This is a genomic window from Flavobacterium sp. ACN2 (genome assembly GCF_002303885.1).
Taxonomy (GTDB): domain Bacteria; phylum Bacteroidota; class Bacteroidia; order Flavobacteriales; family Flavobacteriaceae; genus Flavobacterium.
The window spans coordinates 1-57,671 of the sequence record NZ_MRCM01000012.1; the positions used below are offsets into that span (position 1 = coordinate 1).

The following is a 57,671-nucleotide window of genomic DNA, read 5'->3' on the forward strand; positions in this document are numbered from 1 at the left end:
ATTTTCATTAATGGAAAATAAAATATATCTCGGATATTAATTTTTAAAAAGTATTTTTGTAATTGTGTTTTTTACATTTATTAATTTTGTTTTGTTCTTTTGAAGAATTTTTAATTTATAAATGAAGAATTACCATGAAATATAAACTAACAATTAAAAATATACGATTATGAAATTAATACGTTTTGGAGAAATCGGAAAAGAAAAACCTGGAGTTTTAATTGGAGAAAAGAGATATGATGTTTCTTCGATTGTAACCGATTTTAACGAAAGTTTCTTTGAAGAAAACGGATTAGAGAAATTAGAAAAAGCATTAGAAAACAATCCGTCTTTGCCAGAAGTTGATGCTTCAGTTCGTTTGGGTTCGCCAGTGGCAAGGCCTTCAAAAATTATCTGTATTGGCTTAAATTATATTGATCACTGTAAAGAAACAAATTCTCCAATTCCGACAGAACCGATTATTTTCTTTAAATCAACTACCTCTTTGTGCGGACCAGATGATGATTTGATTATTCCGAAAAATAGTGAAAAAACAGATTGGGAAGTAGAATTGGCTTTCGTTGTTGGAAAAAAAGCAAGTTATATTGAAGAAGTAGAAGCTTTAGATTATGTTGCTGGTTATGCTTTATTGAACGATTATAGTGAAAGAGCTTTTCAATTGGAGCGCGGCGGACAATGGGCAAAAGGAAAAGGAAGCGACACTTTTGCGCCTCTTGGACCATTTTTGGCTACAAAAGACGAAATCGCAGATGTGGACAATTTAAAGATGTGGCTTACTGTAAACGGTAAAAAATACCAAGACAGCAATACCTTAAATTTGGTTTTCAAAATTCCTTATTTAGTGCATTATTTAAGTCAGTTTATGACTTTGCTTCCGGGTGATATTATCAGTACTGGAACGCCTCCGGGTGTTGGTTTAGGAATAAAGCCAGATCCTATTTACATTAAAGCTGGCGATGTTGTGGAATTGGGAATTGAAGGTTTAGGAACAAGCAAACAAAAGGCTGTAGCATATCAAAAATAAAATTTAAGAAAGTATAAAATGAAATATATAGTTTGTGAAAAACCGCAGGAATTTCTACTAAAAGAAACCAGTATTCCAGAACCAAAAGAGGGTGAAGTTTTATTGAAAATTAAAAGAATCGGAATCTGTGGAACTGATATCCACGCTTTTGGTGGAACTCAGCCGTATTTTGAATATCCAAGAATTTTGGGTCACGAATTGGCTGCGGAATATGTAAAAGGAAATGCTGAAGGTTTCAAGCCGGGGGATAAAGTAACTTTTATTCCGTATTTCAACTGCGGAAAATGTGTTGCGTGCCGAAACGGATTGACAAACTGCTGTGTAAATATCAAAGTTTTCGGAGTTCATATTGATGGCGGAATGGCTGAATATGTGTCGATCCCAGAACAATATTTACTGCACGGTCAAGGTTTAGATTATGATGAACTGGCTTTGGTTGAACCGTTAGCAATTGCAGCGCACGGAGTTAGAAGAGCAGCAGTAAAACCAACTGATACCGTTTTGGTAATGGGAGCAGGACCAATCGGAATTGGCTTAATTCAGTTTGCTAAAATCGCTGGAGCAAAAGTAATCGTAATGGATATCAACGATTACAGGTTAAATTTCTGTAAAACAGAACTAAATGCAGATGAAACGATTAATCCGTTAAACGATGATGTTGCTCAAAAATTAGCTGAATTGACAAACGGCGATATGGCAAACGTGGTTATTGATGCAACAGGAAACCAAAAAGTAATGAACAGCGCTTTTAATTATATTTCGCATGGCGGAAGATTTGTTTTGGTTGGACTGCAAAAAGGCGAATTAAGTTTCAGCCATCCTGATTTCCATAAAAGAGAATCGACTTTAATGAGCAGTAGAAATGCAACGATCGAAGATTTCGAATATGTAATGAAATGTTTGAAAGAAGGAAAAATCGATCCGAAAAAATACATCACACACAGAACAAGTTTTTCTGAAATGATTACTGATTTTGGTAAGTTGATTAATCCTAAAAACAATGTGATTAAAGCGTTAATCGAAATTGAGTAATTAGTTATTAGTGAAAAGTAATTAGTGAAATGTGAAATGTGAGAATGTTTAAGTTGAATATTTTTACATTTCACTTTTCACATCTTACATTTCACAAATCACATCTAACACAAAAACGAAATGGATTTAAACTTAAAAAATAAAATAGTTGTCGTTTCTGGTTCGGCTGGAAAAGAAGGCAGTATCGGAGAAACAATCGTAAATAGATTGGCAGATGAAGGCGCAATCCCGGTTTTAGTTGACAGAAACGCAAGAGGTTTCGAATACGTGGAAAGACTTCAAAAAAGAGGCGTTAATTCTTTATTTGTACAGACTGATGTAACTGATCCTGTTGCAATAGAAAATGCTGTAAAAGTAATTGGAGCAAAATACGGTAGAATTGATGCCATCATAAATAATGTCGGCGTTAATGACGGTGCAGGATTAGATTCAAGTTACGAAGATTTTATGAACTCTTTGAAATTGAATGTAGTGAGTTATTTTCTTTTAGCTAAATATTCACTTCCGTACTTAAAAGAATCAAAAGGAAATATTTTGAATATCGGTTCAAAAGTAGCTTTAACAGGACAGGGCGGAACTTCAGGTTACGCTGCTGCGAAAGGTGGTGTTTTGGGCTTAACAAGAGAATGGGCAGTAGATTTGATTCAGTACGGAATTCGTTCAAATGCGATTATTATTGCAGAAAGCTATACGCCTGCTTACGAAGATTGGATTAAAACATTGCCAGATGGCGAAACTGTTTTGAATAAGATCAATAAAAGTATTCCGTTAGAAAGTCGTATGACCAAAACAGAAGAAATTGCAGATACAGCGCTTTTCGTCATTTCAGAAAAATCATCGCATACTACGGGACAATTTGTTTTTGTGGATGGAGGTTACGTACATTTAGACCGCGCTTTAATCAGCGATGTTAACTAAGAAATTATGAGTAAAAGAATAGATTCCCATCAGCATTTTTGGAAGTTTGATCCCGTTCGAGACGGCTGGATCGACGAAACTATGCAGAATATCCAAAGAGATTTCCTTCCAGAAGATTTACAGCCATTATTAAGCGACAATAAGTTTGAAGGCTGTGTTGCTGTTCAAGCAAGTCAGTCTGAGGAAGAAACTCAATTTTTATTGGATTTAGCATCTCAAAATGATTTCATAAAAGGTGTTGTCGGTTGGATAGATTTACGAAATGAGAATATCGAAGAACGTTTGGAATTCTTTTCAGATCAAAAAAAGCTGAAAGGTTTTAGACACGTCGTTCAAGGCGAAGCGGATGATTTTATGTATGGAATGGAATTCAGAAATGGAATTTCAGCTTTAAAACCTTTCAATTATACTTACGATATATTGATTTTTGAACGTCAATTACCAGCTGCAATAAGCTTGGTAAAAGATTTTCCAGACCAAAAATTTGTAATCGATCATATTGCCAAACCAGATATTAAATCAGAAACTATTTATACTTGGAAAAGTGGCATTGAAGAAATTGCAAAATACGACAATGTCTGGTGTAAAATCTCAGGAATGGTCACAGAAGCCGATTGGAAAAACTGGAAACCAGAAGATTTGAAACCGTATTTGGATGTTATTTTTGAAAACTTTTCAGTTGATAAATTAATGTATGGATCAGATTGGCCTGTTCTAAATGTAGCTTCTGATTATCATGAAGTAGTAAAGACTTTAGAAGATTATATTTCGAAGTTTTCTATTGAAGACCAGAATAAGATTTGGTTTGAGAATGCTAATGGTTTTTATGAGTTATAAGTTCTGAGTTAACTCATAGATTATAAGAGCCTGAAAGGCTCACATCAAGAACACAGGGCAACGCCCAGTGATAACGAAGAATACAGAGTGATAAAAGCCCTGAAAGGGCGTAAGCATTAATCGTTATAAATTGCTTACGCCCTTTCAGGGCTTTATTATGCTGGTCTATGTCAATTCGTAGGGCGCTGCCCTACAGTAATGCTTTGAGGCCTTTGGCCTATTCTTAGAAATAATAAAAATATAGCCCGTGATTTGAATCACGGGAATACAAAGTGAGCAAACGAGACGTAACAATCTTACATTCCCTGTGGTTGAAACCACGGACTATTTTTGAAAATTGGTTTTAGAATTTAACCGCTTTTTTAGGAACGTTTTTATCAACAGTTGTCGTCTTAGAAAAATTAATTTTAGAACCGCTTAAATCAATATTCTTACTCGCTTCACCATTAATCGTAATCGCATTTGAAGAAGAAGGATTAAACTCGATATTTTTCAACGAAAGGTTTTTAGTATTATAAATTTCGAAGGCATTTTTAGCTTCAATATCCAATTGAGCGTTGCTGATTTTAATTCCGTTCGCATCAATTATAGAAAAACCTTTTTGCGCTTTAGCAATCAGGTTTGTGATTTCAATATTTTCTAAATTCATTTCAGGAAGCCCTTGTAAAAATACCGCTTGCTGAGCGCCTTTGATTGTAATATTTTTGATTACGATATTTTTAAACTGAGGCGTTTCTTCGTTTACCGGAATTGCTTTTGTGCTTACCGTATTTCCGCCTTCAGCTAAAGTTTCAGCGATCGATTTTCCTCCGTAATACAAATCGAACGAAATCGCCTGAGAGGGAATATCAGTCATAAAAACGTCTGAGATATAAATATTTTCTACAACACCGCCACGTCCGCGAGTGCTTTTAAAACGAAGACCGACATCAGTTCCCATAAAAGTACAGTTAGAAACATGAAGATTTTTTACACCGCCTGACATTTCACTTCCAACCGTAACACCACCATGACCGTGATATACGATATTATTTTTTACAATGATATTCTCGCAAGGAACACCTCTGTCACGTCCGTCTTTATCTTTTCCAGATTTAATGCAGATGGCATCATCTCCCACATCAAAACTAGAATTTTCAATTACTACATTTTTGCAAGATTCCACATCAAGACCGTCACCGTTTTGAGAAAACCACGGATTTCTAACGGTTATATTTCTAACGATTAAATCTTCAATTAATAAAGGGTGAATATTCCACGCAGGAGAATTTTGAAAAACTGGTCCGTCGAACATGACTCTTTTACTGTTTTGAATGCTAACTAAAACCGGACGTAAAAAATCATGAATTGCTTCAAAATCTTCTTTAGTTTTCAAATCATGACGAATGTTCTGATCGGCACCTTTAGCACCTTTTAAATATTGTTCAGAAGGGTACCAGCTATCTTTCTTTTCATTTAAAACTCCGCCAGAAGCAACAAATTTCTTCCATTGTTCGTCTGTTAGTTTACTTTTTTTAACTTGTCTCCAAGCTTCACCAGAACCATCCCAAACGCCATTTCCAGTAAAAGCAATGTTTTCTAAGTTTTTACCATAAATAGGAGAGATGCATCGCCAAGTATTTATACCTTCAAAACTGGTTTCGATAATTGGATATAAAGTTTTGTCTGTCGAAAATTTAATTAAAGCGCCAGTTTGAGCATGAAGTTCGATATTGCTTTTTAAGATAATTGGTCCCGTGAGCCAAATCCCAGGTGGAATAATTAATTTTCCACCGCCTTTTTTAGAAAGTGCATCTATAGCATCAGCAAAAGCTTTTGTATTTAAAACATAACCGCCATTTACTGCTCCAAAGTCTTTTAAATTTACACTGTAATTCGGAATTACAGGTTCTTGGACTTCAGCCATTTTAAACTCAATATTTTTATAAGTATCAGCAGATTTTTGTGCAGAAACTGTATTGAAACTCAAAGCAAAAGAGGCGAGAGCTACACATAAAAGGGTTTTTCGGTTAGTTTTCATTCGTATTATATTATAGTTAGTATTTTAAGGTTCTAAGTGGCTAAGATGCTAAGATTCAAGTGAGAAACATAGCATCTTAGTGATTTTGGTGTCTTATGAACTTTTTTTCGATTTACTGGTAATTCAATTTTTTATGCTGTAAATTTTTATTCAATAAATAAAATTATGCATTTTTAATTTGAAATACTTAATGTAATCGATTACACAAATCTATTAAAAAAATAGTATGAAATGACAGTTTTATAGACTTTATCACAGATTTTTTGTGAATTTAACTTTTTTTGTTTGCCAAATCAGAAAATAATAGAAAACCAATTTTTTAAGCGTTTGGTCTTAAAGACAATATTGCAGGAGGGTACAGGATACATGTAATTTTATATTCTTCTAAATTGTCCCTATTATTTGGTAAAAGTGTTAAAAATACAATTATTTGTAAAAATTATAGCGCTTTAAATAAATGCCTCGTAATTTTAGCTTAAGAAAAAAATCAATACTATAAATAATGCGTTTAATTCCTTTCAACAAATTACTGATTGTTTTTTTAATGGTATTCACAATTTCGGCAAGTGGAGCTGAAATCTGGGTTTCACCATCAGGAAAAGATTCGAACCTCGGAACAAAATCAAATCCGCTGGCAACAGTTCATATGGCAATGCGAAAAGCTAGAGAACTTCGCCGTTTAAAAGATCCATCGATAAAAGACGGAATCCGAATCATAGTAATGAATGGAACGTATTATTTAAACGAACCTTTGTTTGTTCGACCTGAAGATTCAGGAACAGCAGACAGTCCGACTACAATCGAAGCTGATGTAAATGCAAGACCCATTATAAGCGGTGGAATTGAAATTAAAAACTGGACAAAATCGACAACGGTTATCAACGGACTAAAAAAAGGTGCTGTTTGGGTAGCTGATGCGCCTAAAAAAGCAGGAAACCTAATTGATTACAGGCAATTATGGGTAAATGGCAAAAAAGCCGTAAGAGCCAAAAATACTGCGGGAACTACAATGGAACGCATTTTATCGTGGAATCATCAGGAACAAACCTGTTGGATTCCGTTTAAAGATAAATCGGTGAAGTTTGAACCGGGAATGGAAATGTTTATTGTGCAATGGTGGTCGAACGCTAACCTTCGAATCAAAAATATCGAAGTTCAAAAAGACAGTGCCAAACTTTCGTTTGAAGAACCAGAAAGCCGTATTCAAAGCGAGCATCCGTGGCCAGCGCCGTGGATTTCTAAAAACAACGGAAATTCAGCTTATTTCTTAAACAATGCTTTTTCGCTTTTAAACGAGCCTGGAGAATGGTATTTGGACAAGAAAAATGCTAAAATCTATTATATTCCGAGAGCTGGAGAAGAAATTAATTCGGCAATTGTAACTGCGCCTGTTTTAGAAAATCTGGTTGAAGTAAAAGGAACGATTGATTCGCCTGTTCATCATTTTCAATTTAAAGGAATTTCGTTTCAGCACAGTAATTGGCTTCGTCCTTCGCAGCAAGGTCATGTGCCGTTGCAATCTGGTTTGTATTTGTTAGACGCTTATAAATTGAAAGTTCCAGGAACTCCAAATCAAGCCAGTTTAGAAAATCAGGCTTGGGTGGGAAGACCTCGTGCAGCGGTTGAAGTAAATTATGCTAATAATATTCAGTTTGAGTCTTGCCGTTTTGAGCATTTGTCTTCGACTGGTTTAGATTTAAATAAAGGAACGAATCACAATACAGTAAAAGGAAATTTATTTAAAGATATTGGCGGAAGTGCCATCAATGTTGGAATTTTCTCTGAAGAAGCTTTCGAAGCGCATTTGCCTTTAATCATAAAAGATGAAAGAGAAATGTGTTCGGATGAAGTTATTTCGGATAATTTAATCACCAATGTAACCAATGAAGATTGGGGAACTTTAGGAATCAGTGCAGGTTTTGTTCGAAATATTACGATTGAACACAACGAAATTTCGGATGTATCGTATTCTGGAATGGCGATGGGATGGGGTTGGACACACACGCCAAACGTGATGCAGAACAATAAAATTCTGGGAAATAAAATTCATCATTATGCCAAACATTTACATGATGTGGCTGGAATTTATACGCTTTCGGCTCAGCCAAACAGCCGAATCGAAGAAAATTATATAGACAAAGTGTACAACAGTCCGTATGCGCACGATCCGTTTTTATGGCTGTATCTGTATACCGATGAAGGAAGTGAAGGTTTTACGATTAAAAACAATTGGATCGCCGAAAAGAAAATTCTTAAAAACCATAACGGTCCAAAAGGAAATATTTGGGAACACAACGATCCGTATGTAAGTACTAAAATAAAAGATGCAGCGGGAATCAGAGCGCCTTACAAAGATTTAGAAAAGGAAGTTGTAATTGATGAAAAATGGGGCTTGCAGGAAATGCCAAAACCGTATGCGATCGAATTGATAAGTTCTGATTTTGATATCGAAAAAATCAAATCGACTTTGGTTGGGTTTAGAATTGTAGGTCAGGAATTGTATCAATGGAAAAATCATTTGGTGATTTACGGAAAAATGAATCAACCCGAAAGAACAAAACGAAAACTGGCGGGCGCTTTCCCTTCTTTAGAAATTAAAATCTATGAAGATCTAGTTTACGATTTCCAAAACTTCGAAAGATGTAAAGATTCAAAACCAGCATCAGATTGGGAAAATATTGTGTTAACAGCGAATCTTCCTGTTGATGAAAAACGACAAAAAGAATATGTTGAGTACCACAAAACGCAATTCGAAAAATGGCCAGAAGTAGCAAAAGGTTTCTGTAATGCTGATTTTCAGCAATTGCAGGTTTTCAAAAAAGACAGGCAATTAATCTTGGTAATCAGTATTCCGAAAGGAGAAAATTTGGATAAACTAAATCCGAAAACAACACAAAATAATCCGCGTGTAGACGATTGGAATGCCTTAATGAAAAAGTACCAATCAGGAATTGAAGGTGCAAAACCAGACGAAACCTGGATTTTCTTAAATAAAGTAGAAACGAAATAATATTTAGTATCCTAACAGGTTTCCAAAACCTGTTAGGTATTATTCTTAAGTTCAAAGAAATATTAGTCACAAATTCGAGGATTTACATAAATTCGAAATCCTTTTTAATCCTTTAATCTGTGGCTAAAAAAAATATACCTAACAGGTTTTGGAAACCTGTTAGGATAATCATAACTATCAAAAACCTAAAATAAAGACCAATGTTAAAAATAGCCATTCTAGGACTTGGAGAAGGACGAAGCACAATGTCGGCTGCTATAGAAAGTTCAAAACTAGAACTTGTTAAAATATGCGACCGAAACGAAGAATTGTGTAAACAGCGAGCAAAAGAATTCGATTTCCATTCGTACACTACTAATTATGACGATTTATTGAATGATTCTTCAATTGATATTATAGCGATTTATACGCCAGATCATCTTCATGCACAGCATGTAAAACAAGCTTTGTTAAGTGGAAAACATGTGGTTTGTACAAAACCTTTTATCGATGATCTTTCGGATGCCAAAGAATTGTTAGAATTAAGCAAATCGACAGGAAAGAAAGTTTTTATCGGCCAAAGTTCCCGTTTCTTTGAACCTGCCAAAAGACAAAGAGCTGATTATGAAGCAGGCTTAATTGGAGATTTAATTACAATTGAAGCCCAATACCATGCTGATCACAGATGGTTTTTGAAGAAAGAATGGTCGCTTTTGCAATCGTTTAAATGGCTGTACGGAGGTCTGAGTCATCCTGTAGATTTCATCAGATGGTATTTACCGAATATTCAGGAAGTGATGGGTTACGGAATGATCAGCAGTAACGGACAAAATGCAGGTTTGAAAAATGAAGATACGATGCATTTTATCTTCAAAGCTACCGATGGAAGAATTGCACGTGTCAGCGGTGTATATACTTCACCGACTCAGCCAGCGCAGCGTGACAGTGGCATGAGTACAATTTTAAGAGCAACAGAAGGGGCAAGTCAGGCCGATTATCATGAATTACGTTATGCGATTACAGACAAAACTGGCGAAGAAAAAGTAATTACTTGGGGCGACAGCACGATAAAATATTATTTTCGTTTTGAAGGACAAAGTCATCACGGCGGGGAATATCAGAATTATTTAGAATATTTTACAGACAGTATCGAGCAAGGTTTTGAAGCTTATCCAAACATGGAAGAAGGAATTGGAACTGTGGCTTTGTTACAAGCAATGGATAAATCTTTGCAAACTGGAATGCCGGTTAAAATCGCCGATATTCTTAACGAATACGGACTATGAACAGTATCTACGATAAATTAACCACGCTCGATTTTGTAATTGTTGCAGGTTATTTAGTGGCTTTATTAGTCATTGGATATGTGGTAAGTATGAAGCAGAGAAAGAAAAACGAAACGCTTTTTCTGGCCGGAAATTCACTAAACTGGTACAGCATCGGGTTTAATATGTGGGGAACCAATGTTGGGCCTTCGTCATTATTAGCCTTTGCAAGTATTGGTTACGCTACGGGAATTGTAGCAGGAAATTTCGAATGGTACGCTTTTGTTTTTTTACTGCTTTTAGCGATGGTTTTTGCGCCAAGATATATTGCAAGTAAAGTAAGCACGATGCCCGAATATATGGGAAAACGCTACGGCGATAGTACGCAGAATATTTTGGCTTGGTATGCTTTGGTAAAAATATTAGTAAGCTGGCTGTCTTTAGGATTATTTAGCGGAGGCGTTTTAGTACGTCAGATTTTGGGAATCCCGATGTGGCAGAGCGTTACCGTTTTAGTGATTTTCTCTGGAATTTTTACGTTTGCAGGAGGATTAAAAGCGATTGCCAAAGTGAATGTTTTTCAGATGATTTTGCTGATTGTAGTTTCATTGACACTTTCCTTTTTAGGTTTACAAAAGCTAGGTGGAATCGATGTTTTAATTGCTAAAACTCCTTCTAACTTCTGGAATTTAATCCGTCCTTCAGATGATGCGCATTATCCGTGGCCAGCTATTTTATTGGGATATCCTGTAGCTGCAGTTGCTTTTTTCTGTACCGATCAATCGATGGTCCAGAGTGTTTTAGGAGCTAAAAATTTGGAGCAGGGACAATTGGGCGTAAACTTTATTGGATGGTTAAAAGTAATGGCATTGCCGTTGTTTATTCTTCCCGGAATTTTGTGTTATGCGTTATATCCAGAATTAGGAAGCAATTCTGATTTAGCTTATATGACCATGGTTACGAATCTTTTCCCAAGCGGAATGAACGGCTTGGTAATCTGTGTGATGATTGCCGTTTTGGTGGGAACAATTGGTTCTTCTTTAAATGCTTTGAGCACTGTTTTTACGAATGATATTTATGTAAAGAAAATCAACCCGACGGCGACGATTCAGGATCAGATTAAAATTGGCCGATTAACAATTGCTGCCGGATGTGTATTTGCAATTCTGATTGCCGTTGCAATTGACAATATAAAAGGGCAGAATCTATTCAACATTTTTCAAGCTGTTTTAGGTTTCTTGGCGCCTTCACTATCTGTTGTTTTCCTTTTGAGTGTTTTCTGGAAACGCACTACTAAAAAAGCTGTAAATGCAACACTTTCTTGGGGTTCTGCCTTTAGTTTATTTGTTGGAGTTTTATATCTATGGATTTTCCCTGCCGATAAATATCCAGCTTGGCCTCACTTTTTATTGATTTCGTTTTACATTTTTGCTGTGCTTTTAATTGCAGCTGTTATTATTTCTTTAAGCGATAAAAATCCTGAAGTGAATGTTTCAGATGAAACGGATATTCCTAAAACTAGTAAAAAAGTAAAGCTTTTGTTTGGTTTGTTGGGGTTAGTGATTTTGATTTTGTATTTGGTTTTTAATGGAAATTAATAAATTCAAAGAATTTCAAATATAGCCCTTGGTTTTAACCACGGGAACGCAATGTATAACATTACGTTTGCCAAAATACGTTTCCCGTGGTTGAAACCACGGGCTATGTTTTCAATAAGATTATAAATACACAGATAAAATTTTTCTCGCAAAGGCGCTAAGACGCAAAGTTTTTTATGAATTGCCTCCAGTTTTAACTGGAGGTGTATGTAATAAGAATAGAAAAGGCTTTAGCCAAAATTGTAGATATTTTGGCTAAAGCCTTTTGGGCTTTCTATTATTTTTCATCCCGATTTATCGGGACGAAATTAAAATCTTAAATTAAAAATAAAAACTTTGCGTCTTAGCGACTTTGCGAGATTAAATATTAATTCTCAATCTTCTTTTTCTTCTCCAAATTAGGCAAGAATCCAGTAATAATCCCAATCAAAGGCAGAAACGCACAAATCTTAAATACATATTCAATACTTGTAGCATCGGCAATTTTTCCTAAAATAGCAGAACCTAAACCGCCCATTCCGAAAGCAAATCCGAAGAAAAGACCCGCAACAAGTCCAACTTTTCCAGGCAATAATTCAGTAGCATAAACTAGAATTGCTGAGAATGCAGAAGAAAGAATCAATCCGATGATTACAGATAAAGTTCCAACCCAGAATAAAGAAACGTAGGGTAACATCAAGGTAAAAGGAGCAACGCCCAAAATAGAAACCCAAATTACATATTTTCTGCCGTATCGGTCTCCAATTGGTCCACCAATCAAAGTTCCTGCAGCAACAGCGCCCGAGAATAAGAATAGATATACTTGTGACTGCTGAATCGTAATGTGAAACTTATCTATCAAGAAGAAAGTGTAATAACTTGTAATACTGCTCATGTAGAAGTATTTAGAGAAAATCAAAACCAATAAAATAATCAGCGAAGCAATTACTCTGTTTTTAGATAAATGATGCGTTTCGATTTGGTGTGCCGATTTATTAGCCATTCTTTCAGATAAATGTGCCGTATACCAAATCGCAATTTTATATAAAGCAAAAATCCCAACTAAAGCAATAATACAAAACCATGCGATATAAGACTGTCCGTGCGGAATTACGATAAACGCCGCTAATAAAGGTCCGACAGCACTTCCGGCATTTCCTCCCAATTGAAAAATAGACTGCGCCAAACCTCTTTTACCGCCCGAAGCCAAATGCGCCACACGTGAAGATTCAGGATGGAAAATCGAAGATCCAATTCCGATTAAACTTACTGATAATAATAAGTTGATAAAACTCGAAGCGATCGAAACAAAGAAAAGTCCAACCATGGTAAAACACATTCCAACAATCAACGAATAAGGTTTTGAATTTTTATCGGTATACATTCCCACAAACGGCTGTAAAATAGACGCTACCATTTGGTAAGTCAAAGTAATAATACCAATTTGTGTAAAATTTAAACTAAAATTGTCTTTTAAAAGCGGATAAATTGAAGGCACTACAGCCTGTAAAAGATCATTGATCAGATGCGAAAAACTTATAATAAATAAGATCGAGTAGGTGGTTTTTTTTACTATTTCGGGGTTTGCTTTAATAGTGTCCATTTGGTAATTTTTGATTCTTAAATTAGGTTTAAAAACAACAGCTGTATTATTTTTTACAAAGATCAAAAGAATAGTAATGTCAGAATTGCTATATTTGGACAATGAATAACCAGATTCGGACATATCGAATGGCGCAGGAGCATGGATACAGAATTGATCCATTGATTCCTGTTATTGGCTATACCGAAATGGTAACCAATGAAATGTGTATCTCGCATTCACATCCCAGAGGTCAGCTTATTTATGCGACGCGTGGTGTAATGAATGTCGTAGTAGGAAATCATATTTGGGTGGTTAATCCGTTACAGGGCCTTTGGCTTCCGGGCGGAGTAGAGCATCAGGTTACTTTTCAAAAAGACGTTAATTATTACAGCGTTTTTATCGATCCCTCTGCAATGGGAGGATTACCTATAAACAGCTTTTCTTTTGATATTCCGATGTTCTTAAAACAGCTGATTTTTAAAATTATTTCTTTTGGAACAGAAGGAAATCTTACAGCTTCACAAGGCAGAATTATTGAAGTTTTTCTGGACGAATTGGCCCTAATTGAACCAAGTGCAACCTTTCTTCCAACAACCAATCACGAAAGATTACAAAAAGTAGTAGAACTTTTAATGAGCGATGTTGCCAGTAAAAACACGATAGATCATTATGCAGAAATATCTTTTATGAGTACCCGAACTTTATCCCGATTATTTATTAAAGAACTCGGAATGAATTTCAGCGACTGGCGTACGAGATTAAAACTGTTAGAAGCCATAAAACGTTTAGGCGAAAAACAATCCATAAAAGAAATCGCCTTTAATCTGGGTTACGAAACTACAAGTGCCTTTATTTACATGTTCAAGAAGCATTTAGGCAAAACGCCTTCTAATTATATTTTAGAAGATGAGAATGATTCTGAAAAGATGATTGCATAAATCACAAACAAAAATTAGAACGCTGATAAAACAGATTTACTTCGTAAAGACGCGGATTGGCGCGGATTTCTTGTTTTGATTCTTCTATAGCTTTGTCAAAGTTCAAAACTTTGACAAAGCTTGTTGCGTTAGTATAATTATAATAAGTGTAAATCAGCGTCTTTACGAAGTAAATCCGTTTCATCAGCGTCCATAAAATTAAAACATCATTTTTTTTAATACTAAAAAAATGATAAGCCATAATTTTTCCCTTAAAAAATTATCAAAAAATACTATTTTTTATGAAATAGCAGGATAGTGCAGGTTGTGAAATGTAAAGATAACACTTATCTTTAGTCCCAAAATAAACTAACTATGCTAAACCGCTTTTCAATTTTTAAGATTTTCCTTGTCTGTTGTGCTTTATTTTTTTCTACCTGCCTATTTGCACAGGAAAAACCAAAAGAAGCGACATGGATCTGGTATCCAGGTGATTTTGAAGTTTGGTTGAGCAATAAAATGCAGGTAAGACGCACAGAACGCGAAGCAGTATTTCCACCGCTTTGGCAATATTACAGTCCGTATGCCTTGGTAACTTTTCAAACAGAAGTAGATATTCCGGAACCAGACGACGTAAAAATCTACTCAGAAGGACCTTTTCAATTACTTTTAGATGGTGTTCAAATTTACGGACAGCCTAAATCAATAAAAATTCCTTCTGGAAAACACAAAATTTCATTTAAAGTATACAATCAAGAAGTACTGCCTGCGATTTATATTAATGGAAAATATGTTAAATCTGATGCATCCTGGAAAGTAACCAATGAAGATAAACTTTGGATTGATGAAACTGGAAAAGCGCAACAATCCGGTACACCTTGGGTATCTGTTGGTTCTTGGAATTTTAATTCACCAGAAAATAAACCTTCTGATTTTAAATTAACTACCAAATCTTTTAGTGCCAAAAAAACAGAAAAAATAGGAGCTGGTGAATTGGTAGATTTTGGTAAAGAAACTTTTGGTTATATTAAAATTCACGGTTTAAAAGGAAAAGGTAAAGTAGCGCTTTATTATGGTGAATCTCGTGAAGAAGCTTTGGATTCTGCCAGATGCGAAACTTTAGATCATTTATCTTTTGATGGAAAACAGTCTGAAACCTACACAAATGATGGCTCGAAAGCATTTCGTTATGTTCAGATACAAGCTGATGCAACAGTAAAATACGATTCGATTTCGATGCTTTATGAATATTTGCCATTAGACTATCGTGGCGCATTCAAATCATCGGATGAACAACTGAATAAAATTTGGGATGTGTCGGCTTATACGATGCATTTAACCTCTCGTGAATTTTTTATCGACGGAATTAAACGTGATCGTTGGGTTTGGTCTGGCGACGCTTATCAAAGTTATTTAATGAATTATTATTTATTCTTTGATTCGGCTTCTGTAGAAAGAACGCTCTTAGCACTTCGTGGAAAAGATCCTGTAACGGCTCACGTAAATATTATAATGGATTATTCGCTGTATTGGTTTGTTGGTGTTTACGATTACTACTTACATACAGGCGATACGAAATTCATCAAAACTTTTTATCCAAGAATGAAATCACTTATGGATTTCTGTTTGGAAAGAAGAAATAAAAACGGATTCCTTGAACCATTAGAAGGAGATTGGGTTTTTATTGATTGGGCAGACGGATTGCCAAAAACGGGCGAGGTTAGTTTTGAGCAAATGCTTTTAGCCAGAAGTCTTGAAGCCATGGCGGTGAGTGCTGAAATTGCTGGTAAAAGTGAAGACCAAAAAGAATATCAAAAATTAGGAGATGATTTGAAAACCAAATTATTTGATGTGTTTTGGGATAAAAAAGAAAATGTGATGAAGCACCAGCGTATTGATGGTAAAATGCAGAATATTGTAACCAGATATGCTAATATGTTTGGTATTTTTTTCAATTATTTTACTGAAGAACAAAAACAAAGTGTAAAAAATAAAGTGTTACTGAATAAAGATGTTCTTCAAATCACCACACCCTACATGCGTTTTTACGAGTTGGAAGCTTTGTGTGCGATGGGCGAACAGAATTATGTTTTAAAAGAAATGAAAGATTATTGGGGCGGAATGCTGAATGAGGGCGCTACATCTTTCTGGGAAGAATACAATCCGAAAAAAAAAGGAACAGAGCATTTAACTATGTACGGACGCCCTTACGGAAAAAGTCTCTGCCACGCTTGGGGAGCAAGTCCGATTTATTTATTAGGCAAATATTATTTAGGTATAAAACCAACCGCACCAGGATATACTGAATATGAAATCAAACCGAATCTTGGAGGTTTAAAATGGATGGAAGGAAAAGTACCAACTCCAAACGGTGAAGTAGCATTGTATTGCAGTACCAAAGAAATTAAGGTGAAAGCAAGTGAAGGACAAGGAAAATTAGTTTTTGAAAGTGCAAGCAAACCAAAAACAAACTCAGGAACGATTACGGAGTTATCGAAGAATAAATATCAGCTGATTGTAAAACCGAATGTGGAATATAAAGTGAGTTATAGGGCTTTTTAGTAATTAGTTATTAGTGGTTAGTCCTTAGTGATTAGTCGTTAGTGATTAGTTTAGTTCTTAGTTTAGTTCTTAGTGATTAGTCCTTAGTTTAGTTCTTAGTAATTAGTGTATAGTTTATAACTTCCAGTTTGTCATTCCGACTGAAAGGAGGAATCACACTCGTAACCACAAAGATTGTCGATTATAGTTGTGGAATTCATAGTGTGATTCCACCTCCGTCGAAATGACAAAAAAAATCAAAAAAAATAAAAAACCAATGTTTTCAAAAAATAAAAAATACAGTCTCAAATTAAAAACAGCTTTTATAATGGTGTTTACTGTCTGCATTCAAGCCACAGCACAAACCTCTGCATGGAAACCAGCATCATTTGAAATTGTAAAATCTAATTACAAAACTTTCAAAACTACTCAATACGCTCATGTATTTTCAGGAAGCAAACACAATATCGTTCGTTTAGCTCCAGAATTGCAAGGTTTGACTGGAATTGAACTTCCTTTGGATAAATATAAAAACGGAATTAATGCACTTTTGCAGTTAAAGTTTAAAGAACAAGTTCAGGTTTTAATTGGTGTTTTTCAAGATAAAAATGCGGAATATCTTCAAGCAGATAAACTTCAAAATGCTAAATTAATTTTAGAAAGTGGGGTTACTATAACAGGTTTACCTCCAGTAAATGTTTATGCGATTTCTTTCTCAAAAGGAACACAAACATTAAATTTTGGAAAAGGGTTATTTGCCTTTTTTGGAGCTGTAAAAGCTTCTGAAAAACTAAACGTAAGAAACGCCAATTTCCCGGATGGAAAACTTTGGAATCCGACATTTATCGTTGAAGGATTTTCAGATGAAAAACCGCTTTTCGAAATTATCGGTGGAGAAAATAAACCTGTTATAGATGAAGGAATGTCTGGAACAGAAGGCATTCAAGGCGGTTTTGAAGGCGGACGTGTCGTAAAAGTAGGCGATACGTATCATATGTTTCCAACTGAAAGAGCAGGAGAAAAAGGGGTTGATTACTATTACGATCGTGTAAAAACGAAAATCGGACATTGGACAAGTAAAGATGCAATCCATTGGAAAAGAGAATCAACTATCTATCAAGCCAGCGGAACTTATGCGGTTACTGAAGATGACAATCCAATGAATGATCGTCGTGCAGCAATTTGGTCGTATATGCCGGTTTTCAATGAAAAAGCAAACAAATGGTACGGCTATTATTTGGCTTATACGGTAAGTAAAGAAATAGAACCAAATCACTCATTCGGAAGAATTTGGCGTTGCGAATCAACGGTTGAAGGAATAAACGGAATCGGCGGACCTTATAAAGATATGGGAATCATTATGGAACCCGGATTAGATTCTCAACCTTGGGAAGGACGTCAGGGTGTTGCCTCGTTTTTTCCGTATCAGGTTGGCGATAAATATTTCGGATTCTATAGCGGTGCATATCCGTTCAATTCATGGGCAGATTATCCGAAGAAATCAGGAAAAGGCTGGTTTGTGGCTTTAGCTGAATCCAAAAGTTTAGAAGGCCCTTGGTTGAGAATGAATAAAGGCTTGGAACCCATTAAAACCATGCATCCGCAGTTTGTAGAAAATCCAATCGTAAGTCAATTGCCAAACGGAATGTATATTGCGATTTTCGACGGAGGTCCAGACGGCTGGGGACACCATTTACCTAACATGATTGCGTATTCGTTATCGGCTGACGGAGTTAATTGGGCAGAAGCGCATTATTTACCAATAGAAACCAAAGTTGAGAAATGGTGGGATATTATGAGAACTCCACTTTGCTTAATTCCAGAAGGAAACGATGTTTACACAATCGTGTATAATGCAATCGATCTGAAAAGAAGATTTCATCCAACCGGAATGGTAAAAGTAAAACTCAATAAAGATGTGATGGAGTCTAAATTAAAAGAATTGAAGAGATAAATTAAAGTTTCCCGCAGATTTTGAAGATCAGGCAGATAAAAAAAATCAGCTAAATCAGCAAAATCTGCGAGAGAAACAAAATATAATCCGCGTCATCCGCGTACCAAAATACAACCAAAATGAAAATTAAATATTTACTAATCGCCATTTCAGCACTTGTCCTAACAAGCTGTGCAACCAAATACAAGAAAAGAGAAATTACCGAAAACGTAATGCAGGAGATTTACGAAGAAATCAAAACGCCTTATAAATACGGTTTGGTGATGGTTCCTACTGACAACTCATACAAAATGGATTGTCCGAGTGTATTTAGAAAAGACGGAAAATGGTATATGACCTATTTAATTTACGACGGACGAGGTTACGAAACTTGGTTGGCAGAAAGCGACAATCTTCTGGACTGGAAATATCTAGGAAAAGTAATGTCATTTTCAGAAAACGAAAAACACTGGGATGTCAACCAAAAAGCAGGATATATTTCGTTACAAGATCCAACTTGGAGCGGAAGCTACGAATGGGAGAAATACGATGACAAATACTGGATGAGTTATTTTGGAGGAGACAGTAAAGGTTATGAAGCGGGCGTTTTATCAATCGGGATGGCATATACCAAAGAAGCGCCGACAAAACCACATGAGTTTCAAAGATTAGAAAATCCAGTTTTGACTCCAAAAGACAAAGATACCAAATGGTGGGACAATAGTACGATGTACAAAAACAGTGTGATTCGTGATAAAGATAAAGTGACGGGACACAATTTTATCATGTATTACAATGCCCGTGGCGACAGTATAAATCCTGCTAAAGGTGCTGAGCGCATTGCTATGGCAGTATCAAACGACATGAAAACATGGAAACGTTATGGCGAAAAACCATTAATCAATCACCATAAAGGAATCTCGGGCGATGCCTATATTCAACGTATTAATGATACTTGGGTAATGTTCTATTTTGGAGCTTTTTGGACGGGATGGAATCAAGGTGCATTTAACCGTTTTGCCGTTTCGAACGATTTAGTAAACTGGACGGACTGGAAAGGCGACGATTTAGTTAAATCATCTGAATCTTACGATGATATGTTTGCTCATAAATCATTTGTGGTAAAACATGATGGCGTTGTCTATCATTTTTACTGTGCCGTTAATAAAGCAGAACAAAGAGGAATTGCCATTGCAACGTCTAAAGATTTAGGAAAAAGTAAATTGAATTTTGTGGCACCGCCGGAGAAAAAGAAGAAGAATTAAGTACAAAGTACAAAGTACAAAGAATTAAGATACAGTACGTTTTAAACCTGACAGGTTTAATTACGCAAAAATAAATAAAGACACAGTTTTGTCATTTCGACGAAGGAGAAATCTCCACAAGTAGCTACGCACAGGATGGCTGCCAATCTTTGTAGAATATCGTGCGAAGATTTCTCGTTCCTCGAAATGACAAAAGAACTAAAAATAAAATAATGTTTAAAACCAATCATATTCAGCAATTTTTCAACTTTCGACTTTCGGCTTTCGATTTTTTGACTGTAATTTTACTATTCACACCTTACGCAATAAACGCCCAATCCGTAACAGGAGAACCAGCGGGAATCCCAGAATTGCATAAAAAATACGAATTTGCTCCTTGGGAAGATCCAACGATAACAAGTATCAACAGACAACCATCAAGAGCGACGGCTTATTCATACTCAAGTGTTGAAGATGCTTTAAAAGGCGACAGAACCAAAAGCCGAATCCAAATGCTGAATGGCGATTGGGATTTTAAATATGCAGTAAATTTAAAAGAAGCTTCAAAAGATTTCTATAAAAATACAGTTTCAGGCTGGGATAAAATCGAGGTGCCTTCAAATTGGGAAATGAAAGGATACGATAATCCAATTTACAAAAGTGCCGTTTATCCGTTTAGACCCATAAATCCGCCTTATATACCTAAAGATTATAACGGAGTCGGTTCGTACCAACGCAGTTTTACCGTTCCAGAAAACTGGAAAGATATGACCGTGACTTTGCATTTCGGAGCCGTAAGTTCAGGTTTTGAAGTTTGGTTAAACGGAGAGTTTTTAGGCTACGGAGAAGATAGTTTTTTACCATCAGAATTTGATATTTCGCCTTATTTAAAAGCAGGAGAAAATGTAGTTTCTGTTCGTGTAATTCGTTGGACAGATGGTTCTTATTTAGAAGATCAGGATCACTGGCGTATGAGCGGAATCCAGCGTGAAGTTTTCATTATGGCCGAGCCGAAACTGCGTATTCAGGATTTCTTTGTTCAGACCAAATTAGACAAACAATACACAGATGCGATTTTTAAACTGCGTCCAAAAGTAGAAAATCTTACAGGTGAAAAAGTCAAAGATTATACAATGAATGTTCAATTGTACGATGCCAATAATACGGCAATGTTTAAAGAACCGCTTCAAAGACCTGTGATTGATTTGATTAATGAAAGTTACCCTCGTTTGGATAATGTTCGTTTCGGATTCTTCCAAGAAACCATCAAAAATCCAAAAAAATGGAGTTCAGAGGAACCGAATTTATACACGATGGTCATTTCTATAAAAGATAAAAACGGCAATGTTACAGAAGCCAAAAGCTGTAAAGTTGGTTTCCGTTCGATTGAATTCTCAAAAGAAAACGGAAAAATGCTCATCAACGGAAAAGAAACTTACGTTTATGGCGTAAATCGTCATGATCATCATCCAACAAGAGGAAAAGCGGTTACGAGAGAAGATATCAAACAAGATATTACCACGATTAAAAAGTTTAATTTCAACTTTATACGTACAAGTCATTATCCAAATGATCCTTATTTCTACGAATTATGCGATCAATACGGTATCATGGTAATGGATGAAGCCAATCAGGAAACACACGGAATCGGAGGGAAACTAAGCAACGATCCGCTTTGGACAAATGCTTATATGGAACGAATGATTCGAATGGTTGAAAGAGACAAAAACCATCCATCGGTTGTCATGTGGAGTTTGGGTAACGAAGGCGGAAAAGGACCAAATCATGCTGCAATGTCGGGCTGGGTTCACGATTTCGACATTACACGTCCTGTACATTACGAACCAGCGCAGGGAAATGCAAAATTAGATGGTTACATTGATCCGCTTGATCCGGGATATCCAAAAACAATTGATCACGCTTATCGATTCGAAAATCCGCAAGATGATTCGTATGTTGATATGGTCAGCCGTTTTTATCCGGGCGTTTTTACACCGAAATTTTTAGTCGATCAAAAGAAAGATACTCGTCCGATTATTTTCGTAGAATATTCTCATGCGATGGGGAATTCAGTTGGAAATTTAAAAGAATTATGGGATGAATTCCGTTCACTTCCAAGAGTAATTGGAGGCTGTATTTGGGAATTTAAAGATCAGGGGATCGTGAAATTTGATTCAAGATCTGGTCAGAATTATTTTGCGCACGGAGGAGATTTTGGCGAGAAATACCACGACGGAAACTTTAATACAAAAGGAATTGTAGATTCTAACGGAAAACCAAAAGGTTCCATTTTTGAAAACAAATGGGTATATCAGCCAGCAATTTCAACTTTAAACGGAAATCAATTAGAAATTAAAAATCGTCAGGCCGTTAAATCGTTAGAAGGTTATATTCCGGTTTTAAAAGTGTTGGAAAACGGAAACGTAATCAAAACTCAGATTTTAAAACCATTTAAAGTAGAAGCAGGACAATCGACAACTTTAGATATCAGTTCGTATCTGCCAAAAATGAAAGCTGATGCGGAATATATTTTAAATATAGAATTCCAGCTTTCAAAGGATGAATTATGGGCTTCAAAAGGTTACGCTGTCGCGGAAGATCAGTTTATATTGAAAAAGAAAGATACCGTTTCTCCAGAATCTAAAAAAGAAATTTTAAACGTTTCTGAGTCAGATTCAGATTTTAAAATCAAAGGAAAAACTTTTGATATTACAATTAGAAAAACAAACGGAGCTTTGAGTTCTTATATTTTTAACGGAGAAGAACAAGTTTTTGCGCCGCTATTACCAAACTTCGTAAGACCGCTTACAGACAACGATAAACGTGGATGGAAATCGCAAAAATTGCTGAAACAATGGTACAAAGCAAAACCAAAATTGGTTAACATTTCAATTGATAAATCAGGTTCTGAAATCAAAATCACAAGCGATTACGAAGTTATAAAAGATAGTGCGAGCGTAAAAGTGATCTATAATATTTTACCAAACGGATTAATAAAAGTAGATTACAGTTTAAAAGCATCAAACAAATTACCAAACATTCCAAAAATCGGAATGCAGATGGGAGTTCAAAGAAAATTCGATCAGATTTCATGGTACGGAAAAGGAGAATTGGAAAATTACAGCGATAGAAGTTTTGGTTCATTTGTTGGTAAATATTCACTTCCAATAAATGATTTTATCGAACATTATCCAAAACCACAGGAAAACGGAAACAGATGCGATGTCAGATGGATGGCGCTAAGCACTCCGCAGAAAAACAACGGATTTTTAGTAGTAAACGATACCAAAGTTCTAAGTATTAGCGCATGGCCGTACACACAGGAAAATCTAAGTGCATCAGGACATACATATGATTTGAAAGATCCAGGATTTTTGACGGTAAACATCGATTTAATCCAAATGGGAGTGGGAGGAAATGATAGTTGGACGATTGTTGCACAGCCATTAGAACAATATCAGATTAAGTCTGGAAATTATGAGTATAGTTTTTATTTGATGCCTTTTAACGGTTCAAAAAATCAATTGGAAAATAGTTTGAAGAAGTTTAAATATTAGTAATTGAGAATTTAGAATTAAAAAGGAATCTGCTAAATCAGCCAAATCTGCGAGAGTAAATTTTTCCCGCAGATTTTGTAGATTTTGCAGATTTGTAAAATCAATTAGAAGTTAAAGATACAGTTTGTCATTTCGACGAAAGGAGAAATGACAAAACAAACGAATAAAAACCTGTCGGGTTTACAAACGAAAATAAAACAGTAAAAATGTTTCAAAAAAAACACCTCTTTTTTATGCTCCTTTTAGCAAGCATTGTCTCTGCACAGGAAGTCTATAAAAAAGAAACCACTTTTCAGCCAACATTAGAATCCTCAAGACCTTGGGTGTATTGGTATTGGATGAAATCAGCATATTCTAAAGTTGGAATTACAGCCGATTTAGAAGCCATGAAACAAGCCGGAATTGCGGGCGCTTATTTAATGACGATTAAAGGACCAGCCAATCCGCCATTGATAGATCCGCCAGTTTTACAGTTGTCGCCAGAATTTTGGGATATGATTCATTGGGCTTTTAAAGAAGCAGATCGTTTAGGTTTGAAATTGGCTTTTCACGGAGCAGACGGATTTGCCGTTGCTGGCGGGCCTTGGATTACACCAGAAATGTCAATGCAGAAAGTTGTTTGGTCTTCAACTGAAATTTTAGGTGGAAAGAAAGTTGCGCTAAAATTGCCAGTTCCAGAACACTATAAAGATTATTATAAAGACATTGCCACTTTTGCTATTCCGATAAAAGAATACCAAATTACTTCGCAGATGCAACTGCCAAAAGTGACCACATCAAACAATACCGATGCTTCTTTTTTAGTTGATCCTAAAAAGGACGAAAACTTCAAGTTTGCCGATGCAGGTTGGATTCAGTACGAATTTGCACAGCCTTTTACCTGCAAATCTATTGTAATAGAAACCAAAGGAAGAGATTTTCAAGCACAACGTCTGATTGTGGAAGTGAGTGATAATGGAATCAATTTTAGATTCCATGAAAGATTGATTGCACCACGCCACGGCTGGCAAGACATGGATTTCCCAAATACGCATACGATTACGCCAGTTACAGCAAAATATTTCAGATTCGTTTATGATCCAAAAGGAACAGAACCTGGAGCAGAAGATTTGGATTTTGCGAAGTGGAAACAGAATCTGAAAGTCAGTAAAATTATACTTTCGAATCAATCGTTGATTAATAATTACGAAGGAAAATCTGGAGCAATTTGGCGTTTGACTCCGCAGACTACTGAAAAAGAAATTCCAAGTTCTGACGCATTTAAAAAATCAGAAATTATCAATATTTCGAATTTTGTTGATGCTGATGGAAACTTGAATTGGAAAGCGCCAAAAGGTAAATGGAAAATTATCCGAATGGGACACACTTCGACTGGACATGAAAATGCAACTGGCGGAGCAGGAAAAGGATTGGAAGTAGATAAATTTAATCCGGAATTAATCCGTTTTCAGTTAGATCATTGGTTTGGAGAAGCTGTTCGTTCAGCTAGTCCAGAACTGGCTTCAAAAGTTTTAGAAATTCTGCATTTTGATAGCTGGGAATGCGGAAGCCAAAACTGGTCTTCGGTTTTTCAGGCTGAATTTAAAAAGAGACGTAGCTACGATCTTGTAGATTATTTTCCAGTTATGGCGGGAATTCCGATAGAAAATGCCAATTTTTCAGAGAAAGTTTTATACGATGTTCGAAAAACAATTGCCGATTTAGTAGCTGATAATTTCTACGGAACTGTCGCTCAAATTGCAAAAGAACATAACGTTAAGTTAAGTTCAGAAAACGTCGCGCCAACAATGATGAGTGATGCTTTGCTGCATTATAAATATGTCGATTATCCGGGTGGTGAATTTTGGCTGAAAAGCCCCACACACGACAAACCTTTTGATATGGTCGATGCCATTTCTGGCGGACATATTTACGGAAAAGATATTATTCAGGCAGAATCTTTTACCGCTCTGCGTATGGATTGGGACGAGCATCCCGGAAATCTAAAAACAACGGCAGACCGCAATTACGCTTTAGGAATTAACCGTTTATTCTATCACGTTTTTGTACATAATCCGTGGACCGACAGAAAACCGGGAATGACATTAGATGACATCGGAACTTTTTTCCAGAGAGACCAAACTTGGTGGAAATCCGGAAAAGCGTGGTTTGATTATTGCCAAAGAGTGCAGTTTCAATTACAAAAAGGAAAACCAGTAATTGATTTGGCCGTTTTTATTGGTGAAGATTTTCCTTCCCGTTCTTTCGTGCCGGATCGTTTGGTACCGTTTATTCCGAATGTATTTGGCACAGCAAGACTCGAAAGCGAGAAAATCCGTTTAGAAAATGAAGGTCAGCCAACGGCAAAAATGCCAAAAGAAGTGACCTATTCTAAAAATATCACCGATTTATCACAATGGATTAATCCTTTAAATGGTTATCAATACGATTCTTTCAATGCCGATGTTTTAATCAACAGAGCGAAAGTGGTAAACGGAAAAATTTCGTTTGATGGCGGAATTGAATACGGTGCTTTATTCTTCCCAGGAATTCACAAAATGGCACCAAATAAGATTTTATCTTTGGCTTCCGCCGAAAAAATCCTGCAATTGCTAAAAGATGGAGCAACCATTTTTGTGGACGAAAAACCGAACCTTCTGTCGGGAATTCAGTCAGAACCCGATCAAAAGAAATGGCAGAATGTAATTGATGAAATCTGGAATAATGCCAATTCATCAACATGGAAAATTGGAAAAGGTACGGTTGTCAAATTGCCATATTTAGGAAATGATTTTGCTTCCATCGGAATTACTCAAGATGTTTATTTTCCAAATTTAAATAGAGCTGATTCTGAAACATTAGCTTGGGCACATCGCAAATCAGAAAGTGAAGATTTATATTTCCTTTCGAATCAAAAGAATGAAAAAAGAGTATTTGATGCATCTTTCAGAATTTCAGGAAAAGTGCCACAATGGTATAATCCTGTGACAGATCAAACTTCGGCTTTAGCCAATTGGGAAATAGAAAACGGAAGAACTATAGCTTCTATAACTTTAGATTCAAACGAATCTGGTTTTGTGATTTTTAAAGAGGAAACCAATGAAGTTTTAGCAAAAGGAAAATCTTCTGAATTTGAAAAAGTTAAGACTTTAGATGAAAATTGGGAATTACAATTTGATACAGAATTTAAAGGTCCGAAAGAAGTCGTGAAAACCAATAAACTTTTTGACTGGAGCACTTCTGAAAATGATCAGATTAAGTATTATTCAGGAACTGTTATTTACAAAAAAGAGTTTATCTGGAAAGGAAAAGATAGCAATAAAACTTGGTTGGATTTAGGCGAAATGGCCAATATTGCCGAAATCAGAATCAACGGAAAAGATTGCGGAACGCTTTGGACTTTACCTTTCAAAATAGATATTTCAAAAGCTTTACAAAAAGGAAAAAATTCAATAGAAATTAAAGTCACAAATACTTGGGCAAATAGATTAATTGGCGATCAAAAATTGTCAAAAGAAGAGCGATTGACATGGACAACAGCGCCATTTCGTCTGGAAGGAGAGCCTTTGTTGAAAGCGGGATTATTTGGGCCGGTTATGATTTTGAAAGAGAAAAATAAATAAAAATTTAGCCACAGATTAAAATGATTATTTGGATTGTCACCCTGAGCGAAGTCGAAGGGCGTTTCAATTGTAATCGGGCTTCGGCTTCGCTCAGCCTGACATAACTAAAACTAATAATCCTTTTTAATCCTCTAATCTGTGGCAATAAAAAATAAATCAAAATGAAAAAATCAATTATTGCGTTATTAACGATTTTAGCAAGTTTTCAAATCAATGCAAAAATCAAATTACCAGTTTTGTTTACTGATAACATGATGTTGCAGCAAAAATCCAACGCACCCATTTGGGGCTGGGCAGAAAAGAACGCCAATGTGGTAATCAAAACTTCTTGGGATTCTAAAACCTACAAGGTAAAAGCAGACATTTCAGGAAAATGGAAATCAGAATTACAGACTTCTTCTTTTGGTGGCCCATACACGATTGAAGTTTTAGAAGGAAATGAAAAAGTAACCATCAAAAATGTTTTGTTGGGCGAAGTTTGGCTTTGTTCTGGACAATCCAATATGGAAATGCCATTGAAAGGATTTCAGGGACAACCTGTTAAAAATGGAAACGAAATCATTGTAAGATCAGCCAATAAAAACATTCGTTTGATTACAATTCCAAGAGCGACTGTTTTAGAACCATTGCAAGATTTCGAAGGAAAATGGGAAGAAGCTTCTCCAAAATCGACTTCTAATTTTAGTGCAACGGCTTGGTATTTTGGATCGCTTTTACAGGAAGTTTTAAATGTTCCCGTTGGTTTGATTCATGTTTCGTACGGAGGTTCGAGCATGGAAGCATGGATGAATCAGGAAATGCTGAAAGATTTTGCAAGCGCTAAAATTCCGACCACAAAAGAAGAATTGGCAAAAGATCCAAATCGTGTTCCGACGACTTTATTTAACGGAATGCTTTCGCCTGTAATTGGTTATGGAATCAAAGGCTGCATTTGGTATCAGGGAGAATCGAATTACGAAAGAGCAAATGAATATACCGCTTTAATGAAGAAAATGGTCAGCAGTTGGAGAACGTTGTGGAATCAGGGAGATTTTCCTTTTTATTTCGCTCAGATTGCGCCGTTTAATTATGCTTCATTTCATCCAAAAGATTATTTAGAAAAATACAATTCGGCTTATTTGAGAGAAGCGCAGTTTAAGGCTTCTAAGGAAATTCCAAACTCAGCAATGGCGATTTTAATGGATGTTGGAGAAGAAAACAATATTCATCCAATGGACAAGGAAAAAGGAGGAAACCGTTTGGCTTTTCAGGCTTTGGCGAGAACATACGGAATTGAAGGTTTCGAATTTGAAAGTCCAAAATACAAATCGATGGAAATTAAAGAGGGTGCTGTAACGGTTTCTTTTGATGATGTAGCTAACGGAATTACGTCTTATGATAAAGAAGTTTTAGGTTTTGAAATAGCGGGAGAAGACAAAGTTTTCTATCCAGCTAAAACTGTGGTAAGAAGAAAATCAGTGGTTTTGACTTCGGATAAAGTAAAAAATCCAGTTGCGGTTCGCTATTTATGGAAAGATTTCGCAAAAGCAGAATTGTTTAGTGCTGGAGGATTGCCGGTTTCTTCGTTTAGAACAGACGAGTGGTAATTGTGAATTGTGAATTGTAAATGATTAATGAGTTTAACGACTAGTTTGTCATTTCGACGAAGGAGAAATCTTCGCAAGTAGCTCCGCAATCTTTGTCGATCATGCAACGAAGATTTCTCCTTCGTCGAAATGACAAAAAAACTTAAAAAAGAGTAAAAATTGAAATACATTAAATACATACTTCTCTTCACCACGCTTTGTATTAAAGCGCAAATCCCTACACTTGATAATTACAATCAGGTTTGGACAAAACAAAGCAACAATTCATCAGAATCGATGCCTTTGGGAGGCGGTGATATTGGCATGAATGTCTGGGTAGAGAAAGGTGATTTGTATTTCTATTTTTCACGAAGCGGCACTTTTGACGAACATAATACTTTATTGAAATTAGGACGTGTAAAACTGACTTTAAGTCCGAATCCTTTTGAGGGAAAAGAAGGTTTTCATCAAGAATTGAAACTTAAGGACGGTTATGTTTTAGTTGGGCAGAATGACACTAAAATCAAACTTTGGGTGGACGTTTTTAAACCGATTATTCATGTCGATTTAGAAAGTAAAAATGCGTTGAAAATGACGGCTTCTTATGAAATTTGGCGTTATCAAAACCGTTATCCGAAAGGAAAAGAAAACAACGCTAATTCCTATAAATGGGCGCCTCAGGGAGAACTTATTACGTATAAAGATTCTATTTCGTTTGAAAATAACGGTATCAAATTTTACCACAGAAATCGAGAAAATACAGTTTTTGATGTAGCGGTAAAACAGCAGAAAATGGAATCGGTAAAATATCAAATGCTGAATCCGATTGCGAATCTGACTTTCGGCGGATTTATGAAAGGTGAAAACCTAAAACCAGACGGAACATATTTAGGGAAATATCAAGATGCTGATTTTAAAGGTTTTAATTTAACAAGCATAAAACGATCCAAAAAATATTCATTAGAAATTTATTTAAATACGAATCAATCTGATTTTTCTGCTTGGAATAATGGACTAAAAAGTTTGATTTCTGCAAACAAAAACAATTCAAAACAAGCCCAAAAAAACACTCAAAAATGGTGGAATAATTTTTGGAACCGCAGTTTTATTTTTACTCAAAAAAATCAATCGGCTGCCAAAGATTCGGTTTATCAAATCGGACAGAATTATCAATTGTTCCGATATATGCTTGGATGCAATGCGTACGGAAAATATCCAACGAAATTCAACGGCGGACTTTTTACGGTTGATCCTGTTTACACCAATAAAGATTTAAATTTTACTCCTGATTTTAGAAATTGGGGCGGAGGAACGATGACGGCTCAAAACCAGCGATTGGTTTATTTTCCGATGGTAAAAAGCGGTGATTTTGATATGATGAAATCGCAATTGGATTATTATTTGAGTTTGCAGAAAAATGCCGAATTGCGCTCGAAAATATATTGGAATCATAACGGCGCTTCATTCACAGAACAATTAGAAAACTTCGGCTTGCCAAATCTGGCTGAATACGAATGGAAACGTCCTGCAGATTATGATCCGGGAATGGAATATAATGCGTGGCTGGAATATGAATGGGATACGGTTTTGGAATTCTGTCAAATGATGTTGCAGCAAAAGGAATATTCAGGAGAAGACATTCAGAAATACAATCAATTTATTATAAGCTGTATTCGTTTTTTCGATGAGCATTATCAATATTTAGCCAAACAAAGAGGAAGAAAAGCTTTAGATGGAAACGGAAAATTGGTTCTTTTTCCCGGTTCTGGTGCAGAAACTTATAAAATGGCAAATAATGCCAACAGCACAATTTCGGCTTTGCAGGTAATTACAGGAAGTCTTTTAAACCTTTCTTCAGAACAATTGTCAAAAGAAGAATTGGAATACTTAAAAGGATTTCAAACAAGGATTCCACCTTTAAATTTCGGGCAGATTGAAAATCATAAAGTTTTACTTCCTGCCAAAACATGGGAACGAGTTAATAATTCGGAAGTTCCGCAATTGTATCCTGTTTATCCGTGGGGAATTTACGGAATCGGAAAACCTGATTTAGAAACGGCTTTAAATACATGGAAATACGATTCTGATGCTTTAAAATTTAGAAGTCATGTCGGATGGAAACAGGATAATATTTTCTCGGCTCGTTTGGGTTTAACCGAAGAAGCGATGAAATATAATACAATGAAAATGGCGAATTCAGACCGACGTTTTCCAGCTTTTTGGGGTCCAGGATTTGATTGGGTTCCAGATCATAATTGGGGCGGATCGGGAATGATTGGTATGCAGGAAATGCTTTTACAAGAAGCAAACGGGAAAATTTATCTTTTCCCAGCTTGGCCAAAAGAATGGAATGTTCATTTTAAATTGCATGCCAAACAAAACACAACAATTGAAGCCGAACTCATGAATGGAGAATTGAAGGTTTTAAAAGTAATTCCAGAAGAAAGAAAAAAAGACATTATAAATCTGTTAGGAAAATCTGAAGCAGAGAAAATGAAATTAAACTAAGACAAAAATGGTAAAGAGATTAGTGTATTCTTTTGCGCTGGCAATGCTTTTGACAGCAAACGGACAAGCACAATCAGTTCAAAATACTGATAAACAAATTGTAAAGGTTGACTTTGATTTTTTTCAAAGAAGACTAGAAGAAGTTCACGATCCAAGTTATGATTCGTGGGTGATTAACGAAGGAAAAGAAGCTGAAAAATCATTTAATAATGTGTCATTTAAATTAAAAGGAAACTTTACATCAAAATGGTACAAAGTTGGGATGAGTGCTCCACATTATAACAAATTGGGAAGTGACGGTTTGGTTACGGCTGAAAATTTAGAATTGAAAATCAGCGGATTAAAAGCAGGAAAACATACACTTTTGACATTTCATAACGCTTTTGATGTCATTACAGGAAAAACTTTTTCTCCAATCAAAATCTTCGTTAACGGAAAACTTCAGGAAACGGTAAATGCAAGTCAGAGAGCGAATGCAAAAGTAGATGTAGCAATGGCGTATATTACTTTTACTGCGGAAAAAGGAAAAGACGTAATTGTTCGTTTTGAAATTGACTCAACAAATAATCCTGATATTGTAAAACAAATCGTTATTAATGGTTTTGAAATTGATACGCCAAATTTAATGAATCAGGCGCGTACTCCAGAACCAAAAAACAGAGACGAACATGTTGAAGTAAATAAAAATTTGATTCTAAAATGGGATGCTCCAAATAGTGTTGCAGCGCATAATTTTTATTTTGGTGAAGACAAATATGCTGTAGAAAAGGCAACAGAATCCTCAAAAGAGTTCAAAGGAAAACTGATTGATAAAAATTTTACAGTTTCAGATTTATACAGCGGTACAACTTATTATTGGAGAGTGGATGAATTGGATAATAAAGGTGAAGTAACTCAAGGAAATGTATGGTCTTTTAAACCAGCACAATTAGCATTTCCGGGAGCAGAAGGTTACGGACGTTACGCAGTTGGGGGACGTGGCGGTAAAGTAATTGAAGTAACGAATTTAAATGATGATGGACCAGGAAGTTTACGTGATGCTATCAATCAAGAAATTGGACCGAGAACGATTGTTTTTAATGTTTCTGGAAATATAAAACTAGAATCGAGATTAGTGGCAAATCAGCCGTATATCACTATTGCGGGACAAACTGCTCCAGGCGAAGGAATTACGATTAGCAGAGCTCCAATAGGCTTGACAGGAAATGATGGTGTTATGAGATTTCTAAAAGTTCGTATCGGCGGAGGGAGAACATTCGATGGAATGGGATTAACGGGTGCAGATTATAGTATTATCGATCATTGCTCGATAAGCTGGACAATTGATGAGTCGTTTAGTTCACGTGGAGCGCATCACATTACGTTACAGCGAACTTTAATTTCTGAGGCGTTAAATGTTGCTGGACACGGTAAATATGAAGCTGGAAAAATGCACGGTTATGCAGCAACAATTGGCGGCGATATCGGAAGTTTTCATCATAACTTATTGGCTCATAATTATGGACGTAATTGGAGTATTGGCGGTGGTTTAAGCGGTGACGGATTCTACACAGGAAGATTGGATATTACAAATAATGTGGTGTACAATTGGGGTAAAAGAGCAACTGACGGTGGTGCAAACGAAGTTAATTTTGTAAATAATTATTATAAACCAGGAGCTTCAACAGCAATTTTTGTGGCGCTGAATGCACAGCACGAAGGCGTTGGAAAAGGTATGCAGCGTTATTATTTTGACGGAAATGTTATGCCGGGTTATTTTGATGAAAAATCGCAGGAAAAAGGAAGAAAATTTACTACAACAAATAAAGAGAAAGTAGAATATGAAACTTTTGTTGATCAACCATTTTTTCCTTCATATGTAAAAACGCAATCAGCTAAAGCGGCGTATAAAGATGTACTTTCTGATGTTGGAGCAAATCAGCCGTTTTTTGACAAACATGATAACCGAATTATTAATGAAACTTTAAAAGGAACTTTTACTTATAAGGGAAGTAAAAGCGGTTTGGGAGGTATGATTGATAACGAACAAGATGCAGGCGGATGGCCAAATTTTGTTTCAGAAACTCGTCCAGCAGATTGGGATACAGATCATGACGGTTTGCCAAACTGGTGGGAAAAAGCTTTTAGTTTGAACGAAAATTCGCCAGCTGGAGATTTTTCAGATGCGAATCAAGATACTGACAAAGATGGATTTACGCAGTTGGATAATTATTTAGATTGGTTGGCTCAACCTCATTATTTTGTAAATTCTGGGGAGAAAAAGACTTTAAGTGCTGTAGATTATTTCAAAGGTTATGAAAAGAAACCTGTGTATACTTTCTCAGAGCTTAAAAATGGAAAAGTAGTTTTAAAAGGAAAAGAAATTCAGTTTACAACCGTTGAAAAAGGATTCGCTTCTTTCGTTCTAACAGTAAAAGATGCAGACGGAGATTCAATGAGCAGAACTATTAATTTCTTTATTAAATAAAAAAAGGTTTCACGCAGATTTTGGCTGATTTACGTAGATCTGCGCAGATTTTAATTTTAAAGAATAGAAATCAATAAATATCTGCTAAAATCTGCAAGATCTGCGTGAAAAAAAACTCAGAATAGGAGATTATAATAGATTAAAGAAAAAAATAAATCAGCGCAATCTGCTAAATCTACTTGAAAAATTAAGCTCTCGCAGATTTAGCAGATCCAGCAGATTAAATTAATGTCAAAATGAAAAAGAACATCATCATATCATCTTTATTTCTTTCAACCGTAATATTTGCGCAGAACAAAGGTTTGGTTGCGAATTCAGAAAGTCCGTATTCGAAATTGCAAAGCGTTGGCCTACAAGATGTAAAATGGACAAACGGTTTTTGGAAAGAACAATTTGATGTAGAAACCAAAAACACGCTGCCGTATATGTGGGATTTGTATCATAACGATGAGATTTCGCATGCTTACAAAAACTTCGAAATTGCAGCAGGTTTAAGCAAAGGAACTTTTAAAGGGCCTTCATTTCATGATGGTGATTTCTACAAGATTTTTGAAGGAATGGCGGCAACGTATGCCGTAACAAAAGATAAAAAACTAGATGCAGAAATGGATAAAGCCATTGCGCTTTTCGCGAAAGTACAGCGCAAAGACGGTTATATTCATACTCCTGTTTTAATCGATGAACGTTGGGGAACTTTAGGCCCGGAAGAAGTAAAAAAACAATTGGGTTTCGAAAAATACAATATGGGACATTTAATGACTGCAGCTTGTATTCATTATCGTGCCACGGGTAAAACAAACTTCCTGAATATCGCAAAAGGTGTTGCCGATTTCTTATATGATTTCTACAAAAAAGCTTCACCAGAATTGGCGCGAAATGCAATTTGTCCGTCTCATTATATGGGAATTGTCGAAATGTACAGAACGACCAAAAATCCGAAATACTTAGAATTGGCTAATAATTTAATTGACATTCGAGGAACTACAAATGATGGAACCGATGATAATCAGGATCGGATTCCGTTTAGACAGCAGACAACCGCAATGGGTCACGCTGTAAGAGCAAATTACCTTTACGCCGGAGTTGCCGATTTGTATGCAGAAACGGGAGAAAAGAAATTGTTAGACAATTTAGAATCGATTTGGGATGATGTAACGTATCGTAAAATGTACATTACAGGTGGCTGTGGTTCTTTATATGATGGAGTTTCGCCAGACGGGACTTCTTATGATCCAACTGTAGTGCAGAAAATTCATCAGGCTTACGGAAGACCTTTTCAGTTGCCAAATGCGACGGCTCATACCGAAACTTGCGCCAATATTGGGAATGTGTTATGGAACTGGAGAATGCTTCAAATTACGGGAGATGCCAAATATGCTGATATTGTAGAATTAGCATTGTATAACAGTGTACTTTCTGGAATGGATTTAGAAGGAGAAAAATTCTTGTATAACAATCCGCTGAATGTTTCTAACGATTTACCGTTTCACCAAAGATGGGGGAATGAACGTGAAGGTTATATTGCTTTATCAAATTGCTGTGCGCCAAACGTAACCAGAACGGTGGCTGAAGTTGGAAATTATGCTTACAATATCTCGAAAGAAGGTTTGTATGTAAATTTATACGGAAGTAATCAATTGAAAACAAAATCTTTAAGCGGAGAAGAAATCGAAATTGATCAGCAAACGAATTATCCTTGGGACGGAAAAATAACTTTGAAAATTATAAAAGCTCCAAAAGATTTACAGACTTTCTTTTTAAGAATTCCGGGTTGGAGTCAGAATGCTGAAGTTTTGATAAATAATTCAAAAATTAGTGATAAAATCGTTTCGGGAACTTATCTACAATTAAACCAAAAATGGAAAAAAGGTGATGTGATCGAATTGAATCTTCCAATGCCGGTTGAATTGATGGAAGCGAATCCGTTGGTTGAAGAAGTTAAAAATCAGGTTGCTGTAAAAAGAGGACCTCTGGTGTATTGTTTAGAATCAGATCAGCTTCCTGCGAAAATAAGTGTAAATGATGTGGCTTTGAATTTGAAATCTAAATTTACAACTAACAATTTCATACTGAATAATAGAAATTTAGTAAGCATTGATGCAGAAGCAGTTATAAATTCGAATAATTCATGGAATAAAACGTTGTACAAACCGCTTTCTTCTAAAGATGCAACGGCGGTTCCAATAAAATTAATTCCTTATTTTGCGTGGGGAAATAAAGGAAAAGGTGAAATGACGGTTTGGATGTCGCATTAATTTTGGACGCGGATGAGACGGATTGCCCTTGGCAAAACGCGGATTAAAGCGGATTTTAACCCAACAGTTTGTCATTCCGAGGAACGAGGAATCACACTCGCGAATCGACAAAGATTGGCGATTTAGTTTGCGGAGTTTCTAGTGTGATCTTTCCTTCGTCAAGAGGACAAAACAAAATGGATAAGTAAATTGAAAAACATATGAAATACATTCTAACTCTGTTTTTAATAACAACAATTTCCCTATCAGCCCAAACGCTCGATAATAAATTGACGTTAACCGTTGCACAAGATGGTTCTGGAGATTTTAAAACTATTCAGGAAGCGGTGAATAATGTCAAAGACAATTCAGAAAAACGTGTTGTAATTACTATAAAGCCAGGGAAGTATATTGAGAAATTGGAAATTCCGGTTTCTAAAACTTTCATTACTTTAAAAGGGACGGATAGAAATAAGGCGATTATTTCATTTGATGATTATTCAGGTAAACCGCTTCGTGAACCAGATCCGTCGGGTAAAAAAGAATTCGGAACAGGAACTTCGTATTCTTTCATAATTAAAGGAAACGATTGCACGCTTGAAAATCTTACTGTCGAAAATACAGCAGGAAGAGTAGGACAGGCGGTTTCACTTCATATAAAGAGCGACAGGGTTATCGTGAAAAACTGCAATCTTTTAGGAAATCAGGATACACTTTATTTGTCGGAAGGAAATACCCGAACCTATTTTGAAAACTGTTTTATTAATGGTACAACCGATTTTATCTTCGGTGCTGCTACGGCTTATTTTTATAAATGCACGATTGAAAGTTTAGTCAATTCCTATATTACAGCGGCTTCAACTCCGCAGGGACAAGCCTATGGTTTTGTTTTTGTTGATTGTAAGCTTACCGCAAAAGACAAATCGGTAGATAAAGTATTACTGGGAAGACCTTGGAGACCTTATGCCCAAACCGTTTTCATTAATACAGATTTAGGTTCGCACATTATACCAGAAGGTTGGAATGCTTGGATTGATAATCGTTTTCCAGACAAAGATAAAACCGCCTATTATGCTGAATATGGAAGTAAAGGTTCAAGTGCCAAAGATTTGTCCCAACGTGTTTCTTGGTCGCATCAGTTAAAAAAAGAGGATGTGCAGAAATACAAAATAGATTTAGTTTTTAACGGATGGAATCCAAAAAAATAAACTCATGAAAAAGTTTAGATTTTTTACAATAACATTGTGCTCGGTTTTAATACTGAGCGCTTTTAGCTTTAAGTCGAAAGTAACAACCATTTATTTAATAGGAGATTCTACCGTTGCCGATTATTCGTTAGAAGAAAATTATCAAACTAAAAAATTTCCGCAGGTTGGTTGGGGACAAGTTTTTCAGCCTTTTTTTCAAAAAGACAGTTTAAAACTGGTAAAGAATGTTTTAGGTTCTGCCAAAGAAGTACGAGTAGATGACCGTGCTAAAGGAGGAAGAAGTACAAGAACTTTTTTTCAGGAAGGGCGTTGGGCTTCGGTTTATCAATCGCTTCAAAAAGGAGATGTTGTCATGATGCAGTTTGGTCATAATGATGCTTCTGTAGAGAAAACAGAACGTTATGTAAATATTGAAGGTTACAAAGAGTTTCTTCGACTTTTTATTAATCAGACCAAAGAAAAAGGTGCGACACCAATTGTACTTACTCCAGTTGCTAGAAATTATCCATGGAAAGATGGAAAATTAAGTAATGTTCATGGCGATTATCCGCAGGCGGCTATAGAGGTTGCAAAGGAATTGAAGGTAAAATATATCGATCTGAATGAACTTTCGATGAATTTCTTCTCTTCAAAAGGCCAAGAGTATGTTACTACGAATTACTTTATGAATTTTGAAGCGGGTAAGTTTCCTGCTTTTCCTGAGGGACAAAAAGACAATACACATTTTCAAACACAGGGCGGAATTGAAGTTGCCCGATTGGTTTTTAATGCAATGAAGAAATTATAAGTTTATAAAAATAAGGTAAGCCCGCTAATGATAGGATTTAGCGGGCTTTTTTGTGCCTTCCATTCATCACAAAAATCAAAAAAAAAGCTATTTGCAATTTGTTGGTCAGAATTTACGTTTAAAAATATTTTTTTTTAGTAAAATAAATTAAGTTTTTTTTTGGAGCACCCTGTAGGTATCCTGTATTTGTTTTTGTAAGTTTTTTAATCTGAAAAAAATATACTTAGAGTATTTATCTCTATCGTTTTCGTAAAAATTAGTATTTTCTAAACTATTATCTATCAGCAGTGATAGTAATTAGTTTTGCAGAATATATACTATATGTTTATTTTTGATAACAATCTTATTGTTTTTTAGTCAAAATGAGTTTTTAAATTTTGTTATAAGCAAACATTTGTCTTAAATATTTGGGTTCGTCTATTTTTTCCATTCGTTTTTTATTAATATTGTTTTTTTTGACTGTTTTTTTTTGAAATAACATGATTAAAACAGGATAGAGCAGGACGGTTCTAATGTGTCATCGTCATATTTTTGGAATATTAAAATAAATGTGTTTTAAACATTTAATAAAATTAATTTAAGATTCCATTAAGAAAGATTTTGTTAATAGACAACGCACATTAAACATGACTAACTAACAATTAATAACCTAACCAAAAAAAACATTTATGAAACAAGCACTTATAAAAAGATGTAGTTTTCTTTTGTTTGCACTGATGAGTGTATTGAGTTATGCTCAAAATCAAGTTACAGTAACGGGAACCGTTACAGACAATTTAGGTGGACTATTACCTGGAGTTAACGTAACTGAAAAATCTACCAAAAATTCGGTGACGACAGATTACAATGGAAAGTATCAAATTAAAGTTAAAAGCGGAGGGACATTAGTATTTTCTTTCATCGGAATGAAGAAAATTGAAATTCCTCTTAATAATCGTTCTATTGTCAATGCAAAAATGGAAGACGATTTTAATCAATTAGAAAATATAGTTGTAGTTGGTTATGGTAGTCAGAAGAAAAAAGAACTTACTGGAGCAATTGCTACTATTAAGGCAGATGACTTAATGGATTTACCTGTAACCAATTTATCTGACGCATTAAAAGGATTAGTTCCTGGTGTTACAGTTACGAGTGGTACTGGTCGTCCTGGAGATGCAGGATCTGTTCAAATCCGTCAAACATTTAGTTTGTCTAAAGACGGAGGTTTTAGCACTCCTTTAATTATTATTGACGATATGATTCAGGTTGATCCAAGTAATGGTAAGCCTACATTAGAGCAATTCAACAGATTAGATCCTTCTGAGATTGAAAGTATTACGGTATTAAAAGATGGTTCTGCTGCAATTTACGGTTCGCGTGCTTCACAAGGAGCAATTGTTGTAAAAACAAAACGTGGTAAAGCTGGTAAAGCAAAGTTTTCATACAATAGCCAATTTGCAATAAATGATGCAGTTAGCCATAGTAAAGTATTGGATGCTTATGAATTTGGAGTTTTTAGCAATAGATTTTTTAAATCTAGAGTAGCTGCACCGGCTGTTATTGATCCGGCTACTATCTATTCGGATGCAGAATTGGAGCAAATGAAAGGCTTAAATTATAACTGGTTAAAAGAAGCTTGGAAACCAGCTATTCAGCAAAAACACTCTTTTAATGTGAGTGGAGGTACTGAAGATATTACCTATTTTGCAGGTGCAACTTATTTGACACAAGATGCAAACTTAGGAAATCAAAAATATGATAAATGGAACTTCCGTACAGGTATCAACGCGAAAATTGCTAAGAATTTAGATTTTTCTGCTTCTGTTTCTGGAAACGTTGGAACAGTTGATAAATCATTCACTAAAGCATCATCAAATATTAGTGATGGTAGTTATGCTTCTGCTGCTGGTGGAGAACAAGCAGATTACGGATTCTTGTTACACATGCCACAACATGTGCCTTGGCAAACAACTGTAGATGGTAATCAATATTATGTTTCTCCATTTCCAAATTCAAACAAAAACTTTGGAAGCGCAAATGCAAACAATAATATTGCAGGGTGGAACTATTTTGCCAATTTAAATAATGGTTCACATCAAGTTACTGATGATAATACATTCAATGTAAATGCTTCCTTAAATTATAAATTGGCAGCAGTTAAAGGATTATCTTTCAAAGTTACGTATTCTAGAAATCAAAGTTCAGCTTACACAGAGCAAATTCAATTGCCTTATGATTTAGTTAGAATTAGAGATTATCAACTTCAAGATAAACACTTAGCAAGTGCTGCTAATCCTAGTTTTTATAATGCTACAACAAATCCAACAGGTAGTTATATTTTAGAAACGAATGTAAGAAACTCGAGAGTGTATTATAACAATACAGACGGTAAAAGTACTCAAGGAGATTTCATGATCAACTATGACAGAACTTTTGGAGATCACCAAATTGGAGCCATGGTAGGTGGTGAAGCTTCTGAAGTGTATAATACATTTACACGTTTGGCTTATGAGCAAACAGGTAAAGATTATTTAGGAGATTATCGTACAGCGGGTCAATTAAGCCTTTCTAATAGCCAGGCTACAAAAGTTGAAGGAGGAACGTTGTCTTATTTTGGACGTTTAAATTATAGCTTTAAACAAAAATATTTATTCCAGTTTATTTTACGTAGTGATGCTTCGACAAAATTTGCACCAGAGAATTATTGGGGAACTTTCCCATCTGTTCAAGTGGGTTGGGTAATGTCTAAAGAAAATTGGTTTGAAAAAGGATTACCTTGGGTTGACTTCTTTAAAATTCGTTACTCTATTGGTAAAACAGGAAAAGATAATATTCAGCCTTGGAGATGGGAGCAATATTATGATCTTATCGTAGACAAAGGTTTTCAGTTTGGACCTGGTACAGCTACAGGTGGTGGTGGATTTAATGGAAATGGTTTGACTCCTAGAGTAAATCCAAATAGAAATGTAACATGGGACACTACTATAAAAAACAACGTTGGACTTGATATTAATTTGTTGAAAAACAGATTAAACTTTACTTATGATTTTTATTACGATAAAAATACAGATATGTTAACAGATATGAGCAGTGCTGTAGGTGTGCCAATTTCTGTAGGAGGAGCTTATGCTGAACAAAACTATGGTCAAATTGATGCATGGGGACATGAATTTTCTATTAACTGGAGTGATAAGATAAAAAGTAACATGAGTTACAATATTGGAATCAACTTTAGCTACAATAATAATGAAATCAAAAAATATCCAGATCAAGGAAATCTTGTTCCGTCAAGTAATACGACACGTGTAGGATATTCATCATTTAATCCAGTATGGGGATTTGCAGTTTGGAAAGGAACTTCAACAGGAGATGGTATTTTACGTACAGATGAAGATATTGCAAATTACTGGGCGTATTTAACAGAACGTGCTACAGCAGTTGGAGGAGTGCCAAGATATTTTGATATCAACTCTGTTTCTGGAATGAGAAAAGGATCTTTGGCTTATCAAGATGTTGCTGGACAACTTAATCCAGATGGAACATTAGCACCAGCAGACGGACAAATCATGAAAGAGAATGATTATGTGAAATTGGCTAACAGCAGTAGAACTTATGGTTTTACAACCAATTTAGGATTTAAATATGATGGATTCTCTTTGAGAACTCAAATCGCAACTTCTTGGGGAGGAGCTAATTTTGTAGACTTAGTAAATCAAGGTACATCATCTGCAAACAATATGTGGTCTCGTGAGAGTTTCTGGAGAGATATGTACGATGCTGAGGATAATCCAAATGGTAAATATCCAAACGTAGCACAATGGACCTATATGTCTAGCCCATCAGATTTCTGGCAGCTAAACACTTTCCGTTGTTTTGTTCGAAACTTAAGTCTTAACTATGACATCCCTAAGAAAGTTTTTGCAGATACAAAAATTGCTGCTATAACATTGGGAGTAACAGGTAATAATCTTTGGGATTTATACAATCCTTATCCAGATCATTATAGAAATATGTATGATAATTCTTCTGTAAATTATCCTACACTTAGAACTTGGTCGCTTAATTTTAACGTATCATTCTAATCAAAATTAAAAGAAACTATGAAAACACCATTTAAATATATAACACTATCACTATTGCTTGCTGTAGGTGCTGCTTCTTGTAGTGATGATTTTCTAAAGGATAAGAAAGGTTATGGCTTTTACGATGATACATTCTACCAAACACAAGAGCGTGCACAAGCCTATGTAGACAATCAATATTATGATTTTTATAATGCTTATAAGTCACCAACTGCTACAATTATTGGTTCTTATACAGATGCAAATTCAAGATTGACAGAAGAGTTAGGTGGAACACAAGATTTTATCAATCCAAACAAAACACTTATAAACTCGGCTGATGCAAGTGGTTATTATGGAGCTAAATTAGCAACTAGTATCAATAACCACCCATACAATAGAATTAGAGAATGTAATGCCTTTTTAGAAGACATTGATGTAAAAGGTTCAAATTTGGATAAAACATTCCGTGATCAAGCAAAAGGGCAGATGTATTATATGCGTGCCATGCAGTATTTTGATCTAATGCGTGTTTATGGAGGAGTTCCTATTGTAACAACTGTTCAAGATGCATCGGCTACTGATGCTACAATTCAATTACCTAGAGCAAAAGTTTCTGAAGTTGTAGCGCAAATCGTTAGCGATTTAGATATGGCTGCAAGTTTATTGCCTAGTAACTGGGGAGCTGCTGCTTACGGACGTTTTACTAAAGGAGCAGCAATGGCTCAAAAATCTAGAGTGCTTTTAACATTTGCAAGCCCTATATTTAATAAAAACTGGGACGGTTCAAATGACCGTTGGGAAGCGGCTTTGAAAGCAGGATTGGAAGCAGAAGCTCAATTGACTGCCGATGGTTACGGATTATATGGAAGCACTGCAAAACAATGGGAACAAATGTTCTTGATTGATAACGCTTTCTGTTCAGAAGCAATCACAGTACAACTTTGCGGATTTGGAGTTACTTCTCAAGCAATTAATAACTCTTGGGAAAAAGGAATTCGTTTACTAAGTTTAGGTGGAACAGGTGGAGGAGTTGCTGCTCCAAAAGAAATGATTGATTTGTTCCCGATGGCAAATGGTAGTAGACCAACTGCCGCAAACGGTTACAACGATTTTACTTTCTTCGTAAATAGAGATCCTAGATTTTACAGAACTTTTGCCTTTTCTGGTTCTAAATGGGGAAGCAAAGAAACTCCAAATAGTGTTCTTTGGGCTTACCGTTGGTTAGATGGTTCAAATAAAGCAGGGTTTTCAGATGGGAATACTGCAATATCAAGTCCAGCTTTCGTAAGAAAAATGACAAATACTGCGGCTAGTAAAGAAACAAACTTCCAGTATTCTGGTACAGATATTTTTGAATATCGTTATGCTGAATTATTATTAAACATTGCAGAATGTTATGCTGCTTTAGGTCAAACTAGTAACACTATAGCTTATTTAGGAAGAATTAGAAATCGTGTTGGTATTCCTTCAGCAAACAATTACGGAATTGGAACCCTTTCTGATAAGTATCAAGCAATTGAAGCCGTTTTATATGAGCGTAGAGTAGAATTAGCTTACGAAGGAAAACGTTTCTGGGATGTTCAAAGATGGATGTTATATGATAACGAAGTATTGCCTGGAGTTACAGGAGGTACTGTAAGTAAATTAGGTTTAACACCAATTAACGGAACAAAACGTACTGGTAACTTTTTACAATATAGAGTTTCAACATCTTCAGCAACTACAGACCCTTTGACTAGTGCTCGTGCAAATGTAGTAGCAGATCCAGATGCGGCAAATTTCCAAGCTCAATTAGCAACGTTGGCAACATTTTATAATACAAACTTTATCCGTACAGCATTGGTTACGCCTATGGATAACTTTAATGGAGCTCCGGTTAATATCAAATTCAATCCTAACTATTATATTAATGGTTTAAATACAACGGCTTTAACTGCAAATCCTTGGCTATTACAAACTATTGGTTGGAATGATAACTTTGGTGGACTAGGCACTTTCAATTATCAAGAATAGATTTTTTATTTAAAAAACAGAAATATTACAAAGCTTTTCACCTGTATTCGTCAAAAGATACAGGTGATTTGTTTAAAAAGAATTACCACAACTAGAAATTAACATGAAAAATTCCGCATTATTTATCGCATCATCTCTGCTTTTTTTAGGAAGTGCAAAATGTTTTGCTCAATATCCGAAGATAAGTCCAGAAGTTCAGGCTCAAGAAAAAGCAATTAAAGAAGAAGCTCAAAGACTTTCTGATGAAGCTTGGACAAAAGCTTTAGTTGTTATTGAAGAAGAAGCAAAACAAGGAAAACCATATATACCGTGGGCAGCTAGACCAACTGATTTACCTCAGGCAGAAATTCCTGCTTTCCCAGGTGCTGAAGGTGGTGGAATGTACACTTTTGGAGGTCGTGGCGGAAAAGTGTATACAGTCACAAGTCTAGAAGATCGCGGACCAGGAACTTTACGTGAAGCTTGCGAACAAGGTGGAGCGAGAATCGTGGTATTTAATGTTGCTGGAATTATAAGATTAAAAAGTCCGTTGATTATTCGTGCGCCTTACATAACAATTGCAGGACAAACAGCTCCTGGCGATGGTGTTTGTATCGCTGGAGAATCAACTTGGATTGATACGCATGATGTAATTATCAGACACGTACGTTTCCGTCGTGGAGAAACTTTTGTAGGCCGTCGTGATGATGCAATCGGTGGAAATCCTGTTGGAAACATCATGATCGATCACGTTTCTGCAACTTGGGGATTAGACGAAAATATGTCAATCTACAGACACATGTACAACCCTGGACCAGGTTATCCAGATATTAAAGTTGGAACGGTAAATATTACAATCCAAAATAGTTTATTCGGAGAAGCTTTAGATACTTACAATCACGCTTTCGGAAGTACTCTAGGTGGAGAAAACTGTTCCTTCATGAGAAATATGTGGGCTAACAATGCAGGAAGAAACCCTTCTATCGGTTGGAACGGAATTTTCAACTTCGTAAATAACGTAGTTTTCAACTGGTATAACAGATCTACAGATGGTGGAGATTATACGGCTAATTACAACATCATCAACAACTTCTACAAGCCAGGTCCTGTAACCGATTTGACGCAGCCAATCAGCTATAGAATTTTAAAACCAGAATCTGGAAGAAGTAAATTGCCTTATGTGGTTTTCGGAAGAGCTTACGTAAACGGAAATGTTATTGACGGAAACGAAAAAGTGACTAAAGACAACTGGGATGGTGGAATTCAGTTAGAGAATAAAAAAGGGGAATTAATGACTTACGACGAAGCAAAAGAATATTTTGCTAAAATGAAAGCAGCTAAGCCTTTTCCAATGCCATGGTTTCGTCCATTCATGAAAGCAGACGAAGCATATGAATTTGTTCTTAAAAATGTTGGAGCAACGCTGCCAATTAGAGATAAAGTAGACGAAAGAATCGTAAGAACTGTAAAAACTGGAGTTCCAGAATATGCAAAAGGATTAGAGAAAAAGACTTTCTACCAATTCGAACACAGACGTTTACCGATGGATTCGTATAAAAAAGGTATTATCACTGATATTTCTCAAGTTGGAGGATATCCAGAATACAAAGGAAAACCTTATGTAGATACTGACAAAGACGGAATGCCAGATGCATGGGAGAAAAAATACGGTTTAAATCCGAACGATCCATCTGATGCACAAGGAGATTTAAATGGAGATGGATATACCAATATCGAAGATTACATCAACGGTGTAAATCCTGCGATAAAAGTAGACTGGAAAGATTTGGCTAATAATAAAGAAACATTAGTTAGACCTTTATTAGATTTAAAATAAGGAACAATTTTTGAAAACATTCCTGTTTTAAGAAGTAGGAATGTTTTTAAAAAAGAGCCTGAAAGGCTCAAAGCAATAACATAGGACAACGTCCTATGTGTAAGATAAGCCCTGAAAGGGCGAAAGCATAATGACGTTACTGATAAAGGCTTGCGCCCTTTCAGGGCTATGTCTACATGATTTGTGAATCATAGGATGTTATCCTATGGTGTTGCTTAAAGGCCGTTGGCCTTATGATTGAGTTAAAAAAATAACTAAAAAAAGAAAGACAATGGCACTAAATAAATTAAACGCTGGTTTATTATCGCTGGTTTTTGCATTTTCAAGTTTAAATGCACAACAGCATTTAGATCCTGAATATGTAAAGGTTACCAACGAAAGAGCTGCAAAAATCGTTACCAAATTAGATCTAAAGAACGAAGCAAAAGAAAAAGCAGTTTCAAATATCATAGCACAACAGTTTAGAGATCTAACTGAAATTCAGGACGGAAGAGATGCTGAAATCAAAAAAGTAAAAGAAGATGCTTCTTTAGCAAAAGAAAAGCAAAACGAAAAGATTGATAAACTGAAAGCAAAAGCTGACGAATCAATTGCAAAACTGCATAAATCTTACATCAAAAAATTAAGTAAAGAATTATCAGAAGATAAAATTACTGAAGTTAAAGACGGAATGACTTATGGAGTGCTTCCTATTACAGTTGCAGGTTACAATGATATGCTTCCAAATTTAACAGCAGAACAAAAAGACTATATCTACAAAGCTTTAGTTGAAGCGAGAGAACATGCAATGGATGCAGGTTCATCTAAAGAAAAACACGGCTGGTTTGGTAAATACAAAGGAAGAATCAACAACTATTTATCAAAACAAGGTTACGATCTTAATAAAGAAAGTAAAGATTGGCATGAACGTGTTGAGCAAAGAGAGAAAGCGAAGAATTAGTCTTTAGTAATTAGTGATTAGTTCTTAGTAGCTAGTGGTCATATATTTAGTTATTTAAGAATTATAATAATATTAAAAATGCTAATTGCTAAGAACTAAAAACTCAACACAAAAGCTAATCACTAATTACTAAAAGCTAATTACTAAAAGCTAATTACTAATAGCTAATCACTAAAAAACTAACTACTATTAACTACAACCACACACAATTCAATGCAAAATATTTTCCCAAACCATACTTTAAAGAGAACATTTATGGCGTTGTCATTTTGTTCACTTGTTTCATCGGCGTATGCCCAATATCCTGTAATTCCAAAACCTGTTCAGGAAAAAGCAGATGCTATTTTAGCTGATGAAGAAAAAAGGCTGAGCGAAATCTGGAATGCTAATCTTCATATAATCAAAGAAGAAGCAAAACAAGGAAAACCATATTTGCCTTGGGCTTCGTATCCTAAAGATTTTGTTTTTGCAGATATTCCTGCCTTTCCAGGTGCTGAAGGAGGTGGAGCCTACACACAAGGTGGACGTGGCGGAAAAATATTTGTGGTTACGAGTTTAGAAGACAGCGGAAAAGGAACTTTCCGTGAAGCCTGCGAAGCGGTTGGAGCGAGAACAATTGTTTTCAACGTTTCAGGAATTATTCAATTGAAAAAAAGAATCAGCATGCGTGCGCCTTACGTGACCATTGCTGGGCAAACTGCTCCGGGTGACGGAATTTGTATTGCCGGAGAAACTTTAGAAATCGACACACATGATGTTATCATCAGACACATGCGTTTTAGACGTGGTGCAACCGAAGTAACCAGAAGAGACGATGCTTTGGGCGGAAATCCGATGGGAAATATCATTGTTGATCACTGTTCTGTTAGCTGGGGATTAGACGAAAATATTTCGTTATACAGACATCAGTTTGCAGCTAATGCAAAATCAAAACTAGAAAAATTACCGGCTTGTAATATCACGATTCAAAACACCATTTCATCAGAAGGTTTAGATACGTACAATCACGCTTTCGGAAGTACAATCGGCGGATTAAATAGTACTTTTATGCGCAACTTATGGGCGGATAATATTTCTAGAAATGCTTCTATCGGAATGTATGGCGACTTTAATTTTGTAAATAACGTAGTATTCAATTGGTGGAATCGTACTCTTGATGGAGGTGATTATCGTTCGATGTTAAACATCATCAATAACTATTTTAAACCAGGGCCAATAACGCCGCAAAACGAACCTATTGCTCATAGAATTGTAAAACCGGAATCTGGTTATATTGAGCCAAAACAATATGGAAGAGCTTATGTTTCAGGAAACTTTATTGTTGGTTCTCCTGAAGTTACGGCAGACAACTGGAATGGCGGTGTACAATTGGAAAACCTTCCAGAAGCTGAAACAAAAGAATTTTTAGCAGCTATTAAACAGCCAAAACCTTTTTCAATGCCAAAATTCAATATCATGTCGGCAGAAGAAGCTTACGATTTTGTTTTAACGAATGTTGGAGCGACAATTCCAAAAAGAGATGCGGTTGATGAAAGAATTATCAAACAAGTTAAAACTGGAAAAATCGAAGTAAAAGACGGTTTAGAAAACAATATCGGAAAAGAGTATATCAAAAGAAGATTACCTGCTGACTCTTATAAAAAAGGAATTATAACGCATCCTGACCAAGTGGGCGGATATCCAACTTACAAGGGAAAAGCCTATAAAGATTCAGATAATGACGGAATTCCAGATGCGTGGGAAAAGAAATACAGTTTAAATCCGAATGATGCTTCAGATGCTAACAAAGATGCAAACGGAGACGGATATACGAACATCGAAAAATATTTTAACGGTATCGATCCAAACAGTAAAACAGATTGGACGAAAATCGAAAATAATACGGATACATTAGCGAAGCTGAAATCATTGTTGCAATAAGAGTTAGAAAATAGAGTAAAGAATATAGAAAATAGACATTAGAAAAAATGATTTAGCTTTGAAGAAATCTATATTCTTTACTCTATTTTCTATATTCTAAACATTTCTAAAAAATAATAAGGTGAATTTTATCCAGTTAAAAAATACAATCTCCCTTCAAAAAGATAAAATAGTTTTGTCTGGTTTGGCGATGCTTTTAAGTATAAACATCACAGCCCAAAACAATTTCCCAGATATCATCAAAACCAAAGAAGGAAAGCTTTCTTTTACAACAGATAATCAAGGAAACCAAATCCCAGATTTTTCTTTTGCAGGATATCGAAACTCAGAAGTTGCCATTCCGAATTTGGAGAATAAAATTTTCGTTTCTCAACAAGAAGAAGATGCAACTCAGAAAATCCAAAATGCAATTGATTATGTCAGTGCATTAAAACCAGATAAATCAGGATTTCGCGGAGCAGTTTTGTTAGACAAAGGAACTTTCAAAATCAGCGGAACATTATACATTAGAAAATCGGGAGTAGTTTTAAGAGGAAGTGGCAATGCCGAAAACGGAACTGTACTTTTAGGAACCGGATTAGAAAGAGAAGCTTTAATTAGAATTTTAGGTGTAAACGATAAAGTCTACAAAGATTCATTTGAATTCGCTAACGGATACACACCACTTGGAACTCAGAAAATTCAATTAAAAAATACAGCAAAATTAAAAGTTGGCGATGAAATCGAAATCAGCAAACCTTTAACGGATAATTTCATTAAAGAAGTAAACATGCAGGATTTCGGTGGAGAAACTTCTTGGATTGGATGGAAAAAAGGCGATTGGATAACAACTTGGAATCGTGTCGTAACCAAAATTAACGGAAACGAAGTAACTGTAAATGCACCAATCACTATGTCTTTGGATGATGTTTTAGGAACTTCAAAAGTAACCGTATATTCTTGGCAAGGAAGAATTGAAAATACAGGAATCGAAAATATCTTAATAAAATCAACATACAATTCTTCAAACTTAAAAGACGAAGAGCACAGATGGCAGGCCATCAGCATTGAAAATACCAGAAATGCTTGGGTTAAACAAGTTAATTTCAAACACTTTGCAGGCGGAGCCGTTACGGTTTTAAAAACAAGTCAGCAAATTACGGTTGAAGATTGTATTGCGACAGAACCAATTTCAGAAATCGCTTCATTTAGAAGACATACTTTTTACACAGAAGGCCAGCAAACACTTTTCCAACGCTGTTATTCAGAATTTGGATATCATGATTTCGCTGTGGGCGGATTCGGAACAACTGGACCAAATGCGTTTGTACAATGCGAATCACATTTGCCATTCGAAAACAGCGGCACAATAGGAAGCTGGGCAACAGGAGTTTTATTTGACATTGCCAATATCGACGGAAAAGCACTAAGTTATAATAACAGAGAACAAGGCGGAAGAGGAGCAGGATGGACAGCTGCGAATTCTGTAATCTGGGAATCATCGGCATCAAAAGTAGAATGTTATAGTCCGCCAACAGCACAAAACTGGGCTTTTGGAGTTTGGGGACAATTTGGAGGAAACGGACATTGGAAAAATGTAAATGAACATATCAGTCCAAGAAGTTTATTCTACACACAACTAGAAGCCAGATTAGGAAAACTTCCAGTTCAACCTTTTATCTATGATTTAGGTTCAGAAGCTTCTTCAAGTCCTAGTGTAGAAGTTGCTGCAGAATTGACTAAAAATTCAGCAACAACAGCAAAAAGCTTGCAGGAATGGATTGCAGAAGCTTCAAAAGCAAATCAGATTAACACTGACAGTAAAGGTTTAAAAAATGCAAATGATTTAAAAGTTGCTTCAAATAAAACAGAAAAATCAACTTCTAAAGTAACTACAGAAAATGGCTGGTTAATTTTTGAAGGAAAAGTAATTGCAGGAAAACAAACCAACGTTGCTTGGTGGAGAGGCGATTTAACCGATGATTTCGTAAACAAATCTACACCGCATATCACGCGTTTTGTTCCTGGAAGAACAGGAAACGGATTGACGGATAAAATTCAGGAAACTGTAGACTATTTAACTAAAAACAATATCGTTTTCTTAGAACACAATTACGGTTTATGGTACGACAGAAGAATGGACGATCACGAGCGCGTACGTCGAATTGATGACGATGTTTGGCCTCCGTTTTACGAACAGCCTTTTGCCAGAAGCGGAAAAGATTTCGCTTGGGATCATTTAAGTAAATACGATTTAACAAAATTCAATGATTGGTATTGGAGCCGTTTAGCGCAGTTTGCAACGCTGGCAGAACCAAACGGACAATTGTTAATCAATCAGCAATATTTTCAGCACAATATTTTAGAAGCCGGAGCGCATTGGGCAAGTTCACCTTGGCGTTCAGCAAACAATATCAACAATACAGGATTCCCAGAGCCACCGCCTTACGCAGGAGATAAACGTATATTTATGGCGGAGCAATTTTATGATATTACCAATGCGCAAAGAAGAAAATTACACGAAGGTTTCATTAGAAAATCATTTGAAAATTTTCAGGAAAACAGCAACGTAATTCAGTTGACAAGCGCCGAATATACAGGTCCGTTACATTTTATGGAATTCTGGTTAGACCAAGCCCAAAAATGGAAAGACGAAACTGGTAAAAAAGGATTAATTGGTTTAAGTGCAACCAAAGATGTTCAGGATGCTATTTTAAATGATGCTAAAAGAAATAAAACTGTAGATGTAATCGACATTCGTTATTGGTATTACAAAGAAGACGGATCAGCTTATGCACCGCAAGGAGGCGTTAATTTAGCACCAAGACAGCACGCCAGAAAACTAAAAACCGGAAAAGAGACCGATAATCAAGTATATCGCGCCGTTCATGAATACCGAGAAAAATATCCAGAAAAAGTCATTTTATATTCAACAGATGGTTCTTCAAGATTTGGATGGCCGGCTTTAATGGCTGGAGCTTCAATGCCAAACATTCCAAAAATTGAACTGCCACAGTTTTATATCGCTTTAAGCGAAATGAAATTAGTTGAAGGAAATTCGTTTTCAGATAATCTCTGGAAACTCGAAAACAAAGGAAAAAGCTATCTTTTTTACCTAAAAACCGATCAAGATATCACAATCGATTTATCAAACGAAAAAGGAACATTTGAAGTATTTGCCATCAATGCAACAACAGGAAATATAACGAAAAAAGCAAATATCAGCGGAGGAAAACAAGTAACAATTCCACAAGCTGAAATAAATGAAAAAGTGCTTTTTGTAGTGAAAAAATAAAAGAAGGGTTTGCCACGAATTAGCACGAATTTAATTTTGAATTAAATCTGCTCAATCTGAAAGATCTGCGAGAGTAAATTTTTCACGCAGATTTAAAAAAGATAAAAGCAGATTCAACAGATTTTTAAATTTTGATCTGCGTAGATCAGCCAAAATCTGAGAAATCTGCGTGTAACAATAAACACAAGCAGAATAAAAATTAGTGAAAATTCGTGTAATTCGTGGCAAACAAACCTAAAAAACATAAATTCAAAAACAAACCAAAATGAATCTGAAAATTAAATCTTTATACGCTCTTTGTATAAGCTTTATGTTAACAGCACAAAGCGGATTTTCGCAATCTGCAAAAACAAAAGCATCTCTGCCTGAAATCAAAGTATCTAAAAATCAGCATTATTTTGTTACCGAAAACGAAAAACCCTTTTTCTGGCTGGGCGATACAGGCTGGTTGGCATTTGGAAAACTGGACAGAGCGGGAGTAGAGAAATATTTTAAAGACAGAAAAGATAAAGGATTTAATGTCGTTCAGGTAATGGTGTTGCACAATATAAATGCGGTTAACGTTTATGGCGATGCTGCTTTAATCAACGAAGACGTTTCAAAACCCTTAATTACGGCAGGAAATGATTTTAAAGATGAGAAGCAATACGATTACTGGGATCATGTAGATTACACATTAGACGTGGCTCAGAAAAACGGAATTTATCTAGCAATGGTTCCAGTTTGGGGAACCAACGTTTCAAAAGGAAATAAAGTAAGCAAAGAGCAGGCAATTGAATATGCTAAGTTCTTAGCTAACCGATATAAAAACAGAACCAATATAATTTGGTTAAACGGAGGAGATACTCATGGAAATGAATTTCAAGATATCTGGAATGCCATCGGAAATACTTTAAAAACCAACAATCCAAAGCAATTAGTGACTTTTCATCCGTTTGGAAGAACCGATTCTTCAGAGAATTTCCATAACGAAAAATGGCTGGATTTCAATATGTTCCAATCCGGACACAGAAGATACGATCAGGATTCATCAAAAACGAATTTCAAAGAAGACAATTACAAATTTGTTTTAAGAGATTTCGAATTAAAACCAACAAAACCAACACTTGACGGAGAACCATCGTACGAAGGAATTCCACACGGTTTGCACGATACTCTACAGCCAAAATGGACAGCCAGCGATGTACGTCGTTACGGATATTGGTCGGTTTTATCAGGCGGTGCAGGTTACACATATGGACACAACGCTGTAATGCAAATGTTTAGAAAAGGCGACAAACCAGCGTACGGAAACAAAGAATTATGGACGTCAGCGATTAATGCGCCTGGAGCAAAGCAGATGGTTTATATTAAGAAATTAATGGAAGAAGTGCCATTTTTAGAAGGAGCTCCGGATATTTCATTAGTGGTTAACCAAGGAGAAAAATACGATTATATTCCAGCGATAAAAGGAGAAAAATACGCTTTATTATACACTTATAACGGAAGAATAATAGAAGTAAAACTAGGAAAAATTTCTGGAGATAAATTCGAAGCAACTTGGTACAATCCAAGAAATGGAAAGAAAACTAAAATCGGAACATTTGATAACAAAGGAACTCAAAACTTTCAACCAGAAGGTAAAAAAGAAGATGGCAATGACTGGGTTTTGATTTTGAAGTCTATTTAAGTGATTAGTGAAAAGTAAAAAGTAATTAGTGAAATGTAATTCGTGAATGAGTAATCACGAATTGTCCACAATCTTGTCATCCTGACGAAGGAAGGATCACACACGAAGCTCGTCAAAGATTGGCGAATTACTTTACGGAATTCCTAGTGAGATTCCTCGTTCCTCGGAATGACAAAAAATGCGAATAATATAATACTCTCGCAGATTTGCTTCGCCTGTTCGCTGTCGCTCGGGTTACAGATCAAGCAGATAAAAATCTTTTTAATCTGTTAAATCAGTGGCAAACAAAAAATCTGCACAATCTGCCAAATCTGCGAGAGAACAAAAAAAAATAAATTATGAAAAACATACTAATAATACTCTTCTTCATCACCGGACTAAACACCACTTTCGCTAACGACGGCTGGTTAAACATCTTAAATGAAGGCGGAAACAACAAAGGAATAAAATGCACACAAGCCATTCAGAATGCAATTGAAAAAGCATCTAAAAATGGTGGAGGAACGATCTTTTTTCCTGCTGGAGAATATTTAACAGGAGCTCTAACATTAAGAAGCAATATTACAATTCACTTAGATTCAGGAGCACTTTTAAAGTTTTCAGAGAACTTCGATGATTTCCTTCCTTATGTAGAAATGCGTTACGAAGGAATTGTAATGAAAAGCTTCCAACCTTTATTTTACGCAAAAGATGTTCAAAATATCACCATTACAGGAAGAGGCGTAATAGACGGACAAGGAAAAGCATGGTGGAATGAAGTGTACCGAATCGAAACGGCTAAAGAACCACTTCCTCCAACCAAATACCAAACTATGTGGGAAGAGCAAAACAAAGGCCTTTACACAGAACCTTACTACAAGAGAACGGTTGACAAGAAATTTTTTAGACCTTCTTTTTTTCAGGCTTATAATTGTAAAAACATTTTAATCGAAGGTGTTACATTTCAAAATTCACCTTTCTGGACGATTAATCCTGAATTCTGTGATAATGTAACCGTAACGGGAATTTCGATTTTTAATCCGCATTCACCAAATACAGACGGAATCAATCCTTCTTCTTGCACGAATGTTCATATTTCAAACTGTCACATCAGTGTTGGAGACGATTGTATCACGATCAAATCAGGAAGAGATGGCGACGGACGTAAATACGGAAAAGCAACAGAAAACGTAACCATTACAAACTGTACCATGTTAAGCGGTCACGGTGGAGTGGTTATTGGAAGTGAAATGTCGGGTGGAATCAAAAAGATCACGATTTCAAATTGTGTTTTTGATGGAACAGATCGTGGAATCCGTATTAAGTCAGCTCGCGGAAGAGGGGGTGTTGTAGAAGATATTCGTGTCGATAATATCGTCATGAAAAATATCAAAGAAGAAGCGATCGTTTTGAGCCTTTTCTACGATAAAGGAACTCAGGTTGAACCTGTAACCGAAAAAACACCGATTTTCAGAAACATTCACATGAGCAATATTACGGCTTCAAACGTAAACAAAGCGGGACAGATTCTGGGAATTACCGAAATGCCAATTCAAAACATCACTTTCTCAAACATCAATATGGATGGAAAAGAAGGTTTTACCGTGAGCACGGCAACAGATGTTGAATTTCACGATGTAAAAGTAAATGCAACCGTTGGTTCGTCTTTCAAAATATCAGATTCAAAAAACATCATTTTAGACAATGTTGGATCTTCAACAGCAATAAAAGGAGTTCCTGTTATCAAATTAGATAATGTTTCAAATGTGCTGATCAACAATAATTTTCCATTCAACCCAACCGATATTTTTATCGAAGCGGATGGAAAAGACACTAAAAACATTTTCCTGAAAAATAATGTTTTAAATAACGTTACAACGAAAATCAAAAAAGGCGCTTCTTTAGATAAAAAAGCAATTACAGAATAATAAATCGGTGAGCCAACTTTGTCAAAGTTTCAAACTTTGACAAAGTTTAAACGGAACATAACATGAAAAAAATATTCATCATAGTAACCCTTTCACTTTTTGCAATTAGTTATTCGCAGAAAAAGAAAGATTTATATCTTTTTACGTCGTTTAGAGAACCCGCAACAGAAGGTTTATATTTGGCCTATAGCGAAGACGGTTACAATTGGAAAGGACTAGAAGGATCATTTTTAAAACCCGAAATCGGAGCCAGTAAAATCATGCGTGATCCGTCAATAACAAAAGGAGGCGATGGAACGTATCACATGGTTTGGACAACAGATTGGAAAGGTGGAAACGGTTTCGGTTACTCAAGCTCAAAAGACCTAATTCATTGGTCGAAACAACAATATATTCCAGTAATGAAAAACGAACCAGAAGTAGTAAATGTTTGGGCACCTGAGATTTTTTATGATGATGTCAGAAAAGAATACATAATTATCTGGGCATCAACAATTCCATTTAGATATCCAAAAGGAGTAGAAGAGGAGAAAAATAACCACAGAATGTATTACGTAACGACAAAAGATTTTAAAACTTTTTCGGATACAAAATTATATTACGATCCAGGTTTCAGCGTAATTGACTGTGTGATTGTCAAAAAAGGAAAAAAAGATTATGTTTTGGTTTTGAAAGACAATACAAGACCAATGCGAAACATAAAAGTAGCTTTCGGGAAATCGCCTTTAGGTCCGTTTGAAAAGAGTTCTGAACCGTTGACAGAATATTTATCAGAAGGTCCGACAGTAGTGAAAGTTGGTAAAAACTGGTTGTTATATTATGACAATTATGGTTCAAAAAATTATAAAGCGTTAAGCACAACAGATTTTGTTCATTTTGAAGATGTATCCTCCAAAATAAGCCTTCCCGAAGGACACAAACACGGAACGATTACAACAATCTCTGCGGACGTTTTAAAAAGACTAATTGAAAGAAAATAAAATCCGCCAAATCTGCTAAATCTGCGAGAATAAAAATTTCTCCCGCAGATTTAGCAGATCAAGCAGATAAAAATATAAATTATAATGATTACTTTCCAAAACATAAGAACCAACATCATTACAACAGCCACAATCCTTTTGGCTTGCACGGCTGTAAATGCACAGAACGACACAGTTCGTTATGTTGGCAAAACACTGTCAAACATCGATTACCATCACGGACAGTTAAGTCCAGCCGTTGGAGTTCACGCCACACAAATCATGCGTGCAAGCCGTGAACATCCTGAAAAAGCAGATGGTTTTGGATGGACATACAACCACCAGCCGATGATGGCGTATTGGAATAATACCTTTTACCTTCACTACTTAAGCGATCCTTCGGGTGAACATATTCCGCCAAGCCAAACTTTATTAATGACTTCTAAAGACGGAGTAACGTGGACAAAACCAGAAGTGATTTTCCCGATTTACCGTATTCCTGACGGATGGAAAAAGGAAGGCGTTGAAGGCGTTGCCAAAAATCTGGATGCGATCATGCATCAAAGGATGGGCTTTTATACGTCAAAAGACAAACGACTTTTTGCTTTGGCATATTACGGAATCGCAATGGATGAAAAAGACGATCCAAACGACGGAAAAGGAATTGGACGTGTAATTCGTGAAATCAAGAAAGACGGAAGTTTTGGCGAAATTTATTTCATCAGATATAATAAAACTTGGGACAAATCGAAATCGAAATTTCCATTTTACACCGCATCAAAAGACAAGGGTTTGAAAAAAGCCTGCGAAGAAATTTTATCAAAACCTTTGGTTTTACAGCAATGGGTTGAAGAAGCCGATCGTGACGATGAATTGATTCCGTTACAGAAACCATACAAAGCATTTAGTTATTACCATTTGCCAAACGGAAATGTAGTGGGTTTATGGAAACATGCTTTAACTTCAATCAGTAGAGACGGAGGAAAATCTTGGGATTATATGCCATTACGTGCGCCAGGATTTGTAAACAGCAATGCTAAAATCTGGGGACAAAAAACTTCAGACAATCGTTATGCGACACTTTATAATCCGTCAGAATATCGCTGGCCATTGGCGATTTCGACAAGTGACGACGGATTGAATTATAAAGATCTATTATTGGTTCATGGCGAAGTAAGTCCAATGCGCTACGGCGGAAACTACAAATCGGCAGGTCCGCAATACGTTCGTGGAATCACAGAAAAGAATGGAACTCCGCCAGACGGAAAAATTTGGGTTGGTTATAGTGTAAATAAAGAAGATATTTGGGTGGCATCGATT

At 35.8% G+C, this 57,671-nt stretch carries 31 protein-coding genes (1 of these 31 running past the window's edge); 29 read left to right on the forward strand and 2 right to left on the reverse strand.

Features of this window, described 5'->3' with window-relative positions:
- Positions 1-169 precede the first annotated feature (169 nt).
- From BSF41_RS15035 to BSF41_RS15050, 4 genes are all read left to right on the forward strand, one after another.
- Complete coding sequence (locus BSF41_RS15035) at positions 170-1,024, forward strand: fumarylacetoacetate hydrolase family protein (RefSeq protein ID WP_095930327.1); 855 nt, start codon at positions 170-172, stop codon at positions 1,022-1,024.
- 18 nt (positions 1,025-1,042) lie between these two features.
- Positions 1,043-2,056: a zinc-binding alcohol dehydrogenase family protein gene (locus BSF41_RS15040; protein WP_095930328.1), complete on the forward strand. Its 1,014-nt coding sequence runs from the start codon at positions 1,043-1,045 to the stop codon at positions 2,054-2,056.
- A gap of 120 nt (positions 2,057-2,176) precedes the next feature.
- Positions 2,177-2,974 (forward strand): SDR family oxidoreductase, encoded by a 798-nt coding sequence (locus tag BSF41_RS15045; RefSeq protein ID WP_095930329.1) that lies wholly within the window; start codon positions 2,177-2,179, stop codon positions 2,972-2,974.
- 6 nt (positions 2,975-2,980) lie between these two features.
- A complete protein-coding gene (locus BSF41_RS15050; RefSeq protein WP_095930330.1) occupies positions 2,981-3,811 on the forward strand; it encodes an amidohydrolase in 831 nt (276 codons plus the stop codon).
- Between the two features lie 343 nt (positions 3,812-4,154).
- Here the strand turns inward: BSF41_RS15050 and BSF41_RS15055 are convergent, their stop codons facing one another.
- On the reverse strand, positions 4,155-5,831 hold the full coding sequence (locus tag BSF41_RS15055) for a glycoside hydrolase family 28 protein (protein ID WP_095930331.1): 1,677 nt from the start codon (positions 5,829-5,831) through the stop codon (positions 4,155-4,157).
- 502 nt (positions 5,832-6,333) lie between these two features.
- Between BSF41_RS15055 and BSF41_RS15060 the strand changes: the two genes are divergently transcribed.
- The 3 genes from BSF41_RS15060 to BSF41_RS15070 all read left to right on the forward strand — a co-directional run bounded on the left by BSF41_RS15060 (position 6,334) and on the right by BSF41_RS15070 (position 11,683).
- Positions 6,334-8,841: a right-handed parallel beta-helix repeat-containing protein gene (locus tag BSF41_RS15060; protein WP_095930332.1), complete on the forward strand. Its 2,508-nt coding sequence runs from the start codon at positions 6,334-6,336 to the stop codon at positions 8,839-8,841.
- 200 nt (positions 8,842-9,041) lie between these two features.
- Entirely contained in the window at positions 9,042-10,106 is a 1,065-nt protein-coding gene (locus BSF41_RS15065) for a Gfo/Idh/MocA family protein (RefSeq protein WP_095930333.1), read from the forward strand.
- Entirely contained in the window at positions 10,103-11,683 is a 1,581-nt protein-coding gene (locus BSF41_RS15070; RefSeq protein WP_095930334.1) for a sodium:solute symporter, read from the forward strand. The genes BSF41_RS15065 and BSF41_RS15070 overlap by 4 nt, the downstream gene beginning before the upstream one ends.
- Before the next feature lie 367 nt (positions 11,684-12,050).
- Here BSF41_RS15070 and BSF41_RS15075 read toward each other — a convergent pair whose 3' ends face one another.
- Positions 12,051-13,265 (reverse strand): MFS transporter, encoded by a 1,215-nt coding sequence (locus tag BSF41_RS15075; protein WP_095930424.1) that lies wholly within the window; start codon positions 13,263-13,265, stop codon positions 12,051-12,053.
- A 101-nt stretch (positions 13,266-13,366) separates the two neighbouring features.
- On the opposite strand from BSF41_RS15075, the gene BSF41_RS15080 reads away from it, so the two are divergent.
- The 22 genes from BSF41_RS15080 to BSF41_RS15190 all read left to right on the forward strand — a co-directional run.
- Positions 13,367-14,185: a helix-turn-helix domain-containing protein gene (locus BSF41_RS15080; RefSeq protein ID WP_253251838.1), complete on the forward strand. Its 819-nt coding sequence runs from the start codon at positions 13,367-13,369 to the stop codon at positions 14,183-14,185.
- 354 nt (positions 14,186-14,539) lie between these two features.
- Positions 14,540-16,726, forward strand: coding sequence for a family 78 glycoside hydrolase catalytic domain (locus tag BSF41_RS15090; protein ID WP_095930337.1), 2,187 nt, complete (start codon positions 14,540-14,542; stop codon positions 16,724-16,726).
- A gap of 256 nt (positions 16,727-16,982) precedes the next feature.
- Positions 16,983-18,659 (forward strand): hypothetical protein, encoded by a 1,677-nt coding sequence (locus BSF41_RS15095; protein ID WP_095930425.1) that lies wholly within the window; start codon positions 16,983-16,985, stop codon positions 18,657-18,659.
- A gap of 119 nt (positions 18,660-18,778) precedes the next feature.
- Entirely contained in the window at positions 18,779-19,903 is a 1,125-nt protein-coding gene (locus BSF41_RS15100) for a glycosylase (RefSeq protein WP_095930338.1), read from the forward strand.
- Positions 19,904-20,115: 212 nt separating this feature from the next.
- Positions 20,116-23,439 carry a glycoside hydrolase family 2 TIM barrel-domain containing protein gene (locus tag BSF41_RS15105; protein WP_253251839.1) on the forward strand — a complete coding sequence of 1,108 codons (3,324 nt, stop codon included), beginning with the start codon at positions 20,116-20,118 and terminating at the stop codon, positions 23,437-23,439.
- 233 nt (positions 23,440-23,672) lie between these two features.
- Positions 23,673-27,041 (forward strand): glycosyl hydrolase, encoded by a 3,369-nt coding sequence (locus tag BSF41_RS15110; protein ID WP_253251840.1) that lies wholly within the window; start codon positions 23,673-23,675, stop codon positions 27,039-27,041.
- A gap of 161 nt (positions 27,042-27,202) precedes the next feature.
- Positions 27,203-28,627 (forward strand): sialate O-acetylesterase, encoded by a 1,425-nt coding sequence (locus BSF41_RS15115; RefSeq protein ID WP_095930340.1) that lies wholly within the window; start codon positions 27,203-27,205, stop codon positions 28,625-28,627.
- Positions 28,628-28,786: 159 nt separating this feature from the next.
- The gene (locus BSF41_RS15120) at positions 28,787-31,114 is read left to right on the forward strand and encodes a DUF5703 domain-containing protein (protein ID WP_095930341.1); all 2,328 of its coding nucleotides are present in this window, start codon (positions 28,787-28,789) and stop codon (positions 31,112-31,114) included.
- Between the two features lie 7 nt (positions 31,115-31,121).
- On the forward strand, positions 31,122-33,581 hold the full coding sequence (locus BSF41_RS15125; protein ID WP_095930342.1) for a polysaccharide lyase family 1 protein: 2,460 nt from the start codon (positions 31,122-31,124) through the stop codon (positions 33,579-33,581).
- Between the two features lie 236 nt (positions 33,582-33,817).
- On the forward strand, positions 33,818-35,836 hold the full coding sequence (locus tag BSF41_RS15130) for a glycoside hydrolase family 127 protein (protein ID WP_095930343.1): 2,019 nt from the start codon (positions 33,818-33,820) through the stop codon (positions 35,834-35,836).
- A gap of 200 nt (positions 35,837-36,036) precedes the next feature.
- The gene (locus tag BSF41_RS15135; protein WP_095930344.1) at positions 36,037-37,023 is read left to right on the forward strand and encodes a pectinesterase family protein; all 987 of its coding nucleotides are present in this window, start codon (positions 36,037-36,039) and stop codon (positions 37,021-37,023) included.
- 4 nt (positions 37,024-37,027) lie between these two features.
- Entirely contained in the window at positions 37,028-37,810 is a 783-nt protein-coding gene (locus BSF41_RS15140; protein ID WP_095930345.1) for a rhamnogalacturonan acetylesterase, read from the forward strand.
- A 668-nt stretch (positions 37,811-38,478) separates the two neighbouring features.
- Positions 38,479-41,871 (forward strand): SusC/RagA family TonB-linked outer membrane protein, encoded by a 3,393-nt coding sequence (locus BSF41_RS15145; RefSeq protein WP_095930346.1) that lies wholly within the window; start codon positions 38,479-38,481, stop codon positions 41,869-41,871.
- Positions 41,872-41,889: 18 nt separating this feature from the next.
- The gene (locus BSF41_RS15150; protein ID WP_095930347.1) at positions 41,890-43,866 is read left to right on the forward strand and encodes a RagB/SusD family nutrient uptake outer membrane protein; all 1,977 of its coding nucleotides are present in this window, start codon (positions 41,890-41,892) and stop codon (positions 43,864-43,866) included.
- Between the two features lie 103 nt (positions 43,867-43,969).
- Positions 43,970-45,682: a polysaccharide lyase gene (locus BSF41_RS15155; protein ID WP_095930348.1), complete on the forward strand. Its 1,713-nt coding sequence runs from the start codon at positions 43,970-43,972 to the stop codon at positions 45,680-45,682.
- A gap of 271 nt (positions 45,683-45,953) precedes the next feature.
- Complete coding sequence (locus BSF41_RS15160; protein WP_095930349.1) at positions 45,954-46,622, forward strand: DUF3826 domain-containing protein; 669 nt, start codon at positions 45,954-45,956, stop codon at positions 46,620-46,622.
- Positions 46,623-46,835: 213 nt separating this feature from the next.
- Positions 46,836-48,542 (forward strand): polysaccharide lyase, encoded by a 1,707-nt coding sequence (locus tag BSF41_RS15165; protein WP_095930350.1) that lies wholly within the window; start codon positions 46,836-46,838, stop codon positions 48,540-48,542.
- A gap of 121 nt (positions 48,543-48,663) precedes the next feature.
- Positions 48,664-51,816, forward strand: a complete 3,153-nt coding sequence (locus tag BSF41_RS15170) for a DUF6298 domain-containing protein (RefSeq protein ID WP_216359048.1) — start codon at positions 48,664-48,666, stop codon at positions 51,814-51,816.
- Between the two features lie 265 nt (positions 51,817-52,081).
- Positions 52,082-53,485 carry a glycoside hydrolase family 140 protein gene (locus BSF41_RS15175; protein WP_095930351.1) on the forward strand — a complete coding sequence of 468 codons (1,404 nt, stop codon included), beginning with the start codon at positions 52,082-52,084 and terminating at the stop codon, positions 53,483-53,485.
- 338 nt (positions 53,486-53,823) lie between these two features.
- Complete coding sequence (locus tag BSF41_RS15180; protein WP_095930352.1) at positions 53,824-55,392, forward strand: glycoside hydrolase family 28 protein; 1,569 nt, start codon at positions 53,824-53,826, stop codon at positions 55,390-55,392.
- A gap of 62 nt (positions 55,393-55,454) precedes the next feature.
- Positions 55,455-56,372 carry a glycoside hydrolase family 43 protein gene (locus tag BSF41_RS15185; RefSeq protein ID WP_095930353.1) on the forward strand — a complete coding sequence of 306 codons (918 nt, stop codon included), beginning with the start codon at positions 55,455-55,457 and terminating at the stop codon, positions 56,370-56,372.
- Between the two features lie 84 nt (positions 56,373-56,456).
- Positions 56,457-57,671: the 5' portion of a six-hairpin glycosidase gene (locus tag BSF41_RS15190; RefSeq protein WP_095930354.1), read on the forward strand. Its footprint extends 651 nt past the window's final position; the window shows 1,215 of its 1,866 coding nt (coding positions 1-1,215); the start codon lies at positions 56,457-56,459; its stop codon lies off the right edge, out of view.

What these genes read in the sequence shown, in the direction of transcription:
- BSF41_RS15035 (WP_095930327.1), top strand. Translation starts at nt 170, where the DNA reads ATGAAATTAATACGTTTTGGAGAAATCGGAAAAGAAAAACCTGGAGTT.
- BSF41_RS15040 (WP_095930328.1), top strand. Translation starts at nt 1,043, where the DNA reads ATGAAATATATAGTTTGTGAAAAACCGCAGGAATTTCTACTAAAAGAA.
- BSF41_RS15045 (WP_095930329.1), top strand. Translation starts at nt 2,177, where the DNA reads ATGGATTTAAACTTAAAAAATAAAATAGTTGTCGTTTCTGGTTCGGCT.
- BSF41_RS15050 (WP_095930330.1), top strand. Translation starts at nt 2,981, where the DNA reads ATGAGTAAAAGAATAGATTCCCATCAGCATTTTTGGAAGTTTGATCCC.
- BSF41_RS15055 (WP_095930331.1), bottom strand. Translation starts at nt 5,831, where the DNA reads ATGAAAACTAACCGAAAAACCCTTTTATGTGTAGCTCTCGCCTCTTTT.
- BSF41_RS15060 (WP_095930332.1), top strand. Translation starts at nt 6,334, where the DNA reads ATGCGTTTAATTCCTTTCAACAAATTACTGATTGTTTTTTTAATGGTA.
- BSF41_RS15065 (WP_095930333.1), top strand. Translation starts at nt 9,042, where the DNA reads ATGTTAAAAATAGCCATTCTAGGACTTGGAGAAGGACGAAGCACAATG.
- BSF41_RS15070 (WP_095930334.1), top strand. Translation starts at nt 10,103, where the DNA reads ATGAACAGTATCTACGATAAATTAACCACGCTCGATTTTGTAATTGTT.
- BSF41_RS15075 (WP_095930424.1), bottom strand. Translation starts at nt 13,265, where the DNA reads ATGGACACTATTAAAGCAAACCCCGAAATAGTAAAAAAAACCACCTAC.
- BSF41_RS15080 (WP_253251838.1), top strand. Translation starts at nt 13,367, where the DNA reads ATGAATAACCAGATTCGGACATATCGAATGGCGCAGGAGCATGGATAC.
- BSF41_RS15090 (WP_095930337.1), top strand. Translation starts at nt 14,540, where the DNA reads ATGCTAAACCGCTTTTCAATTTTTAAGATTTTCCTTGTCTGTTGTGCT.
- BSF41_RS15095 (WP_095930425.1), top strand. Translation starts at nt 16,983, where the DNA reads ATGTTTTCAAAAAATAAAAAATACAGTCTCAAATTAAAAACAGCTTTT.
- BSF41_RS15100 (WP_095930338.1), top strand. Translation starts at nt 18,779, where the DNA reads ATGAAAATTAAATATTTACTAATCGCCATTTCAGCACTTGTCCTAACA.
- BSF41_RS15105 (WP_253251839.1), top strand. Translation starts at nt 20,116, where the DNA reads ATGTTTAAAACCAATCATATTCAGCAATTTTTCAACTTTCGACTTTCG.
- BSF41_RS15110 (WP_253251840.1), top strand. Translation starts at nt 23,673, where the DNA reads ATGCTCCTTTTAGCAAGCATTGTCTCTGCACAGGAAGTCTATAAAAAA.
- BSF41_RS15115 (WP_095930340.1), top strand. Translation starts at nt 27,203, where the DNA reads ATGAAAAAATCAATTATTGCGTTATTAACGATTTTAGCAAGTTTTCAA.
- BSF41_RS15125 (WP_095930342.1), top strand. Translation starts at nt 31,122, where the DNA reads ATGGTAAAGAGATTAGTGTATTCTTTTGCGCTGGCAATGCTTTTGACA.
- BSF41_RS15130 (WP_095930343.1), top strand. Translation starts at nt 33,818, where the DNA reads ATGAAAAAGAACATCATCATATCATCTTTATTTCTTTCAACCGTAATA.
- BSF41_RS15135 (WP_095930344.1), top strand. Translation starts at nt 36,037, where the DNA reads ATGAAATACATTCTAACTCTGTTTTTAATAACAACAATTTCCCTATCA.
- BSF41_RS15140 (WP_095930345.1), top strand. Translation starts at nt 37,028, where the DNA reads ATGAAAAAGTTTAGATTTTTTACAATAACATTGTGCTCGGTTTTAATA.
- BSF41_RS15145 (WP_095930346.1), top strand. Translation starts at nt 38,479, where the DNA reads ATGAAACAAGCACTTATAAAAAGATGTAGTTTTCTTTTGTTTGCACTG.
- BSF41_RS15150 (WP_095930347.1), top strand. Translation starts at nt 41,890, where the DNA reads ATGAAAACACCATTTAAATATATAACACTATCACTATTGCTTGCTGTA.
- BSF41_RS15155 (WP_095930348.1), top strand. Translation starts at nt 43,970, where the DNA reads ATGAAAAATTCCGCATTATTTATCGCATCATCTCTGCTTTTTTTAGGA.
- BSF41_RS15160 (WP_095930349.1), top strand. Translation starts at nt 45,954, where the DNA reads ATGGCACTAAATAAATTAAACGCTGGTTTATTATCGCTGGTTTTTGCA.
- BSF41_RS15165 (WP_095930350.1), top strand. Translation starts at nt 46,836, where the DNA reads ATGCAAAATATTTTCCCAAACCATACTTTAAAGAGAACATTTATGGCG.
- BSF41_RS15175 (WP_095930351.1), top strand. Translation starts at nt 52,082, where the DNA reads ATGAATCTGAAAATTAAATCTTTATACGCTCTTTGTATAAGCTTTATG.
- BSF41_RS15180 (WP_095930352.1), top strand. Translation starts at nt 53,824, where the DNA reads ATGAAAAACATACTAATAATACTCTTCTTCATCACCGGACTAAACACC.
- BSF41_RS15185 (WP_095930353.1), top strand. Translation starts at nt 55,455, where the DNA reads ATGAAAAAAATATTCATCATAGTAACCCTTTCACTTTTTGCAATTAGT.